A 57,671-nucleotide genomic window follows, 5' to 3' on the forward strand; every position below is an offset into this window, starting at 1 on the left:
TCCGTCGTCGGCAGCGTCAGATGTGTATAAGAGACAGGCGCACCACCGCTCGGTCGGCGAGGTCCGCGCCGGTCACCTGCAGCGTCAGCGTCTCCAGGGCGGGCTGGGAGGCCTCGATGACGTCCCGGGCCCTCGAGGACTCCGAGTCGACCGTCGGTGCGCCCGAGTGCAGCCGCTCGAAGAGCGACTGGCCGGTGACGCCCCCGACCGACACCGCGAAGCACGCGACGGCGACGACGACCCAGCCGGCGACCCACGAGCGGGGGTGGTGGGCGATGGCCCGGCCGAGCCGGGTGAGGAGCGAGGGCGGGCGGCCGCCCACGGCCGAGGGTCGGGACACACGGATAGGGTTCCACAGTGAGCTCCGACGACCTCTTCGGGTCCGCCGCGGCGGCAGAGCGTGCCGACCTGCCCGCGTCGGCGGGGACGGCGCCGCTCGCGGTCCGGATGCGGCCGCGGACCATCGAGGAGGTGCGCGGGCAGCGCGAGTCCCTGCGCCCGGGCAGCCCGCTGCGACGGCTCATCGAGGGCTCCGGCGGTGCCGCCGGCCCCCTGTCGGCGATCATCTGGGGCCCGCCCGGCACCGGCAAGACGACGCTCGCCCACCTCGTCGCCACGGCCGCCGACCGCCGGTTCGTCGAGCTGTCCGCCGTCACCGCGGGCGTCAAGGACGTCCGGTCCGTCATGGACGCGGCGGCCCGCGAGCGCGACCTCTACGGGCGCCAGACCGTCCTGTTCCTCGACGAGATCCACCGCTTCACCAAGGCGCAGCAGGACGCCCTGCTGCCCGGTGTCGAGAACCGCACCGTCATCCTCGTCGCGGCGACGACGGAGAACCCGTCGTTCAGCATCATCTCGCCGCTGCTGTCGCGCTCGGTCCTCGTCACGCTGGGCGCGCTGCCCGACGCCGACGTCGCCGACCTGCTCCGCGCCGCCCTCGACGACGAGCGCGGCTTCGCCGGCGCGCACACCCTGGACGACGACGCCCTCGACCACCTCGTGCGGATCTCCGGCGGCGACGCGCGCCGGGCCCTGACCTCCCTCGAGGCGGCGGCCGGTGTCGCGCTCGACGCCGAACCCGCCGGGCGCACCGACGACCGTCCGGTGGCCATCACCCTGGCCCACGTCGAGCAGGCGGTGGCGCACGCGGCGGTCCGGTACGACCGTGCCGGTGACCAGCACTACGACGTCGCCAGCGCCCTCATCAAGTCGATGCGCGGCAGCGACGTCGACGCCGCCCTGCACTACCTGGCGCGGATGCTCGAGGCGGGGGAGGACCCGCGGTTCATCGCACGCCGCATCGTCATCTCCGCGAGCGAGGACGTCGGCATGGCCGACCCGACAGCGCTGCAGACCGCCGTAGCGGCGATGCACGCCGTGGCGCAGATCGGGATGCCCGAGGCGCGGATCATCCTGGGCCAGGCCGTGGTCCACAACGCGCTCGCCCCGAAGTCGAACGCGGCCTACCTCGGCATCAACGCCGCCATCGCCGACGTCCGGGCCGGACGCGGGGGAGCGGTACCGCCACACCTGCGCGGCAGCGGGTACGCCGGTGCCGAGCGGCTCGGCCACGGGGCGGGCTACGTCTACGCGCACGACGAGCCTGACGCCGTGGCCCGCCAGCAGTACCTGCCCGACGACCTGCACGACGCCGTCAGCTACTACCGGCCCACCGACCGCGGGTTCGAGGAGCGACTGCGCACGCGGTGGGACTGGCTCGCCGGCCGTCTCGGCCGGACCCGTCGGTCCTGACGTCCGGGCCCGTCGGTCATGACGTCCGGACCCGTGGTCCTGACGTCCGCGTCAGGACCGGAGGTGCCTGGCGGTCCGACGGCTCGGCCACTCCCGCGCCCGACACGCCACGTTCGCGGTGAGTTGTCCAGGCGTGTTGCCGGCGTGACAGGTGGGGCCAGGGAGCCGTCCGACGGCCGAACATCCCTCCGGGCCCGCCCTCGTCCGCACGATGTTGTGCCGAACCGGACACTGGTAACGATTTGTCAACCAAGACCGTCTCGATGCTTGGACACCGGCCCGGCGTATGGCAGGGTGACGACGTCCCGCAGGGGGTGGAACGGCCCGTCCGTGTGCCTGTGCCGGGACCGGCGAGTGACCTCGTCGGTGATGGAACCCCACAAGGATGGAGACGACGCGTTGAACGCCATGCCGGGCTCTGCAGCTGCGACGCTGACGGAGGCGCCCGACGAGAGGACCGCCCAGGAGCCGAACCGCAAGCAGGTGAGGACCGGCCGTTCTCCGGGGCAGGTCGCCTGGGACCGGCTGAAGAAGGACAAGGTCGCCATCGTCTGCGGCGCCATCATCGTCTTCTTCGTCCTCGTCGCGATCTTCGCGCCGCTGCTGACCAAGCTCGAGGCGGTCGACCCGCTGACCAAGGCCGCGGCCGACCCGTACGCGACGCACACCGAGCTCGTCGACTTCAACGGCCTGCCGACCGTCGGCATGAGCTCGGCCCACTTCCTCGGCGTCGAGCCCCGACTGGGCCGTGACCTGTTCGCCCGCTGGGCCTACGGCGCCCAGCCCTCGCTCGTCATCGGGTTCGTCGCGGCGACCGTCTCGACGATCATCGGCGTGACGCTCGGCCTCGTCGCCGGGTACCTCGGCGGCGTCGTGGACCGCATCATCTCGTGGGTCATCGACTTCTTCCTCAGCCTGCCGATCCTGCTGCTCATCATCGCCATCGTTCCGATCGTCCAGAAGAGCATCGCCGCCGGCAGCGACCTCACCAACGAGCAGACGTCCCGCATCCGCTTCGTCGTGCTGATCTGCGTGCTCTTCTTCTTCGGCTGGATGGGCCTGGCCCGACTCGTCCGCGGTGAGGTGACGAGCCTGCGCGAGCGCGAGTTCGTCCAGGCGGCCCGGGCCATCGGGGTCCCCACCCGCCAGATCCTCTTCAAGGAGATCCTGCCCAACCTCGTGGGCCCCATCATCGTGTCCGCCTCGATCGCGGTCCCGGCCTACATCACCTACGAGGCGACGCTGAGCTACCTCGGCGTCGGCCTCGTCGAGCCGACGGCGTCGTGGGGCCGCACGATCGCCGATGCGCAGAACCTCTTCGCCACCTATCCGCTGTGGCTCTGGCCCTCGGTCATCGCCCTGTCGCTGCTCGTGCTCGCCCTGACGCTGCTTGGTGACTCGATCCGCGATGCCTTCGACCCCACCAGTCGCCGATAACCCACCCGTTCTCGGTCCTCACATGTCCCCGGCAAAGCGCCGGGACACGCACAAAAGGGAGCAACAACAATGCGCTGGACCAAAGTCCTGACCGTGGGAGCCGTGGCATCCCTCGGGTTTGTCGCGGCCTGCGGCGCTCCGGCAGCCAACAACGGCGGCGCCGGCGGCACCAACGGTGCCGGCAACGGCCCCGTCGAGGGTGCCGCTGCCGCCCTCGACCCGAACGCCAAGGGGCCGGCCCCCGCCGTCCCGGGCGCCAAGAAGGGCGGCATCCTCACCGTCGCCTACTCGTCGACGCCCGCCAACATGGACCCGAGCGACCAGTTCTTCCAGGACACGGCCGTCATCTTCTCGCTGACGCACCGCGCGCTGACGACGTTCACGATGCGCGACGGCAAGATGGTCCTCGTCCCGGACCTCGCCACCGACCTCGGCAAGCAGTCCGAGGACGGCCTCACGTGGACCTTCACCCTCAAGGACGGCCTGAAGTACGAGGACGGCACGCCGGTCAAGGCCCAGGATGTCGTGTTCGCGGCCAAGCGCTCCTTCGACCCCGACCTCGCCGCGGACGGGCCGACGTACCAGAAGGAGTTCTTCAAGGGCGGCGCCGACTACCAGGGCCCGTACAAGGGTGACAAGAACTGGAAGGGCGTCGAGGCCACCGACGACAAGACCGTCGTCTTCCACCTCGAGAAGCGCTTCGAGACGCTCCCGTACTTCGTCTCCTTCAACCAGTTCGCGCCGATCCCCGAGGCCAAGGACACCAAGGCCGACTACCAGCTGCACCCGCTGGCCACCGGTCCCTACATGTTCGACAAGTACACCCCGGGCACCGAGCTGACCCTCAAGCGCAACCCCAACTGGGACCCCAAGACGGACCCGGCGCGCAACGACTACCCGGACGGCTACCACTTCAAGTGGGGCGTCGACGACCTCAAGACGCAGACCGCCATCCTCGCCTCCAACGGCGACGACGCGACGACGATGAACTGGATGCCCATCGACTCCTCGCTCATCCCGCAGATCGAGGGTGAGAAGAAGTCGCAGTTCGTCGAGGGTCCGTCCTCGTGCGTGATCATGGTCAACATGGACGCCACGAAGATCCCCATGCCGGTGCGCAAGGCGATCGCCGCCGCGTGGCCGTTCGACTCGATCCACAAGGCCGCCGGCGAGACCTCGCACTCGTTCACCCCGGCCAGCACGATGATCCCGCCGCAGATCCCCGGCCACCTCGACTACGTCGTCGACGGCATGAACGGCCAGGGCGACGGCAACCCGGACAAGGCGAAGAAGATGCTCGCCGACGCCGGCTACGGTCCGGACAAGCCGTTCGAGCTCATCTACTACTACACGAACGACGACGACTCGGCGCAGAAGGTCAACCAGGTCCGCAAGCAGAAGCTCCAGGCTGCCGGCTTCAAGGTGACCGACATCGGCGTTCCCGGAAAGGAGCGCCGCGCGATCATCGGCAAGCCCAACGGCAAGTACAACATGCTGCAGGGCCCGCGCGGCTGGTGCTTCGACTGGCCGTCGGCCGACTCCATCATCCCGCCCACCGTCGGCTCCGGCGCCCTGTCGCAGGGTGGCACGACCTTCGGCAACTTCTCCGACGCCAAGATCGACGCCGAGATCAAGCGCATCCTGCAGCTCTCGATCGCCGAGCAGGGCCCGGAGTGGGGCAAGATGGACAAGTGGCTCATGGAGAACTACCTCCTGGCCATCCCGGACTACTACGACAAGGGCAACACGGTCTTCGGCTCGAAGGTCAAGAACGTCATGAACAACCCGAACAAGGGCATGCCCGAGATCACCCAGATCTGGCTCGACCAGTAAGTCGGTGCTGACGGCGTCCCGCCGCGGACGCATGATCTGAACCGACCGCGGTGGTGGGGGTCCGGCGATCCCGGACCCCCATCACTGGCGCCCGCCCCCTTGGAAGGCTCCTCCCGTGCTCACGTACATCCTGCGGAGGCTCGCGCTGGCCCTGAGCGTCGTCCTGGCGACCCTGGTCTCGGCGTTCCTCCTCTTCTTCGCCGCGCCGTCGGACCCGGCGCAGGCCTTGTGTCCCGACACGAAGTGCCCGCCGGCCCGCCTCGCGGCCATCCGCGCCAACCTCGGCCTGGACAAGCCGCTGCCCCAGCAGTTCACCGACTACTTCTCGGGCCTGTTCGCCGGCCGTGACTTCGTCTACGCCGGGGACCGGGTGCACTGCGGCGCGCCGTGCCTGGGCTACTCGTTCGTGACGCGGCAGTCCGTCAACGACGAGCTGTTCACGCGGTTCCCGAACACCGTGGTCCTGACGCTCATGGCGGCCGTCATCTTCCTGGTCGTCGGCATCACGCTCGGCATCCTGGCCGCCGTCCGGCGCGGCACCCCCTCGGACCGGGGCATCGTCGGCGTCTCGCAGGTCATCGGCGCGATCCCGTACTACGTGCTCGCGCTGCTCGTCGCGCTGTACCCCGTGACGCTGTGGCACATCCTTCCGCAGTACAGGTCGATCTCCTCGGGCGTCGTGCCCTACCTCCTCGGCATGCTGGCCCCGGCCCTCATCCTGGGCCTCGTCACCTCGACGACGTACGTGCGCTACACCCGCAACTCGATGCTCGAGTCGCTGTCGATGGACTACATCCGCACGGCGCGCTCCAAAGGCATCGGCGAGCGGCGGGTGCTCGTGCGCCACGGCTTCCGCGCCGCGATGAGCCCGATCCTGACGATCCTCGGTCTCGACATCGCCGCCCTGCTCACGGGAACCCTCATCACCGAGCAGATCTTCAGCGTCGACGGCATCGGCCGGCGCACCATCACGGCCTTCCGCAACGACGACCTGCCGGTCATCATGGGCAGCGTCCTCATGACCGCGGTCATCGTGGTCCTGATGAACCTCCTCGTCGACATCGGCTACTCGTTCATCGACCCGCGAGTGAGGCTCACGTGACCACGCCGTCGAACACCATCGCGACCCAGAGCGCGCAGGCCCAGAACGCCGGGGACGTCGTCCTCGAGGTCACCGACCTGTCGGTCGCCTTCCCGACCGAGGAGGGGGTCGTCAAGGCCGTCTCCAACCTCAGCTACCAGGCCCGCCTCGGCCGCACCCTCGCCATCGTCGGCGAGTCCGGGTCGGGCAAGTCGGTCTCGAGCATGGCGGTCCTCGGCCTGCACAACCCGAAGCGCACGCAGATCACCGGGAGCATCAAGCTCGACGGCATCGAGCTCGTCGGGGCGCCGCGCCAGACCTTCCAGCAGATCCGGAGCACCAAGGCCGCCATGGTGTTCCAGGACCCGCAGTCCTCGCTGCACCCGTTCCACAAGGTCGGCAAGCAGATCGCCGAGGCCTACGCGGCCCACCACAGCGTGAGCAAGCAGGTGGCGGCCAAGCGTGCCGTCGAGATGCTCGAGCTCGTCGGCATCCCGAACCCGCAGCGCCGGGCCAACCAGTACCCGCACGAGTTCTCCGGCGGCATGCGCCAGCGCGCGATGATCGCCCTCGGCCTCGTCAACAACCCGAAGCTGCTCATCGCCGACGAGCCGACGACCGCCCTCGACGTCACCGTCCAGGCGCAGATCCTCGACCTCGTCAACGACCTGCAGAAGGAGTTCGGGTCGGCCGTCATCCTCATCACGCACGACCTCGCGGTCGTCGCCGAGACCGCCGACGACATCCTCGTCATGTACGCCGGTCGCGGCGTCGAGAGGGGCGACGCCAAGGAGGTGCTGGCCCAGCCCTCGCACCCCTACACCTTCGGCCTGCTGCAGTCGGTCCCGTCGCACTCGGAGGACCGCGACGAGCTCTCGACGATCCCCGGCGCGCCGCCGAGCCTGCTCGCCCTGCCCTCGGGCTGTTCGTTCCACCCGCGCTGCGCGTTCAAGGACCTCGTCGAGGGCGACGCCTGCTTCACGCAGCTGCCCGAGTGGCGTCCGACGCCGGGGCTGTCCAACCGCCAGTTCCGGTGCCACCTCGAAGACCCGGTGACCACCCTGAACAGCGCCGAGGGAGCACGATGAGCGACCAGACGCTGCTGGAGGTCACCGACCTCCAGCGCTACTTCCCCTTCCGCGAGGTCCAGGGGCTGCGCATGGTCAAGGCCATGGTCAAGGCCGTCGACGGCATCAGCTTCTCGGTCAAGCAGGGCCAGACGCTCGGCCTGGTCGGGGAGTCCGGCTGCGGCAAGTCGACGACCTCACGCCTCGTGACCCGCCTCGACGAGCCCACCGGCGGGAAGGTCGTCTTCGAGGGCCGCGACATCACGCACCTGCCGGAGAAGGACCTCCGGTCCATCCGCCGCGACGTGCAGATGATCTTCCAGGACCCGTACAGCTCCCTGAACCCGCGGCACACCGTCGGTTCGATCCTCGCGACGCCGCTCAAGGTCCACGGTCTGCACCGGGGCAAGGAGAAGGCCCGCGTCCAGGAGCTGCTCGAGCTCGTCGGCCTCAGCCCCGAGCACATCAACCGCTACCCGTCGGAGTTCTCCGGCGGCCAGCGCCAGCGCATCGGCATCGCTCGCGCTCTCGCGGTCGAGCCCAAGCTCATCATCGCGGACGAGCCGGTGTCGGCGCTCGACGTGTCGATCCAGGCGCAGGTGATGAACCTGCTGGGCAAGCTGCGCGACGAGCTCGACCTCGCGTTCATCTTCGTCGCGCACGACCTCGGCGTCGTGCGCCACTTCTGCGACCAGGTCGCGGTCATGTACCTCGGCAAGATCGTCGAGTACGGCGACAAGAAGAAGATCTACGAGGAGCCGGAGCACCCGTACACGCAGGCGCTGCTGTCCGCTGCACCGGACATCAACGTCGCGCGCGGCATCGCCCCCAAGGAGCGCATCCGCCTCGTCGGCGACGTGCCCAGCCCGATCGACCCGCCGAGCGGGTGCCGCTTCCGCACCCGCTGCTGGAAGGCCCAGGAGGTCTGCGCCCAGACGGAGCCGCCGCTGGTGCCCTCCGAGGCGGCTCTGGCACCGGTCCGGTCCAAGCGCGAGAGCGGCAAGCACGTGCAGGCCTGCCACTTCCCCGAGATCAAGACCGACCTCGTGGCCGAGGTGGAGCCCGTCTGACGCGCCGCGAAAGCCGTCGGCGGCAGTCGGCCGGCGTCGGTCGGCAGCTCCGCCGGCGGCCCACGCGTGCTGGGCCGGTCCCCGCTTGGGGGACCGGCCCAGCCGCGTGTCCGGGGGCCCGAGCGTCTCGTCCGGGCGGGAACGCGGTGGGACCCGCAGGGCACCGTCCGTTAGGGTTGACCAGTGGCGCGAGGTCCGCGCCGACGAGTCGAAGGACGGATGCATCGTGGCCCGAGTGGCACGCAGGGTGGTCCCGGTCCGGGTGAGCGCGCGGCAGGCGCGAGCTCCCCGGGGGCCAGTCGCGCCCCGTTGAGGCGCCGGGCTGGCCCCGCCCCCACCTGCCCCGACCCGCGCCGTCGTCTCCGTGACGGCCCCGGACCACTCACCGACCCAAGGACTGACGCATGGAAACCGCTGAGATCAGGCGCCGTTGGCTCTCGTTCTTCGGCAGCCGCGACCACACCGTCGTGCCGAGCGCGTCGCTCGTGCACGACGACCCGAACCTACTGTTCGTCAACGCCGGCATGGTGCCGTTCAAGCCGTACTTCCTCGGCCAGGAGACGCCGCCGTACAGCCGCGCGACGAGCGTCCAGAAGTGCGTGCGGACCCTCGACATCGAGGAGGTCGGCAAGACGACCCGCCACGGCACGTTCTTCCAGATGAACGGCAACTTCAGCTTCGGCGACTACTTCAAGGAAGGCGCGATCGAGCTCGCGTGGGAGCTCATCACGAGGAGCCAGTCCGACGGCGGCCTCGGCTTCGACGAGAAGGACCTCTACGCGTCCGTCTACCACGAGGACGACGAGGCCATCTCGCTGTGGAAGAAGGTCGCCGGCCTGCCCGACGACCGCATCGTGCGGCTCGGCCGCAAGGACAACTACTGGAACATGGGCGTCGCCGGCCCGGGCGGCCCCTGCTCGGAGATCCTCCTCGACCGCGGGCCGGCGTACGGCGCCGACGGTGACTGGGAGGCCGGCGACCGCTACCTCGAGTTCTGGAACCTCGTCTTCATGCAGTACGAGCTCGAGAACGTCCGGTCGAAGGAGGACTTCGACATCGTCGGGGACCTGCCCAAGCGCAACATCGACACCGGCATGGGCCTCGAGCGCGCCGCCTTCCTGCTCCAGGGCGTCGACAACATCTACGAGACCGACGAGGTCTTCCCGGTCATCGCCGCGGCCGAGGACCTCACCGGCCGCCGCTACGGTGCGGTGCACGAGGACGACGTCCGCTTCCGGGTCGTCGCCGACCACGTGCGCTCCTCGCTCATGCTCATCGGCGACGGCGTCGTGCCGGGCAACGAGGGGCGCGGGTACGTCCTGCGCCGCCTGCTGCGCCGCGCGGTGCGCTCGATGCGCCTGCTCGGCGTCGACGCCCCGACCCTCGAGCACCTGCTGCCGGTCAGCATGGAGCGGATGAAGGCCTCCTATCCCGAGCTCGAGACCGACTTCCGGCGGATCAGCCAGGTCGCCTACGCAGAGGAGGACGCGTTCCGACGCACCCTGAGCGCGGGCACGACGATCCTCGACACCGCGGTCGCCAAGGCCAAGGCGTCGGGGGCGGCGACGCTCGGCGGGCCCGAGGCGTTCGCGCTGCACGACACGTACGGGTTCCCGATCGACCTCACGCTCGAGATGGCGTCCGAGCAGGGCCTGCAGGTCGACGAGGCCGGCTTCCGGCGCCTCATGGCCGAGCAGCGCGACCGCGCCAAGGCCGACGCCCGGGCGAAGAAGAGCGCGCACGGCGACACCTCCGTCTACCGGCAGCTGGCCGACGCGCTCGGCCGCGACGTCGAGTTCACCGGCTACGACCAGGTGCTCACCGACACCCGCCTGCGCGGCATCGTCCGCAACGGGGTCGTCGTCGAGCGCGCCGAGGCCGGCGACGACGTCGAGCTCGTCCTGGATCGCACCCCGCTCTACGCCGAGTCCGGTGGCCAGCAGGCCGACCACGGGCGGATCCGCCTCGCGAACGGCGCGCTCATCGAGGTCAAGGACGTCCAGCGACCCATCACGGGGCTGGTCGTCCACCGCGCCACGGTCCTCGAGGGCGAGGCGGCGGTGGGCCAGGAGGCCGAGGCGGAGGTCGACGTGCTGCGTCGGCGTTCCATCTCGCGGGCGCACACCGCGACGCACATGGTGCACCAGGCGCTGCGCGACGAGCTCGGCGAGACCGCGACCCAGGCCGGTTCGGAGAACTCGCCGGGGCGCCTGCGCTTCGACTTCCGGTCGCTGCAGGCGGTACCGGCTGAGGCGATGGGGCAGATCGAGGCCCGCATCAACGGGTTCCTGCTCGACGACCTGCCCGTGACCGCCGACGTCATGGGGCTCGACGCGGCCAAGAAGCTCGGTGCGATGGCGCTCTTCGGCGAGAAGTACGGCGAGCGCGTCCGCGTTGTCTCGATCGGCGAGTGGTCGCGTGAGCTGTGCGTGGGCACGCACACTCCGCGGATCGGCCAGATCGGGGTCGTCAAGCTGCTCGGGGAGGCCTCCATCGGCTCGGGTGTCCGACGGGTCGAGGCGCTCGTCGGCGCCGACGCCTACACCCATCTGGCCCGCGAGGCGGCGATCGTCAGCCAGCTGACCGACACGCTCGGCGTGCGCCGTGACGAGCTGCCCGACCGCATCAGCGGCATCCTGTCGCGCCTGCGCGACGCCGAGAAGGAGATCGCGGCGGTGCGCCAGGCCCAGGTGCTCGGCGCGGCCGCGGGTCTCGTCGCCTCGGCGCGCGACATCGGTGGCGTCACGTTCGTCAGCCACGACGCCGGCAGCGGGGTCGTCGCTGACGACCTGCGCGCTCTGGTCACCGACGTGCGCTCGAGGCTCGGCAACGAGCGGCCGACGCTCGTGTCCATGGCGGCGGTCGCGAACGAGCGGCCCGTCGTCATCGTCGCGACGAACGAGCGCGCCCGCGAGGCCGGCCTCAAGGCGGGCCACTTCGTCAAGCTCGCGGCCGCCGCCCTCGGCGGTGGCGGTGGGGGGCGCGACGAGCTCGCCCAGGGTGGCGGCACGGACGCCGGCCAGGTCTCGGCGGCCCTCGGCGCGGTCGAGGACGCACTGCGGAGCCGAGGCGCCGGCCAGTGACCTCGTCGGGCGCACGCCCCGGAGTTCGCGTCGGCGTCGACGTGGGCCAGGCCCGCGTCGGCGTCGCCGCGTCCGACCCGTCCGGGACTTTCGCCCACCCCGTCGAGACGCTGCCGCGTGACCTCGCGGCCGACGCCGACGTCGAGGCGCTCGCCGCGATCGTCGCCGACCTCGGCGCCGTCGAGGTCGTCGTCGGGCTGCCGCGGCTCCTGTCCGGGCAGGAGGGGGAGGCGGCCCGGCTGGCTCGCACGTATGCGTCCCTGCTGGCCGCGCGGCTCGGTACCGTGTCGGTGCGCCTCGTCGACGAGCGCTTGACCACCGTCGACGCGCACCGGAGACTACGCGACAGCGGGGTCCCCGGTCGCGGCCAGCGAGCGGTGGTCGACCAGGCCGCTGCCGTGCTGATCCTCCAGTGGGCCCTCGACACCGAGGCGGCCCTGGGCCGGGCGCCGGGCGAGACCGTCTCGCCCACCGGAAGACGGAAGAAGGAACGCCGACGATGAAGGACCACCTGGAGTCGTCCATCTTCGGCGACCACGACGACACGTACGCCTACGACGAGACCGCGCCGGGCGCCTACGAGCACGACCTCGCCGCGGGTGGGTACGACGGGTACGGCAGGCATGCGGACCACGACCACGTCGCCGGCCACGGGGGGACACGAGGCAGGCCACGGTCCGGCACACGGTGCCGACGCGGAGGGTGCCGTCCCCCTGACCCGGCGCGAGCGTCGCGAGGCCGAGCAGGCCGCCCGGGCGCGCGGACGCCGCAGACGCGACGCCGGCTCGTCCACGGGGGCACCCAGCGCACCTGCACCCGCCGCGCGACGCTCCGGCAAGCCGTCGGTGCTGCGCCGCATCATCGTCATCGTCCTCGCGCTCGGTCTCATCGGTGGCGGCGTGGGCGTCGCCTACAAGGCGTTGCGGCCCGTCGTCGAGGACTTCCTCGAGGCCAACGACTACCCGGGCCCGGGCTCCGGCCAGGTCCAGGTCACCGTCGAGGACGGCCAGGGCGGCACCGCCATCGCCAAGACGCTCGTCGAGGACGACGTCGTCAAGTCGACGAAGGCGTTCATCGAGGCCGCGAACGCCGACCCGAGGAGCGCCGGCATCCAGCCGGGCATCTACACGCTGAAGAAGCAGATGCGCGCCGCCGACGCCCTCGCCGTCCTCGTCGACCCCAAGAACCGCGACATCACCCGGGTCACCATCCCGGAGGGCCTGTGGGCCACCGAGATCTACGCGCGCCTGTCGAAGGGCTCGGGCATCCCGGTCGCCCAGTACGAGGCCGCGGCCAAGAAGGTCGACGAGCTCGGCCTGCCACCGTCGGCCAAGGGCAACATCGAGGGCTACCTCTTCCCGGCCAGCTACGAGTTCGGGTCAAAGACGACCGCGCTCGACCAGCTCAAGCAGATGGTCGCCGAGTCGATGAAGCGCCTCGACGCCCTCGGCATCGCGCCGGACCGGATGGAGCGCGTCGTCACGGTCGCGAGCCTCGTCGAGGGCGAGGCCCAGACCGAGGCCGACCAGGCCAAGGTGGCACGGGTCATCGAGAACCGCCTCGCCCAGAACATGTCCCTCGGCCTCGACTCGACGGTCAACTACATCTTCAAGAAGCGCGGCGTGCCCACCCAGGCCATGCTCGACAGCGGCAGCCCGTACAACACGCGTCGCTTCCCGGGTCTGCCGCCGGGCCCGATCGCCAACCCCGGCGACCAGGCCCTGCAGGCGGCCGCCTCGCCGGCGCCGGGCGGCTGGTTGTACTTCGTCACCGTCAACCTGGCCACCGGCGAGACGAAGTTCGCGACGACGTACGAGGAGCACCAGCGCAACGTCCAGCAGTTCCAGCAGTGGTGTGCGGCCAACAAGGGCAAGTGCTGACGCCCTGGTGCGAGGTGTGGGGCAGCCCCATCGCGCACTCGCTCTCGCCGGTGCTGCACCGGGCCGCCTACACGGCGCTGGGTCTCGGCTGGACGTACGGACGCCGCGAGGTCGGGGCCGACCGGTTCGCCGGCGAGCTCGAGGCCCTCGCGGACGGGTGCCGGGGCCTGTCGCTGACGATGCCGCTCAAGGAGGCGGCCCTCGCGGCCGCGTCCGTCGTGGACGACGCGGCCCGCGCCACCGGTGCGGCCAACACGCTGCTGCCGACCGCCGCCGGCTGGTCGGCGCATAACACCGACGTCGTCGGCGTCCGGCGGGCGCTGGCCGAGGCCGGTGCCCCCGCGCCCCGATCGGTGCTCGTCGTCGGGTCGGGGGCCACGGCGCGCTCCACGGTCGCGGCGGTGGCCGGCACCGCCCGGCGGGTCGTCCTCATGGTGCGCGACCGGGCCCGACCCGAGACGCTCGAGCAGGCGCGCGCGTCGGGCCTCGAGGTCGAGGTCGTCGGTCTCGGGCAGTGGACGCCGACCGACGTCGTCGTCAGCACCGTGCCCCCTGCGTCCGTGGTCGGCCTGGACCGGCTGCCCGTGGCCGACGCGTCGACGCGCCCGGTGCTGCTCGATGCCGTCTACGCCGGCGGCACGACGCCGCTCGAGCGGGCCGCTGCGGCCGCCGGCTGGGTCGTCGCCCCCGGTACGGACATGCTCCTGCACCAGGCCACCCGACAGGTCGAGCTCATGACCGGGCGCCCCGCGCCCCTCGAGGCGATGCGTGCCGCGCTCGACGCCGTCCTGGCGGCCCGGGCGGTCCGGACATCTCAGCAGGCGGCGGGTCGCGACGACCGCGCAGGTACGGCCGAGGCGGGGACCGCGTCGTGACCTGGGTCGCCGCGCCGCCGACGCCGTGGTGGTTCGTCGTCGTGGTGGGTCTGGCCGGCCTCGGTGTCGGTGAGCTCCTGCGCCGGCGGCTCGCGACCCTGGGCTACCGGCTCGACGATGAGATCGGTCCGGGACCGCGCGTCGGGCCGTGGGTCGTGACGGCCTCGACCGGGCTGCTCTGGGCGGTCCTCGCCTGGCGGTTCGGCCCCCTGTCGGAGTGGGCGCTGGCACCGGCCTACCTCGTCTTCTCCGCGGTCGCGGTAGCGCTCTCGTGGATCGACGCCGACGTGCACCGGCTGCCTCGGGGCCTGACCCGCCCGGCATATGTCGTCCTGCTCGTCCAGCTGACCGTCGCCTCGCTCGCGTCGGGGGACTGGGCGGCCCTGCGTCGGGCCGTCGTCGCGGGTCTCGCGCTGTGGGCGGTGTTCCTGCTGCTCGCCCTGCTCGCCGCGTTGCTGGGCAGCGGCTTCGGGTTCGGCGACGTCACCCTGGCCGGCCTGGTCGGGCTCGCCTCGGGCTACCTGTCGGTGGTGGCGACGCTCGTCGCGGCGTGCGCGGCCTTCCTCCTCGCCGGCGCCTACGGCGTCGTCCGGCTCACGGTGCTGCGTGGTTCGCGCAAGGACGACATCGCCTTCGGTCCGTGGATGCTCGTCGGGTTGCTCCTGTCGCTGCTCACCGAGGTGCGGTTCGTCCTCTGACCGTGGTGCGTCCGGGTGCGGTCGCCGGTGTGGCTGCGGTCGTCCGCCTCGCGGGCGGGTCGGAGCCGGCGACAGGCTGCGTGGGAGGATCGGGACATGTTTCGTTGGTTGACCGCCGGTGAGTCCCACGGCCCGGCGCTGGTGGCCGTCCTCGAGGGCGTCCCGGCCGGTGTCGAGGTCGGCGCCAAGGACCTGCAGGCCGCGCTCGCGCGGCGCCGGCTCGGGTACGGGCGCGGCGCCCGGATGAAGTTCGAGCAGGACGAGGTCGAGTTCCTCGGGGGCCTGCGCCACGGGGTGACGATCGGCTCGCCCCTCGCCGTGCGCATCGGCAACAGCGAGTGGCCCAAGTGGACGACCGTCATGAGCCCCGAGGCCGTCAGCGACGAGGCGTACGCCGCCGCGGACGACGTCAACGCCGAGAAGGAGGTCGCGCGCAACAAGCCGCTGACCCGCCCCCGGCCCGGCCACGCGGACCTCGTCGGCATGCAGAAGTACGGGCACGAGGACGCCCGTCCCGTGCTCGAGCGGGCCAGCGCGCGTGAGACCGCGGCGCGGGTCGCGCTGGGTGAGGTCGCCGCGCGCTTCCTGGAGCAGGCCTACGGCATCCGGCTCGTGTCGCACACGGTCTCGATCGGCACCGCAGCGGTCAGCCCCGACGCGCCCGTGCCGACGCCCGACGACGTCGAGCGTCTCGACGCCGACCCCGTCCGCGCCTTCGACGTGGCCGGGTCGGCCGCGATGGTCGCCGAGGTCGACGCCGCCCGCAAGGACGGCGACACCCTCGGTGGCGTCGTCGAGGTGCTGGCCTACGGCCTGCCTCCGGGCCTCGGCTCGCACGTGCACTGGGACCGCCGGCTCGACGGCCGCCTGGCGCAGGCGCTCATGAGCATCCAGGCGATCAAGGGCGTCGAGGTCGGGGACGGCTTCGAGACGGCCCGCCGCCGCGGCTCCCGGGCCCACGACGAGATGGACCTGCTCGAGGGCGCCATCACGCGTCGCACCGCCCGGGCCGGCGGGACCGAGGGCGGCATGTCCAACGGCCAGCCGCTGCGCGTGCGCGCGGCGATGAAGCCGATCAGCACCGTGCCGCGGGCCCTCGCCACCGTCGACGTCGCGACCGGTGAGGCCGCGACCGCCATCCACCAGCGCTCCGACGTGTGCGCCGTCCCCGCGGCAGGCGTCGTCGCCGAGGCGATGGTGGCGCTCGTGCTCGCCGAGGCGTGCCTCGAGAAGTTCGGCGGCGACTCCGTCGCCGAGACCTCGCGCAACCACGCCGCGTACCTGGCGGCGATCCCGGAGGGGCTGCGGACGTGGTGACCGCCGACTCCGGGCAGCCGACGGACGCCACCGAGGCCACGGAGGCCAGGGGGGCCGAAGAGGCGACGCGTCCGGTCGCCGTCGTCGTCGGGCCGCCCGGTGCGGGCAAGACGACCGTCGGCAAGGCGCTCGCCGAGCGACTGGGGGTCGCCTTCCACGACGTCGACGCCGCCGTGGAAGCGGTGGAGGGGCGCAGCATCTCCGACATCTTCGTCGACGACGGCGAGCCGGTCTTCCGGGAGCTCGAGCGGGCCGAGGTGGCCCGGTCGCTCGCGGAGGAGACCGGCGTCGTCGCACTCGGGGGCGGGGCGGTGATGGACCCGCTGACCGAGGAGGCGCTGCGGGGCCACGTCGTCGTGTTCCTCGACGTCGCCATCGCCGACGCGAGCCGGCGCATCGGCTTCGACCGGTCCCGTCCGCTGCTCGCCGTCAACCCGCGCGCCTCGTGGGTCACGATGATGAACCATCGCCGCCCCACCTACGAGCGCGTGGCGTCGGTCCGCGTCGACACCGCGGGCAAGGCTCCGGAGGCCGTCGTCGACGAGGTCGTCGCGCTCCTCGAGGCGGGGCGGGCGTGAGCGGCACGGCCGCGCCGACGACGATCAGCGTCGGCGGACAGTACGACGTCGTCATCGGCTCCGGTGCCCTCGACCGGGTCGGCGAGCTCGTCGGCGAGGGAGTCGAGCGCGTCCTGCTCGTCCACCCGCCGACGCTGCCCGACCTCGTGGCGCGCGTCGCCTCGGCCCTCGAGGCGCGCGGGTACGCGGTCCTTGCCGCCGAGGTCCCCGACGCCGAGTCGGCCAAGACCGCCGCGGTGGCCGCAGACCTCTGGTCGCGGCTCGGCCGGGCGGGTTTCACCCGCAGCGACGCCGTCGTCGGCCTCGGCGGTGGCACCGTCACCGACCTCGCGGGCTTCGTCGCGGCGTCGTGGCTGCGTGGAGTACGCGTCGTGCAGGTGCCGACGACCCTCCTCGGCATGGTCGACGCCGCCGTGGGCGGCAAGACCGGCATCAACACTCCCGAGGGCAAGAACCTCGTCGGCGCATTCCACCCGCCGGCCGGGGTGGTCTGCGACGTCGGCGTGCTCGCGACACTGCCGCGGGCCGACCTCGTCGCGGGCCTCGCCGAGGTCGTCAAGTGCGGGTTCATCGCGGACCCGCGCATCCTCGAGCTCGTCGAGGACGACCCGGCATCGGCCTGCCGGGCCGACGGCCCGCACGTGGTCGAGCTCGTCGAGCGGGCGGTCCGGGTCAAGGCCGAGGTCGTCGCCGCCGACCCGCGCGAGAGCTCGCTGCGCGAGATCCTCAACTACGGCCACACGTTCGGGCATGCCATCGAGCAGGTCGAGGGCTACACGTGGCGTCACGGCGAGGCGATCAGCGTCGGCATGGTGTACGTCGCCGAGCTGGCGCGGCTCACCGGCCACCTCACCGGACCGGAGGGCGACCACCTGGTCGCCCGCCACCGAGCAGTGCTCGGGTCGCTCGGCCTGCCGACGACCTACCGCGGCGACCGGTGGGAGTCGCTGCTCACGGCGATGCGCCGGGACAAGAAGTCCCGCGGGTCGACCCTGCGGTTCGTCGTGCTCGACGGGCTCGCCGTCCCCACGCGTCTGGTCGGCCCGTCCGACGCCGTCCTCGAGGAGGCGTACCGCCTCGTGTCGCGGGCCGGCGGTGCGGGGGCTCACTAGACTCCGGCCATGACGGCAACGGTCTTCGTCCTGTCCGGTCCCAACCTCAACCGGCTCGGCACCCGCGAGCCGGAGGTCTACGGCTCCGACACGCTGGACGACGTGCACGCCGCGGTCCAGCGCGAGGCGCGCGACCTCGGTCTCGTCGCCGACTGCCGGCAGACCAACCACGAGGGCGAGCTCATCGACTGGCTGCACGAGGCCGTCGACTCCGGCGCCGACGTCGTGCTCAACCCCGGTGCCTTCACGCACTACTCCTACGCGGTTCGCGACGCGTGCGCCATCGTCACGACGAGCGGACGCAGCCTCGTCGAGGTGCACCTGTCCAACCCCGCCGCGCGCGAGGAGTTCCGGCACACCTCGGTCGTCGCCGGCGTCGCCACCGGCACCGTGGCCGGCTTCGGCCTGCAGAGCTACCTGCTGGCGCTGCGCGCGCTGGTCTGAGCGAGCGCGTCGAGGTCCCGCACCGGACAGGTCGGTGTCGACGAACCGGGCTGCGGCCGAGGTCTGGTGCCGCTCCGAGGGGAGGCGCCCCCGCTCGCTACGTCAGTGCTCAGTCAGGGTGAGCAGTGACGTAGGGCCGAGCGACTGAGGGGTCCGGCAGAGGCCGGTCGACGAGCGAGGTCGGGGACAGGAACCCCTGAAGCAGCGGGTCGCCGAGGACGTCGGGCGACCGGCGGGCGACACCGGCCAGCAGGTCGGCGACCTGCACGCGGGGGTCGTCGCGGGAGTCGACGGTGACGAGTCCGGCCAGGGCGGAAGGGGATCCGTCGGCCGCGCCGGCGAGCACCTCCTGCAGACGGCGCAACCGGTCGGCCGTCAGGGCGCTCTGCTCGTCGTGGACGACCAGCACGCGACGTCGTCCGTCGCTCCAGAACAGCACCGTCTCGGCGAGCGCGGGCAGGAGCGGCTCGAGCGGCGGCGGCACCGACCGGTCGCCGTCGGCCAACCGGGTCGTCACCTCGATGACGCGCTCGCGCTCGACCGCCGCGAGGACGCCCATCGCCTCCGTCCGCCCCCGCTCGGCCTCGTCGCCGGTTGCGCTGAGCGCCCTGAGAAGCGCTTCGCGTGACACCAGGAAGGCGTCGAGGGAGGCCGCGTCCGGCGCGTGACGGGCCTTGGTCCGCACGACGTCGGAGAGGGCGCGGAGGAAGGCGGACCACTGTGCCCGGTGCGCCCGTCCGGCGCGGTAGAGCGCCAGCGACGCCCCCGGGTCGACCGCCGCCAGGCGGGTGCCCGCAGCGTACGACGGCTCGACGAGGAACAGGTCGACGACGCGGCTGACGAGGAACAGCTCCTTGTCGACGACGTGGACGTGGGCGTGACCACGGAGCCGCTCGAGGAGCCACTCGAGGGCGGCCCGGGCGTCGGGCCCCCGGAGCAGCGGTCCGGACTTGACCTCGTCGAGCGACCACCTGACCCCCGCGTGCAGGGTGCGGACGACGTCGGCGGCCTCCGCGACGGGCAGGTCGACGCTGGCGTGGACGAACAGCGGCGTCGCGGCGTCGAGCAGGTTGGTGCCGGAGAAGCCGGACTCGTCGCAGGCGATCTCGACGACGTCGTCGCCCACCTCCCCGGTCGGGGGCAGGCCACCCTGGGGCGGCAGCCGCCGCTCGCTCACCACGCCCCCATGCTCGCCCGCAGGCGGCGGGAGCGCCATCGAATTGCCGTGCTCAGCCGGCCAGGGCGTCGGGGAGCGGCTCGGCGTGCACGACGGTGAGCGCCGAGACGGCGCGCGTCAGCACGACGTAGAGGCGCCGCAGCCCGGTCCGTCCGTCAGGCTCCGCGGCGGCGATGGCCGCCGGCTCGACGACCACCGTGCGGTCGAACTCGAGTCCCTTGGCGACGCCCGCCGGCACGACCTCGACCTGGTGGTCCTCGTCGTCGCCGTGGTCCCGGTCGAGCCGGCCGTGCGGGATGCCCGCGGAGGTGAGCCCGGCGGCGACGTCGGCGACCATGGCGTCGGGCGCGATGACGCCGACGGAGCCGGGCTCGGCGCTCGCCTCTCGCACGACCCGGGCCACGGCCGCCATGAGCTCGCCGGCCACGGGCACGACGTCGAGGCGCCCGGGGTTGGACCGCACGGACACCGGCGCACCGAGACCGGGCGCCATGGCGGGCAGCAGCCGGGCCGCGTAGTCGATGACCTGTGCCGGCACGCGGAACCCGCGGTCGAGCACGACGAGGTCGTGGGACTCCTTGCCGAGGTGGCGCATCGCGTCGGCCCACGACGAGGTGGCCCACGGCGTGGTTCCCTGGGCGATGTCGCCGAGCACCGTCGCCGACCCGGTGGAGCAGCGCCGACCGACGGCGCGAAGCTGCATGGGGGACAGGTCCTGCGCCTCGTCGAGGACGACGTGCCCGAGGCTGGGCACTCGGTTCAGCAGATCGCCGATCTCGTCGAGCAGGGCCATGTCCGCCCGGCTCCACCGCGCTGCGCCCTTCGTGCGGGCCGGCTTGTCCCACAGGAGCATCCGCTGCTCCTCGGCAGTGAGATCGTCCTCCGCAGCGGCAGCCAGTGCCTCCGCGTCGGACCAGAGCCGGTGCAGCACCGTCTGCGGGTCGAGGGCGGGCCACACCGACGCGACGTACTTCTTCATGGCGGGCGACTTCGCGACGGACTCCTGCACGCGGTCGTCGGGGGCGTCGCCGTCGCGCTCCATCCCGAGCAGGACGTGGTGCGCGAGGCGCATCGGCAGCAGGTCGCGGGCCGCGGTGTACCGGACGCCGCGAGCGGCCAGCTCGTCGAGGATCTCCTGGACCTCGTACGCCGGCACGCGCCACTTGCGGACGCCGCGAGGCACGACGAGCGCCTCGGTGGCCCGCGCGACGGTCGACCACACGGCCCGGCGCAGCACCGCCGCCAGGCGCGCGTCACCCTTGAGCGTCGCGACCGCCGCGGGCTCGTCGACACGGACCCGGCCGTGCTCGAGGAGGCTGTCGATGGTCGCGTGGCCGACGCGGACCTCACCGAGCGAGGGGAGGACCGCGCCGATGTGGTCCAGGAACGCGCGGTTGGGTCCGACGACGAGCACCCCGGATCGGTCGAGGCGCTCACGGAAGGAGTAGAGCAGCCACGCGGCGCGATGCAGCCCGACCGCGGTCTTGCCGGTGCCCGGGGCACCCTGCACACAGATCGTCGTCCCGACGTCGCTGCGCACGATCTCGTCCTGCTCCGGCTGGATCGTCGAGACGATGTCGCGCATCGGCCCGGTGCGGGGACGCTCGATCTCGGCCGCCAGCAGCGAGCCACCGGACGCGTCGTCATGGACCGCAGGCAGCCCGAGGTGCTCGTCCTCGATCGCCGTGAGCCGGCCGTGGTCGACGCCGAACCGGCGACGCAGCACGACGTCCATCGGCTCCAGGTGCGAGGCGCGGTAGAACGCCGTCGACACCGGCGCCCGCCAGTCCACGACGACCGGGTCGCCGGACTCGTCGCTGACGTGCCGGCGCCCGACGTGGAACGACTCGGCCGGGGCATCCGCCGGCTCGAGGTCGATGCGGCCGAAGAAGAGCGTCGTGCGCGGGTCGTCCTGCAGCGAGGCGATGCGTCGGGCGAGGACGCGGGAGAGCACCTCGCCGCTGACGGCGTCGCTGGCCCGCGACGCGTCGAGCGCCTCGGCGGCCTCACGCATCCGGCCCAGCTCGGCCCGCGCACGGTCGAGGAAGGCCTGCTCTCGTGCGAGCTCGTCGCTCAGGGTGTTGGTGGGCGCGGGCACGGCGAAGCCGCCTCTCTCGGGCCGGGACACGTCTGGGGGACCGGCGAGCCTACACCTGCCCCGGCCCGCGCGGCACCGGCGATTCCGCGATCGGCGCGGGCCACGGCTAGACTTGCGCGGCACCTTCCACGACATCTAAGCGACCGGGTCCCGGCGCGCCCGCGGGGCGCCCACCGGCCGGCACACGAAAGCGGTTTCCAGCAGATGGCATCTACGAACGACCTGAAGAACGGCCTGGTGCTCAACCTCGAGGGGCAGCTCTGGTCCGTCGTCGAGTTCCAGCACGTCAAGCCGGGCAAGGGCCCCGCCTTCGTGCGCACCAAGCTCAAGAACGTCCTGTCGGGCAAGGTCGTCGACAAGACCTTCAACGCGGGTGTCAAGGTCGAGACGAGCAACGTCGACAAGCGGACGATGCAGTACCTGTACAAGGACGGCTCGGACTTCGTCTTCATGGACACCGACACCTACGACCAGCTCAACGTGTCGGAGACCACCGTCGGTGACGCCGCGAACTACCTCCTCGAGAACCAGAACGCCATCGTCGCCACGCACGAGGGCGCGCCGCTCTACGTCGAGCTGCCGGCGTCCGTCGTCCTCGAGATCACCCACACCGAGCCGGGCCTGCAGGGCGACCGCTCGACGGGTGGCACCAAGCCGGCCACGCTCGAGACCGGTGCGCAGATCAACGTGCCGCTCTTCCTCGAGACCGGCACGAAGGTCAAGGTCGACACCCGCGACGGGTCGTACCTCGGCCGCGTCAACGACTGATCGGACGCGGACCCACGTGGCTGCACGCACCAAGGCCCGGGCCCGGGCCCTCGACATCCTCTTCGAGGCCGACCAGCGCGGCGTCAACGCGGTGACCCTCCTCGAGGAGCGCCTCGCCGACCGCGATTCGCGGGCGGGCAACAACCCGTACACGGCCGACATCGTCCGCGGTGTCGTCGGGCACTGGAACGACATCAACGCGGCGCTCACCGACTACAGCCAGGGATGGACGATCGAGCGGATGCCGGCGGTCGACCGGGCGCTGCTGCGTCTGGGTGCGTGGGAGGTGCTCTGGAACGAGGAGATCCCCGACGGTGTCGCGATCTCCGAGGCGGTCGCGCTCGCCACTGAGCTGTCGACCGACGAGTCGCCGAGCTTCGTCAACGGCCTGCTCAGCCGTCTCGCCGAGGTCAAGGCCACGATCGTCTGACCCGGACGCCGCCGCGGGCCCCTAGGCCTCGCGGGTCGCGGCGGCGATGGCGAGCAGCTCGGCGGCGGCATCGCTCGGGCGCTGGCTCTGGTTCCACACCGCACGGATCGAGCGCGGCATCGTCAGGTCGACGACGGGCACGGCGACGAGACGCCCGGACCGCAGGTCGCCGCGGACCGCGAGCGCGGACAGGACGGCCGGGGTCCCGGTGGTGACGACGGCGTCGCGCACCGCCCCGGTCGAGGACAGCTCGAGCGCCGGCGCGACGTGGCCGGGGACGGCCCGCTCGTACGTGCGACGGGTTCCTGAGCCGGCCTCGCGCACGACGAGCGGCGTCGCGGCGAGCTCGCCGGCGGTGATGCCGCGTCGCCGCCTGGCCCACGGGTGGTCGCGCGGCACGACGACGACGAGGGCGTCGGAGGCGACGGTGCGCCGCGCCAGCCCGCGTGGCACGGTCGGGCCCTCGACGAACCCGAGGTCCACCTCGCCGGCCGTCACCGCTGCGACGACGTGCTCGGAGTTGGCCGGGACCACCTGCACCCGCACGCCGCCCGTGGAGGCGCGCAGGGCGCTGGCCCACCCGGGCAGGAGGCACTCGGACACGGTGTTGCTCGCCGCGACCCGCACGACGCTCTCGCCTGCGGTGCGCAGGCCCGTGACGCCGTGCTCCAGCGCGCGTGCGGCGTCGACGACGTCGCCGGCCCACGTGACGACGAGCTGCCCCGCGGCCGTGAGCTCGACGCCTCGGGAGGTGCGGGTGAAGACCGCGACACCGAGCACCCGTTCGGCCGCGCGGACCCGTGCGCTCATCGCCTGCTGGGTGACGCCGAGCTCAGCGGCGGCCGCGGAGATGCTGCCGCACCGCGCCACCGCGAGCAGGGCGAGCAGCGAGCCGGTCTCGGGCACGTGCCGCAGGTCGGAGGACATCCCGCCATCGTACCCGTCCACAAGTCCGACCTTGTGGGCTCACGCATCGGTGGCGCTTCCGAGCGGACGGTGCGGGCAGCGAGGGTGGACCCGTGCCGACCGCCCTCGCCGACCCTGCCGTCCATAGAACCGCGCGACCCGGTGCCGCGACCAAACCGCCGGCTGCCGGCGGGCCTCCCACGGCTGCGGTGGGGCTCCCACCCGCCGGGCCGGCCTGGTTCCCCGCGGTCATGGGGACCGGGATCCTCGCCACGCTCCTTGCCGCGTATGCCGACGGACCGGGCCCCGGCGACCGGCTGCACGACGCCGCGAGGGCCCTGATGGTCCTCGCGTGGCTGCTGCTCGTCACCGTGGGCGGCGGGTTCCTCGTTCGCGTGATCCGGCGGCCGGAGCGCCTGCGCGCGTCGCTCGCGACACCGACCGACCGCGCCCTCTGGGGAACCGTGGCCATGGGCGTCCTGGCCGTCGGCTCGGCGACGGTCACCGTGGCGCCGGGACGGACGTCCGCCCTGCTCGGCGCCGGCCTGTGGGTGGTGGGCACCGTCCTCGGCCTGGCCACGGCGCTCGGGTTCACCGCGACCCTGGTGCGAGGCGAGGCCGGCGAGCCGACACTCCTGTGGGGCCTTCCGGTCGTGCCTCCGATGGTCTCGGCGACCGCCGGGGCCGCCCTCGTGCCGCACGTGTCCACGGTTCCCGGTGCCGGGCTCGCCCTGCTCGGCGTGGCCACGGCCTGCTTCCCCGTCGCGCTCGCGCTCGGGGTCGTCGTCTTCACGCTCGGCTACGCCCACCACTGGCGCGTGGCGCCGGTTCCCCTGGCAGCGTCGGCCACGTCGTGGATCCCGCTCGGCATCGTCGGGCAGTCGGTGGGGGCGGCCCAGGCGCTCGTCGCTGCGGCGGGCCCGTGGCTCACGCCGGTGGCCGCGGCCGACCTGCGCTCGCTCGCCGTCGGCTACGGCGTCGTGGTCCTCGCGGCGGGTGTGCCGCTCGCCGGGTGGGCGGTGGCCGTCACCGCCCGCGGCTTCGCGGGCCGGATGCCGTTCTCGCCGGGCTGGTGGGCCCTGACGTTCCCCATCGGGACGGTGTCCCTCGGGCTGCACCATCTCGCCGGGTCGAGCCACCGGACCGGGTTCGCCGTCGCCGGTACGGTCGTCCTCGCCGTCCTCTGCGGCACGTGGAGCCTCTGCGCCCTCGCCTCGGCCCGGGCCGTTCTCACGGAGTGGCGGGGTGTCGGGACCGGTCGCGCGGGACGCTAGACTCGCTGCCCGAAGACATCCTTTAACCACCGTCCCGTGAGGCGGGGAAGGAGGTCCAGCGGCTGTGACCTGCCCTGACCTGAGTGCGCCTGCAACCAGTCCGAGCACCCCTCCTGACGCGAGAGACGTCATGAGCGAGGGCGACATCTCCCGGGCGCTGCGGCGCATCGGCCACGAGATCCTCGAGCGCAACCGCGGCGCGGACAGCCTCGTCCTGCTCGGGATCCCTTCTCGCGGAGTGCCGCTCGCGCGGCGTCTCGCCGCCTGCATCGCGGACGTCGAGGGCGCCCCGGTCCCGGTCGGGGAGCTCGACATCACGCTCCACCGCGACGACCTCCGTCGCAACCCGGTCCGCACGGCGCACCGCTCCCGCATCCCCGACGGCGGCATCGACGACCGCGTCGTCGTCCTCGTCGACGACGTCCTCTACTCCGGTCGCACCATCCGCGCGGCCCTCGACGCCCTGAGCGAGCTCGGCCGGCCCCGCGCGGTGCGCCTGGCGGTCCTCGTCGACCGCGGCCACCGCGAGCTGCCGATCCGGGCCGACCACGTCGGCAAGAACCTGCCGACCTCGCGTGACGAGCGCGTCCACGTACGCGTCGCCGAGCTCGACGGCGTCGACACCGTCAAGATCAGCGGGGGAGAGGCCCGATGACCCGCCACCTCATCTCCTCGGCCGACCTGACCCGTCGGGAGGTCGAGGACATCCTCGAGACCGCCGCGTCGATGCACGACCTGCAGCGTCGCGAGGTCAAGAAGGTGCCGACGCTGCGCGGCCGCACCGTCATCAACTTCTTCTTCGAGGACTCGACGCGCACCCGCAGCTCGTTCGAGATCGCGGGCAAGTGGATGTCGGCCGACACGATCAACCTGTCGGCGAAGGGCTCCTCGACGTCCAAGGGCGAGAGCCTGCGCGACACGGCGATGACCGTCGACGCCATGGCCGTCGACGCGCTCGTCATCCGCCACAACGCCTCGGGCGCGTGCCACCAGGTGGCCCAGTGGGTGCGGTGCAGCGTCATCAACGCCGGCGACGGCACCCACGAGCACCCGACGCAGGCCCTCCTCGACGCGTACACGCTGCGCCACCGGATGGGCGAGCTCGACGGCAGGCACGTCGCGATCGTCGGTGACCTGACGCACTCGCGGGTCTTCCGCAGCAACGTCATCACGCTCAAGACCCTCGGGGCCAAGGTCACCGTCGTCGCGCCGCCGACGCTCATGCCGAGCGGCATCGGGGCCTGGAGCGCTGCGGACGGGTTCGCCACGAGCTGGGACCTCGACGAGGTCCTCGAGGGCCGGGGCGAGCACGGCACGGTCGACGCCGTCATGATGCTCCGGGTCCAGCGCGAGCGGATGAGCGGCGGGTTCTTCCCGACGCCGCGCGAGTACACGGTCGGCTACGGCCTGACCCGCGACCGCCTCGACACGCTCGTGACCCGCAACCCGGATGTGCTCGTCCTGCACCCCGGACCGATGAACCGCGGCCTCGAGATCGCCCCCGAGGCCGCCGACGCGCCCCAGTCGGTCGTCCTCGACCAGGTCTCGGCCGGCGTCGCGGTCCGGATGGCCGTCCTCTACCACCTCCTCGCGGGCGAGGACACCGCGACGTCCCCGCCCGACGCCCTCGCCGCCACCCACCCCGCCGCCTCAGGAGCCGTCCGATGACCCGCCTCGTGATCCGTGGTGCCCGCCTCCTCGGCGCCGAGGCGGCCGACGTGCTCGTCGTCGACGGCGTCGTCCGCGAGGTCGGCACCGTCGACGCCCCGGCCGGCGCGGAGGTGCTCGACGCCGACGGCCTCGTCGCGCTGCCGGGCCTCGTCGACCTGCACGTCCACCTGCGCGAGCCGGGTCGCGAGGACGCCGAGACCATCGCCACCGGGTCGGCAGCGGCCGCCGCCGGCGGGTACACGGCCGTCTTCGCCATGGCGAACACCAACCCCGTCACCGACACCGCCGAGGCCGCCGAGCGCGTCCTCGACCTCGGCCGGGCCTGCGGCCTCACCGAGGTCGTCCCCGTCGGCGCGGTGACCAAGGGCCTGGCCGGTGCCGAGCTCGCCGAGCTGGGCCTCATGGCGCGCTCGCGGGCGAGGGTGCGCGTCTTCAGCGACGACGGGCACTGCGTCAGCGACGCCCGCGTCATGCGGCGCGCCCTCGAGTACGTCAAGCCGTTCGGTGGTGTCGTCAGCCAGCACGCCCAGGACCCGCGTCTCGCGGGGCCCGACGCCTGCTGCCACGAGGGTGAGGTCTCCGGCCGTCTCGGCCTGCCCGGCTGGCCCGGCATCGCCGAGGAGTCCATCGTGGCCCGCGACGTCATGCTGGCGCGGCACACCGGCTCGCGGGTCCACGTGGCCCACGTGTCGACCGCCGGCACGGTCGAGGTCATCCGCTGGGCCAAGGCGCAGGGCATCGACGTCACCGCTGAGGTGACGCCGCACCACCTGTTCCTCACGACCGACCTGCTCGCCGGCTACGACCCCGTCTTCAAGGTCAACCCGCCGCTGCGCCCCGCCGAGGACGTCGAGGCCCTGCGCGCGGCCGTCGCCGACGGCACCATCGACGCGGTCGCCACCGACCACGCGCCCCACGCCCGCCACGACAAGGAGCACGCCTTCGTCGACGCCGCCTTCGGGATGCTCGGCCTCGAGACGGCCCTGTCGGTCGTCAGCGAGGTCCTCGTGCGCCCGGGGCGGCTCGACTGGGCCGACGTCGCCCGCGTCATGTCGGCCAACCCGGCCCGCATCGGGGGCCTGGCCCACCAGGGGCAGGCCATCGCGGCCGGCGCCCCGGCACACCTGACCCTCGTCGACCCCGACCGCGAGGTCACCGTCGACGCCGCCGCGAGCCGCAGCCGCTCGCGCAACAACCCGTGGCACGGACGAACGTTCCGCGGGGCCGTCGTGACGACGGTCCACGCCGGACGCGTCACCCACGACGTCCGCACCGGCGCGGGCACGCAGCGAGACACGCAACGACAACTGACGAACGCGACTGGAGCCCACCTGTGACGACCTCGACCCCGCTCACCGTGCCGGCCCGGCAGGGACGCACCCGGCGCCTGCGCGAGCCCGCCGTGCTCGTGCTCGAGGACGGCCGCACCTTCCTCGGCGCCTCCTACGGCGCCGTCGGCGAGACGGTCGGCGAGGCGGTCTTCTCCACCGGCATGACCGGCTACCAGGAGACCCTCACCGACCCGAGCTACCACCGCCAGGTCATCGTCATGACGGCGCCGCACGTCGGCAACACCGGCGTCAACACCGAGGACGACGAGAGCACCCGCATCTGGGCCGCCGGCTACGTCGTGCGCGACCCTGCGATCCGCGCGTCGAGCTGGCGCTCGACCCGCGACCTCGAGGACGAGCTGGCCGAGCAGGGTGTCGTCGGCATCTGCGACCTCGACACACGGGCGCTCACCCGTCACCTGCGCGAACGTGGTGCGATGCGCGTCGGCATCTTCAGCGGTGGCGCCGCCGACGCTCCGGAGGCCGACCTGCTCGAGGCGGTCCGCCGCAGCCCCGAGATGTCGGGGGCGGCGCTCGCCGCCGAGGTGACGACGGCCGAGCCGTACGTCGTGCCTGCGGAGGGCGAGAAGCGCTTCACCGTCGCGGCCCTCGACCTCGGCATCAAGGCGATGACGCCCCAGCTCATGGCTCGCCGGGGCATCGAGGTGCACGTCCTGCCGGCGACGGCCACCTTCGCCGAGGTCATGGGCGTCGCCGAGGGCGGGCCCGACGGCGTCTTCTTCTCCAACGGCCCCGGCGACCCGGCGAGCGCCGAGCACGAGGTGACGCTGCTGCGCGAGGTCCTCGGCGCCGGCGTCCCGTTCTTCGGCATCTGCTTCGGCAACCAGCTGTTCGGGCGGGCGCTCGGGTTCGGCACGTACAAGCTGAAGTACGGCCACCGTGGCATCAACCAGCCGGTCATGGACCGCACGACCGGCAAGGTCGAGGTCACCGCGCACAACCACGGGTTCGCCGTCGACGCGCCGACCGACCGTGACAGCGACACCCCGTACGGCCGCGCCCGCGTGTCGCACGTGTGCCTCAACGACGACGTCGTCGAGGGGCTCGAGCTGCTCGACGCCCCGGCCTACTCCGTCCAGTACCACCCCGAGGCCGCCGCCGGTCCCCACGACGCCGCCTACCTCTTCGACCGCTTCGTGGAGCTCATGGAAACGAGACAGCACAGCACCGACAAGACGGGAGACCTGTCCTGATGCCCAGGAACGACAGCATCAAGAGCGTCCTCGTCATCGGGTCCGGGCCGATCGTCATCGGCCAGGCCTGCGAGTTCGACTACTCCGGCACGCAGGCGTGCCGCGTCCTTCGCGAGGAGGGCATCCGCGTCATCCTCGTCAACAGCAACCCGGCGACGATCATGACCGACCCGGAGTTCGCCGACGCCACGTACGTCGAGCCGATCACGCCCGAGGTCGTCGAGGCGATCATCGCCAAGGAGCGACCCGACGCGGTGCTCGCGACGCTCGGCGGCCAGACGGCGCTCAACTGTGCGATCGCGTTGCACGACAACGGGGTCCTCGAGAAGTACGGCTGCCCGCTCATCGGCGCCAACGTCGAGGCCATCCAGCTCGGCGAGGACCGCGAGGCCTTCAAGGGCGTCGTCGAGCGCTGCGGCGCCGAGTCGGCCCGCTCGGTCATCTGCCACTCCATGGAGGAGTGCCTCGCCGCCGCCGAGGAGCTGAGCTACCCCGTCGTCGTGCGGCCCTCCTTCACGATGGGCGGCCTGGGGTCCGGCTTCGCCTACGACGAGGCCGACCTGCGCCGGATCGCCGGCGCCGGCCTGCAGTACAGCCCGACGACCGAGGTGCTCCTCGAGGAGTCGATCCTCGGCTGGAAGGAGTACGAGCTCGAGGTCATGCGCGACCACGCCGACAACGTCGTCGTCGTCTGCTCGATCGAGAACCTCGACCCGATGGGCGTGCACACCGGCGACTCCATCACCGTCGCCCCGGCCCTGACGCTCACCGACCGCGAGTACCAGCGGCTGCGCGACATCGGCATCGCGGTGATCCGCGAGGTCGGCGTCGACACCGGCGGCTGCAACATCCAGTTCGCGGTCAACCCCGCCGACGGTCGCATCATCGTCATCGAGATGAACCCGCGCGTCTCCCGGTCGAGCGCCCTGGCCTCCAAGGCGACCGGCTTCCCGATCGCCAAGATCGCGGCGAAGATGGCGATCGGCTACACGCTCGACGAGGTGCCCAACGACATCACCCGCGAGACGCCGGCGTCGTTCGAGCCGACGCTGGACTACGTCGTCGTCAAGGTGCCGCGGTTCGCGTTCGAGAAGTTCCCCGCCGCGGACCCGACCCTGACGACGACGATGAAGTCGGTCGGCGAGGCCATGGCCATCGGCCGGAACTTCACCGAGGCGCTGCAGAAGGCGCTGCGCTCGCTGGAGAAGAAGGGCGCCTCCTTCCACTGGGACGGCGAGCTGTCCGAGGCCGCCGCCGAGCGGGCTCTCGAGGAGTCGACGGTCCCGACCGACGGCCGGATCGTCGCGGTACAGCAGGCGCTGCGCGGCGGGATCAGCGTCGAGCGCGTGCACGAGCAGACCGGCATCGACCCGTGGTTCCTCGACCAGATCGAGCTCATCAACGACGTCGCGGCCATGCTCGCCGAGGCCGACGAGCTGACGCCCGACCTGCTCCGGCTCGTCAAGCGCCACGGCTTCAGCGACGCGCAGGTCGCGAGCCTGCGCCGGATGCCGGAGGCCGTCGTGCGCGGCGTCCGCCACGCCCTCGGGGTGCGACCGGTCTACAAGACGGTCGACACGTGCGCCGCCGAGTTCGCCGCCACGACGCCGTACCACTACTCGTCCTACGACGAGGAGACCGAGGTCGAGCCGCGCGAGCGCCCCGCCGTCATCATCCTCGGCTCCGGGCCGAACCGCATCGGCCAGGGTGTCGAGTTCGACTACTCCTGCGTCCACGCGTCGTTCTCCTTGCGCGACAAGGGGTTCGACACGGTCATGGTCAACTGCAACCCCGAGACGGTCTCGACCGACTACGACACGAGCAGCCGGCTGTACTTCGAGCCGCTGACCCTCGAGGACGTCCTCGAGGTCATCCACGCCGAGACGAAGGCCGGACCCGTGGCGGGCGTCATCGTCCAGCTCGGCGGCCAGACGCCGCTCGGCCTGGCCAAGGCGCTCGCTGACGAGGGCGTGCCGATCGTCGGCACCTCGCCCGACGCCATCCACCTCGCCGAGGACCGCGGGGCCTTCGGGCAGGTGCTGGCCAAGGCCGGGCTCATCGCACCGAAGCACGGCACGGCGGTCAGCGCGGACGAGGCCCTCGCGATCGCCCGCGAGATCGGCTACCCGGTGCTCGTGCGCCCCTCGTACGTGCTCGGCGGCCGCGGCATGGTCATCGTCTACGACGACGACTCGCTCGTCACCTACGTCGAGAAGGCCACCGAGGCCAGCCCCGAGCACCCGGTGCTCGTCGACCGGTTCCTCGACGACGCCATCGAGATCGACGTCGACGCGCTCTACGACGGCGAGGACATGTACCTCGGCGGCATCATGGAGCACGTCGAGGAGGCCGGCATCCACTCGGGCGACAGCTCGTGCACCCTGCCGCCCGCGACGCTCGGCGAGGCCGAGCTCGCCCGGGTCCGCGAGGCCACCCTGAAGCTGGCCCAGGGCATCGGCGTCCGTGGCCTCATGAACGTCCAGTTCGCCCTCGCCCAGGACATCCTCTACGTCATCGAGGCCAACCCGCGCGCCTCGCGCACGGTCCCGTTCGTGGCCAAGGCCACGGGCGTCCCGCTGGCCAGCGCCGCGGCCCGGGTCATGCTGGGGGCGAGCGTCGCGGAGCTGCGCGAGGAGGGGCTGCTGCCGCCCGCCGGCGACGGTGGCTCGATGCCGGCCCACGCCCCGGTCTCGTGCAAGGAGGCGGTGCTGCCCTTCAAGCGGTTCCGCACCAAGGAGGGCATCGCCGTCGACTCCCTGCTCGGCCCGGAGATGCGCTCGACCGGTGAGGTCATGGGCATCGACCTCGACTTCGGCTCGGCGTTCTCCAAGGCCCAGCAGGGCAGCGGCTCGGCGCTGCCGCGCTCGGGCGCGATCTTCGTCTCGGTCGCCAACCGCGACAAGCGCGCCATGCTCTTCCCGGTCAAGCGCCTCGTCGACCTCGGCTTCACGATCCTCGCGACCACCGGCACCGCCGCGGTGCTCAAGCGCAACGGCATCGAGGCCACCGTCGTCCGCAAGATCACCGAGCGCGGCGAGGGCGACCCGAACGAGCCCTCGATCGTCGACCTCATCGAGGCCGGCGAGGTGCAGATGGTCGTCAACACCCCCTCCGGCCAGGACGCCCGCGCCGACGGCTACGCCATCCGCGCAGCCACGACGAGCGCGGACAAGCCGATCATCACGACGATCGCGACGCTCGCCGCCGCGGTCCTCGGCATCGAGGCGCAGCTGACCGAGGAGGTGCGGGTCAAGTCGCTGCAGGACCACGCCCGCGACCTGGACCTCTACGGCCGCGGCACGAGGATCTCGGGCGACGTTGCGGCACAGGCCGATCCGCAGGACGCCGTGGCACTCACCACTGCCGACCTGCCGACCACGGTCGGGGCCGACGCGTGAGCGCGGCCACCACCGCGCGCGCCCAGCGCTCCCGCGTCACCCAGGAGGTCGCCGAGGTCATCGCGACCCGGCGCGTCGGTGCCTACCAGCACCTGACGCTCGTCGCCCCCGGCGTCGCCGAGCTGGGCCGGCCCGGGCAGTTCGTCGCGCTGGCCGTCGGCGGGGAGTCCTCGGGGACCCTGCTGCGCCGCTCGTTCTCGATCCACAAGGTCAGCCCCAGCGGCACGTACGGCGGCACGGTGGAGATCGTCGTCTCCGCCGTCGGTGCCGGCACGCGCTGGATCGTCGAGCGCCGGCCGCACGACAACATCGACGTCGTCGGTCCGCTCGGCAAGCCCTTCCCGCTGCCCACCGACCCGGTCGCGTGCGTCCTCGTCGGTGGCGGCTACGGCAGCGCGCCCCTGTTCTGGCTCGCGCACGACCTGCGCGAGCGCGGGTGCCACGTCGAGATGGTGCTCGGTGCGGCCGGTGAGGACCGCCTCTTCGGCGTCGTCGAGGCCCGCCGCTCCTGCGACGGCGTCACCGTGACCACCGACGACGGGTCGGTCGGCCAGCGCGGCTGGGTCAGCGACGTGCTGCCCGAGGTCATCTCGCGCACGGGCGCCGCCGTCGTCTACGCGTGCGGGCCCATGGGCATGCTCCGCTCGGTCACCGACGTCGCCGCGGCGCACGGCGCCGTCGCGCAGGTGGCCGTCGAGGAGGCCATGGCCTGTGGCGTCGGCGTGTGCATGACGTGCGTCATGCCGGTCGTCGGCTCCGACGGCCGCACCCGCATGTCCCGCTCGTGCGTCGAGGGCCCCGTGTTCCGCGGCGACCGCATCCGCTGGGACGCCTTCGAGGGCAACCACGCCCGGGTCCCCGACGACTGCGTCGGCGCCCCCAGGACCGGAGGTCACTGATGGCCGAGTTCACCGTCGAGTCCGCCGCCCACTCCGCCGTCGAGCCCGTCGAGCCCGTCGAGCCCGCCGAGCGGGCGCGGGGGAGCGAGGTGCCGGGCGCCCGGCTCGACCTGTCCGTCGACCTCGCCGGACGCCGGCTGCCCAACCCCCTCATGACCGCCTCCGGCTGCGCGGCCAACGGCCGTGAGCTGCACCGCTTCTTCGACGTCGCCGACCTCGGCGCGTTCGTCACGAAGTCGGTCATGGCCGAGCCACGCTCGGGTCGCGGCACCCCCCGCATGGCCGAGACGCCCTCCGGGATGCTCAACTCGATCGGGCTGCAGGGCCCCGGCATCGAGGCCTTCGTCGACGAGGACCTGCCGTGGCTGGCCTCGGTCGGGGCGCGCGTCCTGCCCTCGATCGCCGGCGGCTCGAGCTCCGAGTACGCCGACGTCGCGGCCACGCTGCGCGCCAGCCGGGCCTTCGAGGCGGTCGTCGGCGTCGAGGTCAACATCTCCTGCCCCAACGTCGCCAACCGCGGGCTGGTCTTCGCGTGCGACCCGCTGGCGTCGGCCAAGGTCATCGCCCTGGTGCGCGAGCAGCTGCCGCGCGACGTCCCGGTGTTCGCCAAGCTGAGCCCCGACGTCACCGACATCGCCGCCATCGCCGCCGCCTGCGTCAAGGCCGGTGCCGACGGCCTGACGATGATCAACACGCTGCTCGGGATGGCCATCGACACCGACCGGATGCGCCCGCACCTCGGCGGCGTCACCGGCGGACTGTCCGGGCCCGGCATCCGCCCGGTCGCGGTCCGCGCCGTCTGGCAGGTGCGCCAGGCCATGCTCGAGGGACGGATGCGCACCGTGCCGATCATCGGCGTCGGTGGCGTGCGCACCGGCCGCGACGCCCTCGAGCTCGTCGCCGCGGGCGCGAGCGCCGTCCAGGTGGGCACCGTGACGTTCAACGACCCGAAGGCCCCGATGCGCGTGCTCCACGAGCTGGCCGACCTGCTCGCCGGTCTCGGCTACGACCGCTTCGAGGACGCCGTCGGCGCCGCGCACGGCCGCTGAGGACCGCCCGTGGCGGCACCCGCCCAGAACCCCCCGACGAACGGAGACCGACGATGACGACCGGCTTCGGCGCGCGCCTGCGTGCCGCCATGGACGAGCGCGGGCCGCTCTGCGCCGGCATCGACCCGCACCGCTCGCTCGTCGAGGCCTGGGGGTTGACCTACGACGTCGCCGGCCTCGAGCGCTTCGCGCTGACGTGCGTCGAGGCGTTCGCGGGTCGGGTCGCGGCCGTCAAGCCGCAGTCGGCGTTCTTCGAGGTCTTCGGCAGCCGCGGCATCGCGGTCCTCGAGCGCGTCCTCACCGAGCTGCGCGAGGCCGGGACGCTGACGATCCTCGACGCCAAGCGCGGCGACATCGGCTCGACGATGGCCGCCTACGCCGAGGCCTACCTCGGCAAGGACGCCGTCGCCCCGCCGGACGCCCTCACGGTCAGCCCGTACCTCGGGTACGAGTCGCTGCGCCCGGCCATCGACCTCGCCGAGCAGACCGGCCGCGGCCTGTTCGTCCTCGCCCTGACGTCCAACCCGGAGGGCGCGAGCGTCCAGCACGCGGTGCGCGACGACCGCTCCGTCGCGGGGTCCGTCGTGGCCGGCGCCGCCGCGGACAACGCGGCGGCCGCCGCGCGGGGCGAGCTGGGTCACGTCGGCCTCGTCGTCGGCGCCACCGTCGGCTCGGCCGTCGCCGACCTCGGTCTCGACCTCGTGGCCGCTGCGACACCGGTTCTGGCGCCCGGTGTCGGGGCCCAGGGGGGCACCGTCGAGAGCCTGACGCGCACCTTCGGTCCGGCCCGTCGCCAGGTGCTCGCCGCGTCGAGCCGCGAGGTGCTCGGGGCCGGCCCCGAGCCCGGCCGTCTCGCCGCGCGCGCCCGCGAGGTCGCCGCCACGCTCGTGCCCTGACCTCCGGATGCGCGAGGTCGGGACGCCGCCGCGGTGACCGCCTACGGTGGGGGCATGCGCACCGCCCGCTCCGCCACCCCGACCGTCGCCGCGGCGACAGCCGTGCTCGCGGTCCTCGTGCTCAGCGGGTGCGGCGGCTCGGACACGACGGCGTACTGCGACGCGCTGCGGGCCGCACGGTCCCAGTGGGCGTCCGCGGGCGCGTCTCTCGCCGACCGGGCGGCGGCGACCCGCTTCGTCGCGAGCGTGCGCACCATCGAGGCGGCCGCCCCCGACGACGTCCGCTCCGAGTGGACGACGCTGCGGGCGTTCTTCGAGAAGTTCGCCGTCGACCACCCCGACCTGGCGGGGCTGACCACGCAGATGGCCTCGTACCAGGCGACGGCCAAGAAGATCGAGACGCACGCCCGCGAGACCTGCGACGTCGACCTGTCGCAGTGATCGCGCGCAGTCCCGCCGGTGACCCGTGGGCGACCCGCCGGCGACCCGCCGTCCGCCGGGGGCCGCGTTGCGGGCCGCACGGGCGGCTCGCTAGGTTCGGGCGGAAAGACACGAGGACACGGGGGGCGCAGGACGCGTCACCCCGCTGCAGGCAGGAGACCGGACACCGTGGCGCTTCCACCGCTCACCCCCGAGCAACGGGCTGCGGCCCTCGAGAAGGCCGCGGCCGCGCGACGGGAACGGGCCGCGGTCAAGAACCGGCTCAAGTACTCGAGCGGCTCGCTCTCCGAGGTGCTCGAGGACGGCCGGACGGACGCGGTCATCGGCAAGATGAAGGTGACCGAGCTGCTGGAGTCGATGCCGGGCGTCGGCCGCGTCCGGGCCCGGGCGATCATGGCCGAGGTCGGCATCGCCGAGTCGCGGCGCGTCCGGGGCCTCGGCGCCAACCAGGTGGCCGCGCTGCTCAAGCGCTTCGAGAAGCCGTGATGGACGGGGACAGCGCCCCCACCGCCGCCCGCACCGCCGACACTCCTGACACGAGCGACACCACCGACTCCACCGACAGCACCGCGGCTGCCCGGCGCGGCCGGCTGACCGTCCTGGCCGGGCCCACCGCGGTGGGCAAGGGCACCGTCGCCTCGTACGTGCGCACCCACTTCCCGGGAGTGTGGTTCTCGGTCTCGATGACGACCCGGAAGCCGCGCCCCGGCGAGGTCGACGGCGTGCACTACCACTTCGTCGACGACACCGAGTTCGACCGGCTCGTCGCGGCCGGCGAGTTCCTCGAGTACGCGGTCGTGCACGGAGCCGCCAAGTACGGCACGCCTCGCGGTCCCGTCGAGCGCGCCATCCGGGAGGGCCGCGACGCGCTCCTCGAGATCGACCTGCAGGGCGCGCGCCAGGTGCGCGACAGCTGGCCGGCGGCGCTCTTCGTCTTCCTCTCCCCGCCGAGTTGGGAGGAGCTGGTCCGCCGGCTCGTCGGACGCGGCACCGAGAGCGAGGCCGAGCGGGACCGCCGGCTCACCACCGCGCGGGCCGAGCTGGCCGCCCAGTCGGAGTTCGACGAGGTCATCGTCAACGACGACGTTCGGCGCGCGAGCGAGGAACTCGTATCATTGATGAGATCGGGGCCCGCCGAACGGTGAGCCCCGACCCTCGCGTGCCCCGCCAGGCAGGCACGCGCCGATCCCCGAACGAAACGAGATCACCGTGTCCGGTACCCAGGCTGCTCCCATCGGCATCACCAACCCGCCGATCGACGACCTGCTGACCGCCGCCGACTCCAAGTACGCGCTCGTCATCTACTCGGCCAAGCGCGCCCGTCAGATCAACGCGTACTACTCGCAGCTGCAGGAGGGCCTGCTCGACTACGTCGGTCCGCTCGTCGAGACCGAGGTCCACGAGAAGCCGCTGTCGATCGCGCTGCGCGAGATCAACGAGGGCCTGCTCACGTCCGAGCCCACCGAGGGCTGACCGCCCCCGTGAGCGCGTCGACCGGCGGCGCCCCGCTGCGCGTCGTCCTCGGCGTCAGCGGCGGCATCGCCGCGTACAAGGCGTGCGCGCTGCTCCGGCTGTTCGCCGAGGCCGGCCACGACGTCACGGTCGTGCCCACCGCGGCAGCGCTGCGCTTCGTCGGGGCGCCGACGTGGTCGGCGCTGTCGGGCAAGCCGGTCTCGACCGAGGTGTGGACCTCGGTCCACGAGGTGCCGCACGTGCGCATCGGCCAGTCCGCCGACCTCGTCGTCGTCGCGCCGGCCACGGCCGACGTCCTCGCCAAGGCGGCCCACGGGCTCGCCGACGACCTGCTGACCAACACCCTGCTCACGGCGCGCTGTCCGGTCGTCTTCGCCCCGGCCATGCACACCGAGATGTGGGAGCACCCGGCCACGCGCGCCAACGTGGCGACGCTGCGCTCACGCGGCGTCCACGTCATCGAGCCTGCGGTCGGGCGCCTCACCGGGGTCGACTCCGGCGCCGGGCGGCTGCCCGAGCCCGCGGACATCTACGCCGCGTGCCTCAGGGTCCTCGGCGGCGTCGCCACCCTCGACGCCGGGGCCGATGCCGATGCCGATGCCGCCGCCGTCGCCTCCGCCGACGGGTCCCTCGTCGGACGCCGCGTCGTCGTCTCCGCGGGTGGCACCCGCGAGCCGCTCGACCCGGTCCGCTTCCTCGGCAACCGCAGCTCCGGCAAGCAGGGGCTGGCCATCGCGCGGTCCGCCGCCGCCCGCGGTGCCGAGGTCGTCCTCGTCGCCGCCAACGTCGACCTGCCGGTGCCCGAGGGCGTGGACGTCGTCCGGGTCGGCACGACGCTCGAGCTGCGCGACGCCGTCGCCACGGCCGCGCGCGGGGCGGACGTCGTCGTCATGGCCGCGGCGCCCGCGGACTTCCGGCCGGCCACGGTCAGCGACAGCAAGATCAAGAAGGACCCTGCCGCACCGGGCGCCGGTGGCCTGACCGTCGAGCTCGTCGAGAACCCCGACATCGTCCGCGGTCTCGTCGCCGACCGTGACGCCCGCGGCGACACCCGTCCGCTCGTCGTGAGCTTCGCCGCCGAGACCGGTGACGCCGACGGTTCGGTCATGGACCACGCGCGCGCCAAGTTCGCCCGCAAGGGCAGCGACGTCCAGGTCGTCAACGAGGTCGGGACCGACACGACGTTCGGCAAGGACGACACGACCGTCCACGTGCTGCGCCGCGGCACCGAGGACGTCCTGACGGTGGGACCGGCCGGCAAGGACGTCGTCGCCGACGCCCTCTGGGACACCCTGACTCCGCTGATCCGCTGACGGTTAGACTCACGCAACACGCCCGCGCCACGAGCCCCGCCGACCGGGCCACACCACCCGCACCCGAGCCAGGGAGAGCCAGTGTCCGCACGTCTGTTCACGTCCGAGTCCGTCACCGAGGGACACCCGGACAAGATCTGCGACCAGATCAGCGACTCCGTCCTCGACGCTCTGCTGCGGGTCGACCCGCAGGCCCGGGTCGCCGTCGAGACGATGGTGACGACCGGCCTCGTCCATGTCGCCGGTGAGGTGTCGACGACCGGCTACGTCGAGATCCCGCAGCTGGTCCGCCAGACCATCCTCGAGGTCGGCTACGACGGCTCGCAGAAGGGCTTCGACGGGCGCACGTGCGGCGTGTCGATCTCCATCGGCGCGCAGTCGCCCGACATCGCCCAGGGCGTCGACACCGCGCACGAGAACCGGCACGGTGGCATCGACCCTCTCGACAAGCAGGGCGCCGGCGACCAGGGCCTCATGTTCGGCTACGCCTGCGACGACACCCCCGAGCTCATGCCCCTGCCGATCTTCCTGGCCCACCGCCTCGCCGAGCGCCTGACCCAGGCCCGCAAGAGCGAGGAGCTGGCCTACCTGCGTCCTGACGGCAAGACCCAGGTCACCATCGCCTACGAGGGCGACAAGGCGGTCCGGCTCGACACCGTCGTGCTCTCGACCCAGCACGCACCGGACGTGTCTCTCGAGGGCATGCTCGAGCCCGACATCCGCGAGCACGTCTTCGCGCCCGTCCTCGAGGAGCTCGCCGCGAGCGGCACCGACCTCGACACGTCGAGCTTCCGCGCCCTCATCAACCCCACGGGCCGCTTCGAGATCGGTGGCCCGATGGGTGACGCCGGGCTCACCGGCCGCAAGATCATCGTCGACACGTACGGCGGCATGGCCCGCCACGGCGGTGGCGCCTTCAGCGGCAAGGACCCGAGCAAGGTGGACCGCTCGGGCGCGTACGCCATGCGCTGGGTGGCCAAGAACGTCGTCGCGGCCGGGCTCGCCCGCCGCTGCGAGGTGCAGGTCGCCTACGCCATCGGCAAGGCCCAGCCCGTCGGCCTCTACGTGGAGACGTTCGGCACCGAGACGGTGCCGGTCGACTCCATCCAGCAGGCCATCGGAGACGTCTTCGACTTGCGCCCCGCCGCGATCGTCGACGCCTTGGACCTCCTGCGCCCCATCTACAAGCCGACCGCCGCCTACGGCCACTTCGGCCGCACCAAGGCCGACGGCGTCGACAACGCCTTCACCTGGGAGCGCACGGACCGTGTGGACGCCCTGAGGGCCGCCGTCTCCGCCTGAGGCTAGATTCGCCCTCGTGGGCGACGAACCGACGAACGACCAGTCGCAGCGACCGGCCTCCGGGCCGGTCGCTGCGGTCGTCGTGGAGACGCCGCTGGCCCACCTCGACCGGCTCTTCGAGTACGCGGTCCCCGAGGAGATGGACGACGACGCCGTGCCGGGCGCGCGGGTCCGGATCCGCTTCGCCGGGCGCGACCTCGACGGTTTCGTCGTCGAGCGTCGCGCGGCACCCGAGCACGACGGCCGGCTCGCGCCGCTGCGCCGGGTCGTCAGCCCCGAGCCGGTCCTGACGCCCGAGGTCCTTGCGCTGTGCCGGGCCGTCGCCGACCGGTACGCCGGCACGCTGAGCGACGTCCTGCGCCTCGCCGTCCCGAAGCGACACGCCACGGCCGAGCGGGCCCTCGCCCTCGCGCCCCCGCCGGCCGACCCCGTCGGCGCGCCGGAGCCGGGGCCCTGGTCGGCGTACCCGGCGGGCCCGGCGTGGCTGCGCCGGCTCGCGGCCGGTGAGGGTCCGGCCGCGGCGTGGACGGCTCTGCCGGGACGGGTCCCCGAGCAGGACTGGCCGGCGGCGCTCGCCACCGCCGCCGCGACGGCGCTCGCGGCCGGCCGGGGGTCGTTGCTCGTCGTGCCCGACCACCGCGACGTCGACCGGCTCGACGCGGCGCTCACGGCAGCCCTCGGTGCCGGCCGGCACGTGCGCCTCACGGCCGACCAGGGGCCGCAGGCCCGGTACACCGCCTGGCTCAAGGTGCTGCGCGGCCACGTCCGCGTCGTCATCGGCACGCGCGCGGCGGCCTTCGCGCCGGTCCGCGACCTCGGTCTGGTCGCGTGGTGGGACGACGGCGACGACCTGCTCGCCGAGCCGCGCGCCCCCTACCACCACACGGGCGTCGTGCTCGGCCTGCGCGCCGCGGCCACCGGCGCGGCCCTGCTCACCGGCGGGTTCGCGCGGAGCCTGCGCGTCGAGGCGGCCCTGGAGTCCGGAGCACTGGTGCCGGTCGAGCCGGGGCCCGGGTGGCGAGGCGCCGTCCCCCGCGTCACCGTCGCCGGGGAGGGCACCGACGAGGAGCGCGACGGCCCGGCCGCGCGGGCCCACCTGCCGGCCCGCGCCCACCGCGTCGCCAAGGACGCGCTCGTCGACGGACCGGTGCTCGTCCAGGTGCCCCGGCGCGGGTACCTGCCCTCGCTCAGCTGCGCGGAGTGCCGGACGCCGGTCCGGTGCGGGCGCTGCCGCGGCCCGGTGGCCCAGGGCGCCTCGGGGGCGGCGCCGGGGTGCCGCTGGTGCGGGCTCGTCGTCGCGCCCGGCACCTTCCGCTGCGTCGAGTGCGGGTCGCCTCGGCTGCGTTCCTCCGTCACGGGCGCCCGGCGCACGGCCGAGGAGATCGGCCGCGCGTTCCCCGGCGTGGGCGTCCACACGTCGGGCTCGGGCGAGGTGCTGCGGGCCGTCGGTCGTGAGCCCTCCCTCGTCATCGCGACGCCCGGTGCCGAGCCGGTCGCCGAGGGCGGCTACACCGCGGTGCTGCTCCTCGACGCGTGGGCCAGCCTCGACCTGCCCGTGCACGACGCGCCCCTCGAGGCGCTGCGCCGGTGGACCGCGGCGGCTGCCCTCGCCCGCGAGGGCCGCGCGGTCGTGCTCTGCGGTGTGCCCGACGGTGTCGCGCTGCCGGCGGTCGAGGCCCTCGTGCGCTGGGACCCGGGCTGGCTCGCCGGGCGCGAGCTCGCCGACCGGCGCGAGCTCGGCCTGCCGCCGGCCGCGCGCGTCGCGCAGCTGACCGGCACGCGACGCGCGCTGGAGGAGGCCCTCGAGCAGGTCGACCTGCCCGCATCGGCGCAGGTCCTCGGCCCGGTGCCGCTGCTGGGGGCGGTCACCCCGCGGCGGGGCGCGGCCACCGACGGCGACGCCGACCGCCGGCCGAGCGACCACCACGTCCTCGTGCGCGTCCCGTCCGCCGACACTACCCAGCTGACGCGGGCCCTGCTCGCCCTCAAGGCCTTTCGGTCGGCGCGCAAGGAGCCCGAGGTCGTCACCGTGCGCGTCGACCCCGTCGACGGGTGGTGAGCACCACGGTCGCCGACCGGCGCCGGGGACCGAGCCGGCTGGCAGAGTGTGCCCCATGTCGTCCACGCCGCCGTCGCGCGACCTCGCCCTCGTCCTCTTCGGCGCGACCGGCTTCGTGGGCGCCCTGACCGCGGCACACCTGGCACGGCGCGCCGGCGAGGAGCCCGGTGAACCCGTCCGCGTCGCCCTGGCCGGGCGCTCCCGCGAGCAGCTGGAGGCGCTGCGTGTCGAGCTGTCGGGGATCGACACCGCGGCTTCACGGTGGGAGGTCGTGGCTGTCGACGCTGTCGACACTGCCGGGCTGAGGGTCCTCGCCGCCCGGACGCGGGTGCTCGCCACGACCGTCGGCCCCTACGACGCCCACGGGCGCGAGGTGGCCCGGGCCTGCGCCGAGGAGGGCACCCACTACGCCGACCTCACCGGCGAGGTGCTCTTCGTGCGCTGGTCCCTCGACGAGCTCGATGCCCTGGCCCGCGGGACCAGTGCCGCGATCGTCCACGCGTGCGGCTTCGACTCGATCCCCTCCGACCTCGGGGTGCTCCTCACGGCGCACCGAGCAGCGGCGGACGGGGAGGGCACGCTGGCCGACGTCACCCTGCGGGTGCGGTCGATGAAGGGCGGGTTCTCCGGCGGCACCGTCGACTCGGTCCGCCGCCAGGCGATCGCCGCCCGGGCCGACGCCGGCGTCCGACGGGTGCTCGCCGACCCGTACGCGCTCAGCCCCCGCCGCGCGGACGAGCGGGCCAGCGGCAACGGGCGACGACCCGGCGCTCTGGGGCGGTTGCGCAAGCTCGTGCCGGTCGACCGCGACCCCCGGAGCGGTCGGTGGAACGGGCCGTTCGTCATGGCCTCGTTCAACACCCGGATCGTGCGCCTGTCGAACACCCTCACCGACTGGTCGTACGGCCGCGGCCTGCGCTACCGCGAGGTCGTCGACGTCGGGCGCGGCCCGTTGTCGCCCCTCGTCGCCGCGGTCCTGGGCGTCGGTCTCGTGGGTGGCCTCGCCGCGCTGTCGTTCGCGCCGACGCGAGCCGTGCTCGACCGCTTCCTGCCGCGGCCCGGGGAGGGGCCCGGAGAGGCGCAGCGCGCGGCCGGCCGGTTCCGGATGGACCTCCACGCGACGACGACGACCGGGGCGCGGTACCTGACCCGAGTGGCCGCACCGTTCGACCCCGGGTACGGCGGGACGGCCGTCATGCTCGGCGAGGCGGTCCTCGCGCTGGCTTGCGACGACGGGCTTCCGCGACGCACCGGGGTGTCCACGCCTGCCACGGCTCTGGGGGAACGCCTGGCCGAGCGCCTCCGCGAGGAGGGTTTCACGTTCGAGGTGCGTCGGTCGTCCTGAGCGTGACCCCCAAAGAGATGCTTGACGGTGAGTCCGGGAGCGCGTCATGCTCCCCAGCATGTCTTTGGAGCAGAAGCGGATCAGCGAGCTCCGGGCGACCGCACACCCGCTGCGGCTGCAGATGCTCTCGCTGCTCACCGGTGCGGAGCTGAGCGCCGCGGAGGTGGCCCGCGAGCTCGACGTCACCCAGGCCAACGCCAGCTACCACCTGCGGCTGCTCGAGTCGGCCGGCCTGCTCGAGGTGGCCGGCGAGGAGACCGTGCGCGGAGGCCGGGCCAAGAAGTACCGGCACCCGTGGGACGCGCCCATCGCGCGCCCGGAGGCGACCCGCGAGGAGGACCGGCTCGCGTACGTGCGCGTCCTCGCGGACATGATCCCGCGGCGGTTCCTCGAGCGTCAGCAGGGTTCGCCGAGCCGCTTCACCGACGCCGACCTCTGGGTCGAGCCGGGGGTGTGGGACCGCGTCTGTGCCCTCGTCGACGAGGCGAGCACCCTGCTGCACGCATCAGCCAGGCCGCCGCGCACCGAGGGCACGGTGCGGGCGGCGCTGTCCGTGGCCGCCTTCCGGCTGCGGGTCGAGGACGACACCGGGGACGACACCGAGGACGACAGCGGGCGGCAGGAGGAGGCATGAGGCTGCGGCAGTCGCTCGGCGCACTCGGCGACCGCCGGTTCGCCTGGTACTTCACGGCCCGCACCGTCTCGACCGTGGGGTCCGTCATGGCGCCGGTGGCGCTGGCCTTCGCCGTCCTGCACGTGGACGAGTCGGCCGGGGCGCTCGCGCAGGTCCTCGGGGCCCGGACGCTCGCGATGGTCGTCTTCCTCCTCGTCGGCGGGGTCGTCGCGGACCGGTTCTCGCGCGTCACCGTCCAGCAGGCCTCGCACGCGCTGACCTTGCTGACCCAGGCGGCGGCTGCCGTCCTCGTCGTCAGCGGGCACGCGACGCTGACGCAGCTGACCGTGATCGAGGCCCTCAACGGGGCCGTGTCGGCGTTCACGATGCCGGCGATGATGGGCATCGTGCCGCTCGTGGTCGAGCGCCCACGGCTCCAGCAGGCCAACGCGCTGCTGTCGTTCAGCCGCAGCGGCCTGGCCGTCGTCGGGCCGGCGGTGGCCGGTGGGCTCGTCGTGTCGGTCGGGCCGGGCTGGGCCCTCGCCGTCGACGCCCTGACGTACGCGGTGGCCATCGTCTGCCTCGCCCGGGTCCGGCTGCCACGGACCGACGCCGCCGCCCGGCCGGCCCAGTCCTCGATGGTGCGCGAGCTGCGGGAGGGCTGGAGCGAGTTCAGCGGCCGCCAGTGGCTCTGGGTCGTCGTCCTCGTCTTCGGCGTCCTCAACGCGATCCACGTCGGTGCGGTCGGGGTGCTCGGCCCGCTCGTGGCCACCTCCGACCCGGCGATCGGCGAGGCCGGCTGGGGCATCGTCCTGTCCGCCGAGGCCCTCGGCACCGTCATCATGACGATCGTCATGATGCGGCTGCGGCTGCCGCACCCGCTGCGGGCCGGCATGCTCGCCATGACGGCCCTCGCGGTCCCGATGGCGATGCTCGGGCTCGCCCCGTCCCTCGTGGCCGTGGCGCTCGGCTTCCTCGTCGCCGGCGCGGCGGTCGAGGTCTTCGGCGTCGGCTGGTCCACGGCCCTTCACGAGCACGTGCCCCTCGCGGTGCTGTCCCGCGTGTCGAGCTACGACGCGCTCGGGTCCTTCGTCGCGATGCCGGTCGGCACCTTCCTCTACGGCTGGCTCGCCTCGGTCGTCGACCTCGAGGCGCTCCTCGTCGGCAGCGCCGTCGTCTACCTGGTCGTCGCGCTGTCCGCGCTGCTGTCACGCGCGGTCCGCGACCTCGGACGCGACGACGCCCCCGACACGAAGGTCGAGGGCGCCGCCACCGGGGCCCGCGCGTCGGCGTGACGCGTCGGGCGTGGTCCGGATCAGCGGATGGTGACGCCGTTGTGCGCGGCCATCACCCGCTGCAGGGACCGCGAGTCGACGAGCGTCGGGTTCGACGAGCTCTGGTGGCCCCAGCCGTAGGAGTAGTCCATGACCGGCGTCGGGACGAGCCGGCGCCACTCGGCGAGCATCGCCTGCATCTGCGTGGCCGTCGGCAGTCGGTAGTAGCCGCCGGCGATGTTCTGCTGGCCGAAGGTCTGGAACACCGGCACGATCGCCCCGAGCGGGATGCCCGCGCCACGGGCGGCGGTGACCTTCTCGCGGATCTTCGTCACCGGGCAGGTGGGGGAGGCCGTCGAGCACGGGTACGGGTCGAGGCCGACGAGGTCGACGTGGCTGGCCGCCGGACGGAACGGCTTGTAGTCGGCGATCTTCGACAGGACGATGAACGACTTCTGCGTGCCGCGGCTGCGGTAGCGGATGTAGTCCGCACGGCTCGCGAGGGCGGCCGGCCCCCGCGGGCAGGCGGAGATGTGCGGCTCGTCGGACAGGTAGTAGCCGAACACTCTCGGGTTGGCCGCGAGCCGGTCGACGGTCGCGCGGAACGTCGCGTCGGCCGGCGTCGGGCACTTCTGGCCGAGCCACACGAGGCCTTGGACGCCGCTCGGCAGGCTCGCGACACCCGACGGCCCGGTGTCGAACACCGTGTAGCCGAGCGCGCGAGGTGCGGTCGAGCCGTGGAGGTTGGTGATGAAGTGCTTGGTCGCGGGCGCCGCGGCGACGAGGTCGGTCGCGGCGCCGGAGGGGAGCAGGAACACGGCGGCCGACGCGGCCAGCAGGACGCGTCGGACGCTGCGGACGAGGCCGCGACGGCGGCCGGTGGTGGTGAGTTGCTGCACGGAACGTCCTCCGGGGGTGGGGTGACTGCGGCCGAGTGGCCAGAGCGCACGAGGAACGTGGCAGTCCCACGGTGCACCCATTCGCCCCGTTTCGGAGGGATTTGGCACAAGATGCCCGGCGTGGCGCCCCTCGTCCCCGGGCCTAGAATCGGCCGCAGCCCGCCCGGACCCACCCGAAGGACCCGCCTCCGTGTCGATCAAGGACATCCGCCTCTTCGGCGACCCGGTGCTGCGCAGCCGCGCCGCCGAGGTCGTCGACTTCGACAAGGAGCTCCGGGTCCTCGTCAAGGACCTGGAGGACACCATGCTCGACGCTCCCGGCGCGGGCCTCGCCGCGCCCCAGCTCGGCGTCGGGCTGCGGGTGTTCACCTACTACGTCGACGGCATCCTCGGCCACCTCGTCAACCCCGACCTGCAGCTGTCCGAGGAGGAGCAGGACGGCCCGGAGGGGTGCCTGTCGATCCCCGGCCTCGCCTTCGACACGAAGCGCGCCCTGTCCGTCGTGGCGAAGGGCCAGAACATGTGGGGCGAGCCCGTCGTCCTCGAGGGCACCGAGCTGCTCGCCCGAGCCGTCCAGCACGAGACCGACCACCTCGACGGCATCCTCTTCGTCGACCGCCTCGACCCCGAGGCGCGCAAGGCGGCGATGCGCGCGATCCGCGAGGCGGAGTGGTTCGCCGAGAACCCGCCAGAGGTCCGCATCAGCCCGCACTCGACGTTCGGCCGCGCGCTGTGAGGGTCGTCTTCGCCGGCACCCCCGAGGTGGCCCTGCCGAGCCTCGACGCCGTCGCCGCCTCGGGCCACGAGCTCGTCGGAGTGGTGACGCGTCCGGACGCTCCCGCCGGCCGCGGCCGCCGGCTCGAGGCCTCGCCGGTGCGTCGCCGGGCCGAGGAGCTCGGCGTGCCCGTGCTGACCCCGGCGCGGCTGGGTGAGCCGGAGCTCCTCGACGCGCTGCGTGCCCTCGCGCCCGACGCGTGTCCCGTCGTCGCCTACGGCAACCTCATCCCGCAGGCCGCTCTCGACGTCCCGACCCGGGGCTGGGTCAACCTGCACTTCTCGCTCCTGCCCGCCTGGCGCGGTGCCGCGCCGGTGCAGCACGCCATCATGGCCGGCGACGAGGTCACCGGCGCCTCGACGTTCCGCATCGAGAAGGGCCTGGACACCGGGCCCGTCTACGGCGTCATGACCGAGCCGATCCGGCCCACCGACACCGCCGGCGACCTGCTCGACCGCCTGGCCTCCGCCGGAGCGGGTCTGCTCGTCGCCACGCTCGACGGCATCGAGAGCGGGGAGCTCGTCGCGGTCCCGCAAGCGGCGGAGGGCGTGTCGCTCGCCCCGAAGATCGAGGTCGAGGACGCGCGCATCACGTGGACCCACCCGGCCACCGCCGTCGACCGCCTCGTGCGCGGCTGCACCCCGTCGCCGGGAGCGTGGACGACGTTCCGTGGCGAGCGGTTCAAGCTCGCCCCCGTGACGCCGGTCGCTCCCGGCGAGGTCCCCGACGAGGAGACGCTGCCACCGGGCCGGCTGCTCGTCACGAAGCGGGCCGTCTTCGTCGGTACCGGCACGGTGCCGGTCCGTCTCGGCACCGTGCAGGCCCACGGCAAGAAGCCGATGCCTGCCGCCGACTGGGCCCGCGGGAGCCGCGTCGGGGCGGGGGAGGTGCTCGGCGGTGAGTGACGAGCAGACCGGGCGCGACGTGCCCGACCGGCCCGACCGGCCTGACCGGCGAGGGGAGCGCGAGCGTCCGCCGGCGCGCAGTCGCTCGGCCCAGCACCGGTCCTCGCAACGCCCGTCCGAGCGCGCTCGCCGCACCGACCCGGCGCGCCTGGCCGCCTACACCGTCATGCGCGACGTCGCGCAGGGTGCCTACGCCAACCTCGCGCTGCCGAAGCACCTGCGCGAGAAGCGGATCAGCGGCCGTGACGCCGGTTTCGCCACCGAGCTCGTGTACGGGGCGACGCGTCTGCGCGGGCTCTACGACGCCATCGCGGCCGTCGCCGCCGACCGCCCCGTCGACAGGATCGACCCGCGCGTCCTCGACACCATCCGCCTCGGGGCGCACCAGCTGATCGGCATGCGGGTGCCGACGCACGCTGCTGTCGACGAGACGGTCGCCCTCGCGCGGCAGGTGAACGGGGCCGGGGCGGCGGGGTTCGTCAACGCCGTCATGCGCCGGATCAGCGAGCGCGACCTCGACGCGTGGCTCGAGGCGGTGACGGCCCGCACCACCGACCCGGTCGAGGCGCTCGCCGTCCGCACCTCGCACCCCGCCTGGGTCGTCAAGGCGCTGCGCGCCGCGCTCATCGGTCACGGAGCCGCGACGGCCTCCGACGTCGACGAGCCGCTCGCGGCGCTGCTCGCCGCCGACAACGCACCGCCCCGCGTCGCGCTCGTCGCCCGGCCGGGCCTGAGCACCGTCGAGGAGCTCGTCGACGCCGGCGCCGAGCCGTCGTGGACGAGCCCGGTCGGGGCCGTGCTGCCCGAGGGTGACCCCGGCGCTCTGGCGGCGGTCCGGCAGGGGCGGGCCGCCGTGCAGGACGAGGGCTCGCAGCTGCTCGCGCTCGCCCTGGCCGCGGCCGAGGTCACCGACGATGCGGCGGCCGACGAGCGGTGGCTCGACCTGTGCGCCGGGCCGGGTGGCAAGGCCGGGCTCCTTGCGGCCATCGCCGTCCAGCGGCGGACTCCCTTCGTGGCCAACGAGGTCAGCGACCACCGCGCCGACCTCGTGCGCCAGACCCTCCACGCGGCGCGCGCCGCAGCCGCCGACGCCGGCACGACGGTCGAGGTGCGCCACGGTGACGGCCGCGACGTCGGCGACGACGAGCCGGGCCGGTACAGCCGGGTCCTCGTCGACGCGCCCTGCACCGGCCTCGGCGCCCTGCGCCGCCGCCCCGAGGCGCGGTGGCGCCGCAGCCCGGGCGACGTCGCCGCGCTCGCCGGCCTGCAGCGTGAGCTGCTCGCGTCGGCCATCGACGCCACGGCCCGGGGCGGCCTCGTCGCCTACGCCACGTGCAGCCCGCACCTCAACGAGACGCGGTTCGTCGTCACCGACGTGCTGAAGAAGCGCGACGACGTCGAGCTCGTCGATGCCCGTGACCTGTTCCGCGACGCGTCCGGTCGTCGGCTCGACGGTCTCGGCGAGGGACCTTTCGTCCAGCTCTGGCCCCACGTCCACGGCACCGACGCGATGTTCCTCGCCCTGCTGCGTCGGCGCTGAGCGCGGACCCGCAGGTGCGCCCCAGGCGCGCGCGTGCGCCAGAGGCGCACACCTCTGCCGCCAGTGCTGCACCCTTCCGCCAGAGGTGCGCCGTGCACCGGCCCCTCCTGCCGCAAGCGCGCACTCCTGTCGGTGACGCCCTCGAGTCGCCGTGCAGCCGCCCGCCCGCTGCGGACGCCGAACGTCCGGAACTGCCGATACGGTCCGGGTCATGGCCATCGCCCGCTATCCCAGCTTCGTCATCGACTGCCCTGACGCGGCCGCTCTCGCAACGTTCTACGGTGCCCTGCTCGACTGGTCGGTCGAGGTGTCCGACGGGTGGGGCGAGGTGCGCGCCGAGAACGGCCAGTGCATCTGCTTCCAGCAGGTCGAGGGCTACCAGGCCCCGGAGTGGCCCGGCCAGCAGGTGCCGCAGCAGATGCACGTCGACGTCGTCGTCGACGACCTCGACGCCGCCGAGCCCGACGTCCTCGCCCTCGGTGCGACGCGGCACGACCATCAGCCCGGCACGAGCTTCCGGGTCTTCCTCGACCCGGCCGGCCACCCGTTCTGCCTCTGCGTGGACTGACGCCCCGCGGCCGCGCCTGGGACGGCCCCTAGGCTGTGCGCGTGCAGATCTCCCCGAGCATCCTGTCCGCGGACTTCGCCAACCTCGAGTCCGAGCTGCGCCGCATCGGCAACGCCGACTGGGCCCACGTCGACGTCATGGACGCCCACTTCGTGCCCAACCTGACCCTCGGCCTTCCCGTCGTCGAGGCCCTGCTCAAGGTCAGCCCGGTCCCGGTCGACGCGCACCTGATGATCGAGGACCCCGACCGGTGGGCGCCGATGTACGCCGAGGCCGGCTGCCAGTCGGTGACCTTCCACGTGGAGGCGGCACGGGACGCCCGCGCGCTGGCCCGGACGCTGCGGGCGGCCGGTGCCCGCGCGTCGATGGCGATCAAGCCGGGTACGCCGTTCGCGCCGTACGAGGACCTCCTTCCCGAGCTCGACATGGTCCTCGTCATGACCGTCGAGCCCGGGTTCGGCGGCCAGTCGTTCATGGCCGACCAGATGCCCAAGGTCGCGCAGGTGCGCGAGGCCGTGCGGCGCCACGGCGGCGAGATCTGGGTGCAGGTCGACGGTGGCGTCAGCGCTGACACGATCGAGCAGTGCGCCGAGGCCGGTGCCGACGTGTTCGTCGCCGGATCGGCCGTCTACGGGGCCGAGGACGCGGCCGCCGCGGTCGAGCAGCTGCGCCTCCTCGCCGAGCGCCATCGCCACTGACCCCTCGCCCGCGAAGTCCCGCGAAGACCGTGGTCGGCGTCACCGTGGACGCCGGGTGCAGGGCAGCGTGGGCCGGGTGCATACTGGGAGGCACGTGCTCCGGGGTCGGTGTAATTCCGAGCCGGCGGTTACAGTCCGCGACCCGACCGCATCCAGCGGCCGGTTGACCTGGTGAGATTCCAGGACCGACGGTGAAAGTCCGGATGGGAGGCAGCACGAGACAGGCCGTCGTCGGCCGGTGCGCGCGCACCCGTGAGGTCCGCGCCAGCCAGACCCGACCTGTGGAGTACCCCCGGAGTTCGTCCGACACACACCACGAACCTCCGAGGACGAACACCACATGGTCACACTCGCAGCAGCGGGCGCATCGCAGAACCTGTTCCAGCAGGTCCTCGACGCCGCCATCCCCATCGGTCCCTACCAGCTGCACTGGACCGAGCTCGTCGGCGTCCTCATCGGCGTCGCGTCCGCCTACCTCGGGATGAAGCGCCTCGTCTGGGCCTGGCCCGTCGGGATCGTCGCCAACATCCTGCTCTTCTTCGTCTACACCGGCGCCCTCTTCGGTGCCGACCAGCGCATCCCGCTCTTCGGCCAGGCCGGCCGGCAGATCTTCTTCATCGTCACGAGCGTCTACGGCTGGTGGCGCTGGAGCCAGGTGCGCCGGCTCAACCACGCCGGTGACGCGTCTGGGGTGGCCATCACCCCGCGCTGGGCCACCGGGCGCGAGCGCACCGTGTCGGTCGCGTTCTGGCTCGTGGGCACCGTCATCGCCGCGCAGGTCTTCCGGATGCTGTCCGAGGCCGCCCCCAACCCGTTCTGGGCGCCGCAGTGGTGGTTCTTCTGGTGCGACGCGTGGATCTTCGTCGGCTCGATCGTCGCCACGTACGCGATGGCCCGCGGCTGGAACGAGTTCTGGCTCGCGTGGATCGCCGTCGACCTCGTCGGGGTGCCGCTCGGTTTCGCCACCGACTACGTGCCGACGTCGGTGCTCTACATCTTCTACGGCCTGTTCGTCGTCTACGGCTTCCTCCAGTGGGTCAAGGTGACTCGCACGAGCGACCGCGTCGACGTCGAGCCCGACCTCACCCCCGCCAAGACCGGCTGACCGGAGCACCACATGCGTGACACGGTGGCCACGGCCTGGATGCGGCGAGCACTCCACCTCGCCGCGTCCGGCCCGTGGCCCGACCCCAACCCGCGCGTCGGCTGCGTCCTCGTCGCACCCGACGGCACCGTCGCCGGGGAGGGGTTCCACCACGGGGCCGGGACGCCCCACGCCGAGATCGACGCCCTCGCCGACGCGCGGGAGCGCGCCGTCGGCGCGACCGCCTACGTGACGCTCGAGCCGTGCGCCCACCACGGGCGTACCGGGCCCTGCGCGGCGGCCCTCGTCGAGGCCGGCGTGGCCCGGGTCGTCTTCGCCCAGAGCGACCCGAACCCCGACGCCGCCGGCGGGGCCGAGCACCTGCACGCGGCCGGGGTCGAGGTCACCGGTGGGCTGCTCGCCGACGAGGCGGCCGAGCTCAACGCCCGCTGGGCGCGCACGGTCGCGCTCGGCCGCCCCCTCGTGACGTGGAAGTTCGCCGCCACGCTCGACGGGCGCAGCGCCGCCGCCGACGGCACGAGCCGCTGGATCACCGGTCCGGGCGCCCGGGCCGACGTGCACCGGCTGCGCTCGACCCGTGACGCGGTCCTCGTCGGCACCGGCACCCTCCTCGCCGACGACCCGCGTCTGACCGTGCGCGACGCGTCGGGCACCGACGTCCCCGTCCAACCGCTCCGCGTCGTCATGGGCCTGCGCGACGTGCCCGCCTCCGCGGCCGTGCACGCCGGGCCCGGCGACGTGCTGCACCTGCGCACGCATGATCCCAAGGAGGCCTTGGAGCGGCTGTGGGACAAGGGGATCCGTGACGTCTGGCTCGAGGGAGGGCCGACGCTCGCGGGTGCCTTCCTCGCCGCTGGGCTCGTCGACGACGTCTACGCCTATCTCGCGCCGGCCCTCCTGGGGTCCGGTCCGACCGCCGTGGCCGACCTCGGGGTCGGCACGGTCGCCGACACCCTCCGCCTGCACACCACGGACGTGACGCTCGTCGACGGAGACGTGCGCATCCACGCCACCACCAAGGAGTAGTCCCATGTTCACCGGAATCGTCGAGGAGCTCGGCACCGTCGCGGCCATCGAGCACGGCGCGGACTCCGCCGTGCTCCGCATCACCGGTCCGCTCGTCGTGTCCGACGCCGTGCACGGCGCCTCGATCGCCGTCAACGGCGTGTGCCTGACCGTGACCGAGCACGACGCCGAGGGCTTCGCCGTCGACGTCATGGCCGAGACGCTCCGCCGCAGCTCGCTCGGCGCGCTGCGCGCGGGCGACCGCGTCAACCTGGAGCGCGCCATGCCCGCCGACGGACGCTTCGGCGGCCACGTCGTGCAGGGTCACGTCGACGGCACCGCGACGATCACGGGGCGCACGCCCGGCGACCGCTGGGAGACCGTCGAGCTGACGCTCCCCGCCGACCTCGCCGGCTACGTCGTCGAGAAGGGCTCGATCACGGTCGACGGCGTCTCGCTCACGGTCGCGTCGGTCACCGACGATGCCTTCACCGTCTCGCTCATCCCGACGACGCTCGCACTGACGACCCTGGGGCACAAGGGAACCGGTGAGGTCGTCAACCTCGAGGTCGACGTCATCGCCAAGTACGTCGAACGTCTGCTCCGGTACCGACCGGCCGCCCGCGAGGAGGTCGCGCCATGAGCGGCCTGTCGACGGTCGAGGAGGCCCTCGACGCGCTGCGCGCCGGCCGGCCCGTGCTCGTCCTCGACGACGAGGACCGCGAGAACGAGGGCGATCTCGTGCTGGCCGCCGCGACCGCCACCGAGGAGTGGATGGCATGGACGATCCGGCACTCGTCGGGTTACCTCTGCGCGCCGGTACCGGACGCCGTGGCGGACCGCCTCGACCTGCCGCTCATGGTCGCCGAGAACCGCGACCCGCTCCGGACGGCCTACACGGTCTCGGTGGACGCCGCGTCGGGGGTCACGACGGGGATCAGCGCGGCCGACCGCCTGCGCACCGCGCAGGTGCTCGCGGACCCCGCGTCGACTCCCGCGGACCTCATCCGCCCCGGACACATCCTGCCGCTGCGCGCCCGACCGGGAGGCGTGCTGACGCGAGCCGGGCACACCGAGGCCGCGGTCGACCTGACGCGCCTGGCCGGCCTCGAGCCCGTGGGCGTCATCGGTGAGCTCGTCCACGACGACGGCCGGATGATGCGCTTCGACGCCGTCGTGGCGCTCGGCCGTGAGTTCGGTCTGCCGGTCGTCACCATCGAACAGCTCGTCGAGCACCGCCAGCGCCACGACCGCGTCGAGCGGCTCGCCACGACCCGGATCCCCACGGTCCACGGCACCTTCACCGCGCACGGCTATCGCGACACCCTGACCGGCGACGAGCACGTCGCGCTCGTCAGTCCCCGCGGCCTGCAGGGTCTCACCGGGACCGGCCCGGTGCTGACCCGGATGCATTCCGAGTGCCTGACCGGCGACGCCTTCGGCTCGCTGCGCTGCGACTGCGGTCCGCAGCTGCAGGCGTCGCTGTCGCGCGTCGGCGCCGAGGGGGGCGTCGTCGTCTACCTCGGCGGGCACGAGGGGCGCGGTGTCGGGCTCGTCGACAAGCTGCGGGCCTACGCCCAGCAGGACCGCGGCGCCGACACCGTCGACGCGCAGACCGCGCTCGGGCTGCCGGTCGACGCGCGCGAGTACGCCGCCGGCGCCGCCATGCTGCACGACCTGGGGGTGGAGGCCGTCGTGCTGCTGACGAACAACCCGCGCAAGGTCCAGGCGCTGCGCCACCTCGGCCTCGACGTCGTGGCCGTGGAGGGGCTGCACGGTCCGGTGGGTCGCGACAACGAGCAGTACCTCATCACCAAGCGCGAGCGCCTCGGCCACGACATCCCGACCGGTGGCGGCCCGGTGCCCGGGCGGCACCCACAGCAACACCGACAGCACCATGAACACGGACAGGAGACGGCATGAAGGACGGCGCCCCCACCATCAGGACCGACGGGCGGGGCCTGCGCGTCGCCGTCGTCGCCGCGAGCTGGCACCAGACGGTCATGGACGGGCTGCTCGACGGCGCCCGCCGGGGCCTGCGCGACGCCGGGGTCGAGCACGTCGACGTCGTGCGGGTGCCGGGCACCTTCGAGCTACCGGTCGCCTGCGCGCGACTCGCGGAGTGGTACGACGCGCTCGTGGCCCTCGGCGTCGTCATCCGCGGCGGCACGCCACACTTCGAGTACGTCTGCCAGGCCGCGACCGTCGGGCTGACCGACGTCGCGGTCCGAACCGGCACGCCGGTCGGTTTCGGCGTGCTGACCTGTGACGACGAGCAGCAGGCCCTCGACCGCGCCGGCCTGCCCGGTTCGGCCGAGGACAAGGGGCACGAGGCGGCCACCGCGGCGGTCGCCACCGTCGTCGCCCTCGCGCGCGTGGCGCCGCCCGGAGCCGGAGGCAGCGGGGGCCCCCGCGTCGTCCCGGCGGCCCGGTCCGCCACGGAGTGAGCGGGGTCGGGGCGGTGAGCACGGCCCCCGTACGCTTGGGCCTCGTGAAGACCTTCGAACAGCTGTTTGCCGAGCTCGCCGACAAGGCGGCGACGCGGCCCGAGGGCTCGGGCACCGTCGCGGCCCTCGACGCCGGGGTGCACGCCATCGGCAAGAAGATCGTCGAGGAGGCCGCCGAGGTGTGGATGGCCGCGGAGCACCAGACCACGGACGAGGCCGCCGAGGAGATCAGCCAGCTGCTCTACCATCTGCAGGTCCTCATGCTCGCCAAGGGCATCTCGCTCGACGACGTGTACGCGCACCTCTGAGGCGCGGGCCGCTCACCGCCACAACGACTTCCGAGGACCACCCATGCTCCGCATCGCCGTGCCCAACAAGGGCTCCCTGTCCGAGGCGACCGTCGACATGCTCCGCGAGGCGGGCTACCGGACGCGTCGCGACACCAAGGAGCTCGTCGTCACCGACCACGACAACGACGTCGAGTTCTTCTACCTGCGCCCCCGCGACATCGCCGTCTACGTCGGCTCCGGCACCGTCGACGCCGGTGTCACCGGCCGCGACCTGCTGCTCGACTCCGGCTCCGGCGCCATCGAGGTCATGACGCTCGGGTTCGGCGCGTCGACGTTCCGGTACGCCGCACGCCCGGGGCACGTCGCGTCGATCGAGGAGATCGCCGGCAAGCGCGTCGCCACGTCGTACGCCGGGCTCGTGCGCTCGGACCTCGAGCGGCGCGGCGTGACCGGAGAGGTCGTGCGTCTCGACGGTGCGGTCGAGACCGCGATCACCCTCGGCGTCGCCGACGTCATCGCCGACGTCGTCGAGACCGGCACGACGCTGCGCCAGCAGGGCCTCGAGGTCTTCGGCGAGCCGATCCTGCACTCGGAGGCCGTCCTCGTGCGCGGAGACCGGCCCGGAGAGGACCAGGCCGTCGCGGTCCTCCAGCGTCGCCTGGCCGGCGTCATCACCGCCCGCACCTACGTCATGCTCGACTACGACTGCCCGCGCGAGCTCGTCGACCGGGCCACCGAGCTGACGCCCGGCCTCGAGTCACCGACGGTGTCGCCGCTGCAGGACGAGGCCTGGGTCGCCGTCCGCGCGATGGTGCCGCAGGTGGGGCGCAACCGCCTCATGGACGAGCTCTACGACCTCGGGGCGCGAGCCATCCTCGTCACCGACATCGCCGCGTGCCGGCTGTGAGCGACGACCCCGCCCCCGTCGCCCCGCACCACGAGGGTGACGCGCTGGCGCCGTTCCGCCCGCGCCGCGGACGGGTCGTCGCCCTCGTCGCGGTGTGGGGCTCCCTCGTGCTCTTCGGCGCCATCGCACTGCTCATGCCGGCCCAGACCATCGGTCACTGGGGCCTCGTCGACCGTCTCATGCTCTTCGGCCTCGGCGTCGTCCTCGCCGCGGTCGCGTGGCGCTACGCGACGATCGTCGCGGTGCCGAGCCGTGACGGGCTCGTCGTGCGCAACCTCGTCGTGACCCGGACGCTCGAGTGGGCGGAGGTCGTGGGCGTGCAGTTCGGCGGCGGTGAGCCCTGGGTCAGCCTCGACCTCGAGGACGGTGACACCGTGGCCGTCATGGCGATCCAGAAGGCCGACGGCGACGTCGCCGGGCACGAGGCCTCGCGGCTCGCGGCGCTCGTGCAGGCGTTCGGCGAGGCCCGGGAGCCGGGGCAGGGAGAGCGACCGTGACCGACGTGACGCCGGTCGACCCCTCGCCGGAGCACCTGCGCCACGCGCTCGGGCACTTCGCGACCGGGGTCACGATCGTCACCGGATACGCGGCGGACGGCGAACCGGTCGGTTTCGCGTGCCAGTCCTTCGCCTCGGTGTCCCTGCGCCCGCCGCTCGTCCTCTTCTGTGCCGACCACCGCGGGCGGTCCTGGCCGCGGATGCGCGACCAGGCACGCTTCACCGTCAACGTCCTCGAGCACGAGCAGCGTGACGTCGTGGCCCGGTTCGGCTCGAGGGCGGGACGTCGCTTCGACGGGCTGGAGTGGACACCCTCCGAGCACGGCGGTCCGAGCCTCCCGGGGGCCATCGTCCGCGTGCACTGCACCGTGGAGCAGGTGCACGTGGCCGGTGACCACGACGTCGTCATCGGTCGCGTCCGCGGCCTCGAGGACGGCGAGGCCGGCCGGCCGATGCTCTTCTACCGGGGCCGGTTCACGGTCACCGAGCGGCGTGGCAGCTCTGCCCGCGACGACGCAGCCGAGCCGATGGACGACTACTGGGGCTGAGCCCTGCAGGCACCGCAGCGCCGGCGGCCGTCGGTACGGCACGGTCCCGGACGGCATCGAGGAGGTCCACGGACCCGAGAACCCAGCCGACGCCGAGCCGGGCGAGACGCCGAGCGCCGGGCGGGTGACCCTCGCGGCGCTCAGCATTGCTCCGTGTGGCGAGTCACCATCCGTGCCGCGCCAGCCGGCTCGTGCCGTGGAGCAATGCTGAGCGGTCGGGGTGTCCCGATCCCGCTGAGGGCGTCATCGCGCGCGCCGAGGCGCGACTCAGGCGAGCACCTTGTACGTGACGACGAGGCGCACCTGGCCGATGTCGTAGTCGTTGGTGT

The 57,671-nt window shown here is 73.2% G+C and carries 56 protein-coding genes and 1 riboswitch (1 of these 57 running past the window's edge); of the genes, 50 read left to right on the plus strand and 6 right to left on the minus strand.

What is annotated here, in order from left to right; translation table 11 throughout:
* Window positions 1–16: 16 nt before the first annotated feature.
* Window positions 17–340, minus strand: a complete 324-nt coding sequence (locus ACPYOM_RS00395; RefSeq protein WP_481344455.1) for a hypothetical protein — start codon at window positions 338–340, stop codon at window positions 17–19.
* 17 nt (window positions 341–357) lie between these two features.
* On the opposite strand from ACPYOM_RS00395, the gene ACPYOM_RS00400 reads away from it, so the two are divergent.
* The 15 genes from ACPYOM_RS00400 to aroQ all read left to right on the plus strand — a co-directional run bounded on the left by ACPYOM_RS00400 (window position 358) and on the right by aroQ (window position 18,227).
* Window positions 358–1,752 carry a replication-associated recombination protein A gene (locus tag ACPYOM_RS00400; protein ID WP_481339883.1) on the plus strand — a complete coding sequence of 465 codons (1,395 nt, stop codon included), beginning with the start codon at window positions 358–360 and terminating at the stop codon, window positions 1,750–1,752.
* Window positions 1,753–2,160: 408 nt separating this feature from the next.
* Window positions 2,161–3,189 carry an ABC transporter permease gene (locus ACPYOM_RS00405; protein WP_481339935.1) on the plus strand — a complete coding sequence of 343 codons (1,029 nt, stop codon included), beginning with the start codon at window positions 2,161–2,163 and terminating at the stop codon, window positions 3,187–3,189.
* Between the two features lie 102 nt (window positions 3,190–3,291).
* On the plus strand, window positions 3,292–5,022 hold the full coding sequence (locus ACPYOM_RS00410; protein ID WP_481339886.1) for an ABC transporter substrate-binding protein: 1,731 nt from the start codon (window positions 3,292–3,294) through the stop codon (window positions 5,020–5,022).
* A 115-nt stretch (window positions 5,023–5,137) separates the two neighbouring features.
* Window positions 5,138–6,124 carry an ABC transporter permease gene (locus ACPYOM_RS00415; RefSeq protein WP_481339889.1) on the plus strand — a complete coding sequence of 329 codons (987 nt, stop codon included), beginning with the start codon at window positions 5,138–5,140 and terminating at the stop codon, window positions 6,122–6,124.
* Entirely contained in the window at window positions 6,121–7,191 is a 1,071-nt protein-coding gene (locus ACPYOM_RS00420) for an ABC transporter ATP-binding protein (protein WP_481344456.1), read from the plus strand. The genes ACPYOM_RS00415 and ACPYOM_RS00420 overlap by 4 nt, the downstream gene beginning before the upstream one ends.
* Entirely contained in the window at window positions 7,188–8,240 is a 1,053-nt protein-coding gene (locus ACPYOM_RS00425; protein WP_481339894.1) for an ABC transporter ATP-binding protein, read from the plus strand. The genes ACPYOM_RS00420 and ACPYOM_RS00425 overlap by 4 nt, the downstream gene beginning before the upstream one ends.
* A gap of 404 nt (window positions 8,241–8,644) precedes the next feature.
* Window positions 8,645–11,323: an alanine--tRNA ligase gene (gene alaS, locus ACPYOM_RS00430; RefSeq protein ID WP_481344457.1), complete on the plus strand. Its 2,679-nt coding sequence runs from the start codon at window positions 8,645–8,647 to the stop codon at window positions 11,321–11,323.
* On the plus strand, window positions 11,320–11,826 hold the full coding sequence (ruvX, locus tag ACPYOM_RS00435; protein ID WP_481344458.1) for a Holliday junction resolvase RuvX: 507 nt from the start codon (window positions 11,320–11,322) through the stop codon (window positions 11,824–11,826). The genes alaS and ruvX overlap by 4 nt, the downstream gene beginning before the upstream one ends.
* Before the next feature lie 120 nt (window positions 11,827–11,946).
* Window positions 11,947–13,203 (plus strand): endolytic transglycosylase MltG, encoded by a 1,257-nt coding sequence (gene mltG / locus ACPYOM_RS00440; RefSeq protein WP_481344459.1) that lies wholly within the window; start codon window positions 11,947–11,949, stop codon window positions 13,201–13,203.
* Window positions 13,197–14,078, plus strand: a complete 882-nt coding sequence (locus tag ACPYOM_RS00445) for a shikimate dehydrogenase (protein ID WP_481344460.1) — start codon at window positions 13,197–13,199, stop codon at window positions 14,076–14,078. Before mltG ends, ACPYOM_RS00445 begins: the two co-directional genes overlap by 7 nt.
* Complete coding sequence (locus ACPYOM_RS00450) at window positions 14,075–14,776, plus strand: prepilin peptidase (protein ID WP_481339907.1); 702 nt, start codon at window positions 14,075–14,077, stop codon at window positions 14,774–14,776. Before ACPYOM_RS00445 ends, ACPYOM_RS00450 begins: the two co-directional genes overlap by 4 nt.
* Window positions 14,777–14,872: 96 nt before the next feature.
* The gene (aroC, locus tag ACPYOM_RS00455; protein ID WP_481339910.1) at window positions 14,873–16,093 is read left to right on the plus strand and encodes a chorismate synthase; all 1,221 of its coding nucleotides are present in this window, start codon (window positions 14,873–14,875) and stop codon (window positions 16,091–16,093) included.
* The gene (locus ACPYOM_RS00460; protein WP_481339937.1) at window positions 16,090–16,671 is read left to right on the plus strand and encodes a shikimate kinase; all 582 of its coding nucleotides are present in this window, start codon (window positions 16,090–16,092) and stop codon (window positions 16,669–16,671) included. The genes aroC and ACPYOM_RS00460 overlap by 4 nt, the downstream gene beginning before the upstream one ends.
* On the plus strand, window positions 16,668–17,783 hold the full coding sequence (gene aroB / locus ACPYOM_RS00465) for a 3-dehydroquinate synthase (protein WP_481344461.1): 1,116 nt from the start codon (window positions 16,668–16,670) through the stop codon (window positions 17,781–17,783). Before ACPYOM_RS00460 ends, aroB begins: the two co-directional genes overlap by 4 nt.
* A gap of 9 nt (window positions 17,784–17,792) precedes the next feature.
* Window positions 17,793–18,227, plus strand: a complete 435-nt coding sequence (gene aroQ / locus ACPYOM_RS00470; protein ID WP_481339917.1) for a type II 3-dehydroquinate dehydratase — start codon at window positions 17,793–17,795, stop codon at window positions 18,225–18,227.
* A 109-nt stretch (window positions 18,228–18,336) separates the two neighbouring features.
* Here aroQ and ACPYOM_RS00475 read toward each other — a convergent pair whose 3' ends face one another.
* A complete protein-coding gene (locus ACPYOM_RS00475) occupies window positions 18,337–19,407 on the minus strand; it encodes a DUF3800 domain-containing protein (RefSeq protein ID WP_481344462.1) in 1,071 nt (356 codons plus the stop codon).
* Window positions 19,408–19,456: 49 nt separating this feature from the next.
* Entirely contained in the window at window positions 19,457–21,502 is a 2,046-nt protein-coding gene (locus ACPYOM_RS00480; protein ID WP_481344463.1) for a HelD family protein, read from the minus strand.
* Between the two features lie 204 nt (window positions 21,503–21,706).
* On the opposite strand from ACPYOM_RS00480, the gene efp reads away from it, so the two are divergent.
* Entirely contained in the window at window positions 21,707–22,270 is a 564-nt protein-coding gene (gene efp, locus ACPYOM_RS00485) for an elongation factor P (RefSeq protein ID WP_323101757.1), read from the plus strand.
* Window positions 22,271–22,286: 16 nt separating this feature from the next.
* Window positions 22,287–22,700 carry a transcription antitermination factor NusB gene (nusB, locus tag ACPYOM_RS00490; protein ID WP_481344464.1) on the plus strand — a complete coding sequence of 138 codons (414 nt, stop codon included), beginning with the start codon at window positions 22,287–22,289 and terminating at the stop codon, window positions 22,698–22,700.
* A 21-nt stretch (window positions 22,701–22,721) separates the two neighbouring features.
* On the opposite strand, the gene ACPYOM_RS00495 is transcribed toward nusB, so the two are convergent.
* A complete protein-coding gene (locus ACPYOM_RS00495) occupies window positions 22,722–23,627 on the minus strand; it encodes a LysR family transcriptional regulator (protein ID WP_481339929.1) in 906 nt (301 codons plus the stop codon).
* A 92-nt stretch (window positions 23,628–23,719) separates the two neighbouring features.
* Here ACPYOM_RS00495 and ACPYOM_RS00500 point away from each other — a divergent pair, with 92 nt between their 5' ends.
* From ACPYOM_RS00500 to ACPYOM_RS00590, 19 genes are all read left to right on the plus strand, one after another.
* Entirely contained in the window at window positions 23,720–24,880 is a 1,161-nt protein-coding gene (locus tag ACPYOM_RS00500; protein WP_481344465.1) for a TDT family transporter, read from the plus strand.
* Between the two features lie 79 nt (window positions 24,881–24,959).
* Window positions 24,960–25,535: a bifunctional pyr operon transcriptional regulator/uracil phosphoribosyltransferase PyrR gene (pyrR, locus tag ACPYOM_RS00505; protein ID WP_481344500.1), complete on the plus strand. Its 576-nt coding sequence runs from the start codon at window positions 24,960–24,962 to the stop codon at window positions 25,533–25,535.
* Window positions 25,532–26,548, plus strand: coding sequence for an aspartate carbamoyltransferase catalytic subunit (locus tag ACPYOM_RS00510; protein ID WP_481344466.1), 1,017 nt, complete (start codon window positions 25,532–25,534; stop codon window positions 26,546–26,548). The genes pyrR and ACPYOM_RS00510 overlap by 4 nt, the downstream gene beginning before the upstream one ends.
* The gene (locus ACPYOM_RS00515; RefSeq protein ID WP_481344467.1) at window positions 26,545–27,888 is read left to right on the plus strand and encodes a dihydroorotase; all 1,344 of its coding nucleotides are present in this window, start codon (window positions 26,545–26,547) and stop codon (window positions 27,886–27,888) included. Before ACPYOM_RS00510 ends, ACPYOM_RS00515 begins: the two co-directional genes overlap by 4 nt.
* A gap of 20 nt (window positions 27,889–27,908) precedes the next feature.
* Window positions 27,909–29,096, plus strand: coding sequence for a glutamine-hydrolyzing carbamoyl-phosphate synthase small subunit (carA, locus tag ACPYOM_RS00520; protein WP_481344501.1), 1,188 nt, complete (start codon window positions 27,909–27,911; stop codon window positions 29,094–29,096).
* Complete coding sequence (gene carB, locus ACPYOM_RS00525) at window positions 29,096–32,494, plus strand: carbamoyl-phosphate synthase large subunit (RefSeq protein WP_481344468.1); 3,399 nt, start codon at window positions 29,096–29,098, stop codon at window positions 32,492–32,494. Before carA ends, carB begins: the two co-directional genes overlap by 1 nt.
* A complete protein-coding gene (locus ACPYOM_RS00530) occupies window positions 32,491–33,393 on the plus strand; it encodes a dihydroorotate dehydrogenase electron transfer subunit (protein ID WP_481344469.1) in 903 nt (300 codons plus the stop codon). The genes carB and ACPYOM_RS00530 overlap by 4 nt, the downstream gene beginning before the upstream one ends.
* Before the next feature lie 152 nt (window positions 33,394–33,545).
* A complete protein-coding gene (locus ACPYOM_RS00535) occupies window positions 33,546–34,442 on the plus strand; it encodes a dihydroorotate dehydrogenase (protein WP_481344502.1) in 897 nt (298 codons plus the stop codon).
* Window positions 34,443–34,495: 53 nt separating this feature from the next.
* Window positions 34,496–35,338 (plus strand): orotidine-5'-phosphate decarboxylase, encoded by an 843-nt coding sequence (pyrF, locus tag ACPYOM_RS00540; RefSeq protein WP_481344470.1) that lies wholly within the window; start codon window positions 34,496–34,498, stop codon window positions 35,336–35,338.
* 54 nt (window positions 35,339–35,392) lie between these two features.
* Entirely contained in the window at window positions 35,393–35,779 is a 387-nt protein-coding gene (locus ACPYOM_RS00545; RefSeq protein ID WP_481344471.1) for a hypothetical protein, read from the plus strand.
* Window positions 35,780–35,947: 168 nt separating this feature from the next.
* The gene (mihF, locus tag ACPYOM_RS00550) at window positions 35,948–36,265 is read left to right on the plus strand and encodes an integration host factor, actinobacterial type (protein WP_481342575.1); all 318 of its coding nucleotides are present in this window, start codon (window positions 35,948–35,950) and stop codon (window positions 36,263–36,265) included.
* The gene (gene gmk, locus ACPYOM_RS00555) at window positions 36,265–36,924 is read left to right on the plus strand and encodes a guanylate kinase (protein ID WP_481344472.1); all 660 of its coding nucleotides are present in this window, start codon (window positions 36,265–36,267) and stop codon (window positions 36,922–36,924) included. Before mihF ends, gmk begins: the two co-directional genes overlap by 1 nt.
* Window positions 36,925–36,988: 64 nt before the next feature.
* Window positions 36,989–37,252 carry a DNA-directed RNA polymerase subunit omega gene (gene rpoZ, locus ACPYOM_RS00560; RefSeq protein WP_323101854.1) on the plus strand — a complete coding sequence of 88 codons (264 nt, stop codon included), beginning with the start codon at window positions 36,989–36,991 and terminating at the stop codon, window positions 37,250–37,252.
* Window positions 37,253–37,287: 35 nt separating this feature from the next.
* Window positions 37,288–38,565 (plus strand): bifunctional phosphopantothenoylcysteine decarboxylase/phosphopantothenate--cysteine ligase CoaBC, encoded by a 1,278-nt coding sequence (gene coaBC / locus ACPYOM_RS00565; RefSeq protein WP_481344503.1) that lies wholly within the window; start codon window positions 37,288–37,290, stop codon window positions 38,563–38,565.
* Between the two features lie 81 nt (window positions 38,566–38,646).
* Entirely contained in the window at window positions 38,647–39,867 is a 1,221-nt protein-coding gene (metK, locus tag ACPYOM_RS00570; protein ID WP_481342577.1) for a methionine adenosyltransferase, read from the plus strand.
* Between the two features lie 16 nt (window positions 39,868–39,883).
* Window positions 39,884–41,926, plus strand: a complete 2,043-nt coding sequence (locus ACPYOM_RS00575) for a primosomal protein N' family DNA-binding protein (protein WP_481344473.1) — start codon at window positions 39,884–39,886, stop codon at window positions 41,924–41,926.
* 55 nt (window positions 41,927–41,981) lie between these two features.
* Window positions 41,982–43,271 (plus strand): saccharopine dehydrogenase family protein, encoded by a 1,290-nt coding sequence (locus tag ACPYOM_RS00580; protein ID WP_481344474.1) that lies wholly within the window; start codon window positions 41,982–41,984, stop codon window positions 43,269–43,271.
* 58 nt (window positions 43,272–43,329) lie between these two features.
* A complete protein-coding gene (locus ACPYOM_RS00585) occupies window positions 43,330–43,905 on the plus strand; it encodes an ArsR/SmtB family transcription factor (RefSeq protein WP_481344475.1) in 576 nt (191 codons plus the stop codon).
* Window positions 43,902–45,179: an MFS transporter gene (locus ACPYOM_RS00590; protein WP_481344476.1), complete on the plus strand. Its 1,278-nt coding sequence runs from the start codon at window positions 43,902–43,904 to the stop codon at window positions 45,177–45,179. Before ACPYOM_RS00585 ends, ACPYOM_RS00590 begins: the two co-directional genes overlap by 4 nt.
* A 20-nt stretch (window positions 45,180–45,199) precedes the next feature.
* On the opposite strand, the gene ACPYOM_RS00595 is transcribed toward ACPYOM_RS00590, so the two are convergent.
* Entirely contained in the window at window positions 45,200–46,057 is an 858-nt protein-coding gene (locus ACPYOM_RS00595) for a hypothetical protein (protein WP_481344477.1), read from the minus strand.
* Between the two features lie 190 nt (window positions 46,058–46,247).
* On the opposite strand from ACPYOM_RS00595, the gene def reads away from it, so the two are divergent.
* From def to ACPYOM_RS00665, 14 genes are all read left to right on the plus strand, one after another.
* Window positions 46,248–46,793, plus strand: coding sequence for a peptide deformylase (gene def, locus ACPYOM_RS00600; protein ID WP_481343621.1), 546 nt, complete (start codon window positions 46,248–46,250; stop codon window positions 46,791–46,793).
* The gene (gene fmt / locus ACPYOM_RS00605) at window positions 46,790–47,737 is read left to right on the plus strand and encodes a methionyl-tRNA formyltransferase (RefSeq protein WP_481344478.1); all 948 of its coding nucleotides are present in this window, start codon (window positions 46,790–46,792) and stop codon (window positions 47,735–47,737) included. The genes def and fmt overlap by 4 nt, the downstream gene beginning before the upstream one ends.
* The gene (locus ACPYOM_RS00610; protein ID WP_481344479.1) at window positions 47,730–49,277 is read left to right on the plus strand and encodes an RsmB/NOP family class I SAM-dependent RNA methyltransferase; all 1,548 of its coding nucleotides are present in this window, start codon (window positions 47,730–47,732) and stop codon (window positions 49,275–49,277) included. Before fmt ends, ACPYOM_RS00610 begins: the two co-directional genes overlap by 8 nt.
* Window positions 49,278–49,488: 211 nt before the next feature.
* The gene (locus ACPYOM_RS00615; protein WP_481343624.1) at window positions 49,489–49,845 is read left to right on the plus strand and encodes a VOC family protein; all 357 of its coding nucleotides are present in this window, start codon (window positions 49,489–49,491) and stop codon (window positions 49,843–49,845) included.
* 41 nt (window positions 49,846–49,886) lie between these two features.
* Window positions 49,887–50,543, plus strand: coding sequence for a ribulose-phosphate 3-epimerase (rpe, locus tag ACPYOM_RS00620; RefSeq protein ID WP_481343625.1), 657 nt, complete (start codon window positions 49,887–49,889; stop codon window positions 50,541–50,543).
* Window positions 50,544–50,634: 91 nt separating this feature from the next.
* Window positions 50,635–50,763: riboswitch (FMN riboswitch) on the plus strand.
* A 120-nt stretch (window positions 50,764–50,883) separates the two neighbouring features.
* Window positions 50,884–51,648, plus strand: a complete 765-nt coding sequence (gene pnuC / locus ACPYOM_RS00625) for a nicotinamide riboside transporter PnuC (protein WP_481344480.1) — start codon at window positions 50,884–50,886, stop codon at window positions 51,646–51,648.
* Window positions 51,649–51,660: 12 nt separating this feature from the next.
* Window positions 51,661–52,674 (plus strand): bifunctional diaminohydroxyphosphoribosylaminopyrimidine deaminase/5-amino-6-(5-phosphoribosylamino)uracil reductase RibD, encoded by a 1,014-nt coding sequence (ribD, locus tag ACPYOM_RS00630; RefSeq protein WP_481344481.1) that lies wholly within the window; start codon window positions 51,661–51,663, stop codon window positions 52,672–52,674.
* Window positions 52,675–52,678: 4 nt separating this feature from the next.
* Window positions 52,679–53,296, plus strand: a complete 618-nt coding sequence (locus ACPYOM_RS00635; RefSeq protein WP_481344482.1) for a riboflavin synthase — start codon at window positions 52,679–52,681, stop codon at window positions 53,294–53,296.
* Window positions 53,293–54,576, plus strand: a complete 1,284-nt coding sequence (gene ribB, locus ACPYOM_RS00640; protein WP_481344483.1) for a 3,4-dihydroxy-2-butanone-4-phosphate synthase — start codon at window positions 53,293–53,295, stop codon at window positions 54,574–54,576. The genes ACPYOM_RS00635 and ribB overlap by 4 nt, the downstream gene beginning before the upstream one ends.
* Window positions 54,573–55,100, plus strand: coding sequence for a 6,7-dimethyl-8-ribityllumazine synthase (gene ribH / locus ACPYOM_RS00645; RefSeq protein ID WP_481344484.1), 528 nt, complete (start codon window positions 54,573–54,575; stop codon window positions 55,098–55,100). Before ribB ends, ribH begins: the two co-directional genes overlap by 4 nt.
* Window positions 55,101–55,144: 44 nt before the next feature.
* Entirely contained in the window at window positions 55,145–55,408 is a 264-nt protein-coding gene (locus tag ACPYOM_RS00650) for a phosphoribosyl-ATP diphosphatase (RefSeq protein ID WP_481342554.1), read from the plus strand.
* 43 nt (window positions 55,409–55,451) lie between these two features.
* The gene (gene hisG / locus ACPYOM_RS00655) at window positions 55,452–56,297 is read left to right on the plus strand and encodes an ATP phosphoribosyltransferase (RefSeq protein WP_481342555.1); all 846 of its coding nucleotides are present in this window, start codon (window positions 55,452–55,454) and stop codon (window positions 56,295–56,297) included.
* The gene (locus tag ACPYOM_RS00660) at window positions 56,294–56,794 is read left to right on the plus strand and encodes a PH domain-containing protein (RefSeq protein WP_481342556.1); all 501 of its coding nucleotides are present in this window, start codon (window positions 56,294–56,296) and stop codon (window positions 56,792–56,794) included. The genes hisG and ACPYOM_RS00660 overlap by 4 nt, the downstream gene beginning before the upstream one ends.
* Window positions 56,791–57,342 (plus strand): flavin reductase family protein, encoded by a 552-nt coding sequence (locus tag ACPYOM_RS00665; protein WP_481342557.1) that lies wholly within the window; start codon window positions 56,791–56,793, stop codon window positions 57,340–57,342. Before ACPYOM_RS00660 ends, ACPYOM_RS00665 begins: the two co-directional genes overlap by 4 nt.
* A gap of 267 nt (window positions 57,343–57,609) precedes the next feature.
* Here ACPYOM_RS00665 and ACPYOM_RS00670 read toward each other — a convergent pair whose 3' ends face one another.
* Window positions 57,610–57,671, minus strand: partial view of a hypothetical protein gene (locus ACPYOM_RS00670; RefSeq protein WP_481344485.1) — the final stretch only. 115 nt of this gene lie beyond the right edge of the window; the window shows 62 of its 177 coding nt (coding positions 116–177); its start codon lies beyond the right edge, outside the window; it ends in the stop codon at window positions 57,610–57,612.

It is taken from the genome of Monashia sp. HAY1-2A (assembly GCF_056755315.1).

What these genes read in the sequence shown, in the direction of transcription:
- ribH (WP_481344484.1), top strand. Translation starts at nt 54,573, where the DNA reads ATGAAGGACGGCGCCCCCACCATCAGGACCGACGGGCGGGGCCTGCGC.
- ACPYOM_RS00495 (WP_481339929.1), bottom strand. Translation starts at nt 23,627, where the DNA reads ATGTCCTCCGACCTGCGGCACGTGCCCGAGACCGGCTCGCTGCTCGCC.
- ACPYOM_RS00580 (WP_481344474.1), top strand. Translation starts at nt 41,982, where the DNA reads ATGTCGTCCACGCCGCCGTCGCGCGACCTCGCCCTCGTCCTCTTCGGC.
- aroC (WP_481339910.1), top strand. Translation starts at nt 14,873, where the DNA reads ATGTTTCGTTGGTTGACCGCCGGTGAGTCCCACGGCCCGGCGCTGGTG.
- ACPYOM_RS00425 (WP_481339894.1), top strand. Translation starts at nt 7,188, where the DNA reads ATGAGCGACCAGACGCTGCTGGAGGTCACCGACCTCCAGCGCTACTTC.
- ribD (WP_481344481.1), top strand. Translation starts at nt 51,661, where the DNA reads ATGCGTGACACGGTGGCCACGGCCTGGATGCGGCGAGCACTCCACCTC.
- pyrF (WP_481344470.1), top strand. Translation starts at nt 34,496, where the DNA reads ATGACGACCGGCTTCGGCGCGCGCCTGCGTGCCGCCATGGACGAGCGC.
- hisG (WP_481342555.1), top strand. Translation starts at nt 55,452, where the DNA reads ATGCTCCGCATCGCCGTGCCCAACAAGGGCTCCCTGTCCGAGGCGACC.
- efp (WP_323101757.1), top strand. Translation starts at nt 21,707, where the DNA reads ATGGCATCTACGAACGACCTGAAGAACGGCCTGGTGCTCAACCTCGAG.
- alaS (WP_481344457.1), top strand. Translation starts at nt 8,645, where the DNA reads ATGGAAACCGCTGAGATCAGGCGCCGTTGGCTCTCGTTCTTCGGCAGC.
- ribB (WP_481344483.1), top strand. Translation starts at nt 53,293, where the DNA reads ATGAGCGGCCTGTCGACGGTCGAGGAGGCCCTCGACGCGCTGCGCGCC.
- aroQ (WP_481339917.1), top strand. Translation starts at nt 17,793, where the DNA reads ATGACGGCAACGGTCTTCGTCCTGTCCGGTCCCAACCTCAACCGGCTC.
- gmk (WP_481344472.1), top strand. Translation starts at nt 36,265, where the DNA reads ATGGACGGGGACAGCGCCCCCACCGCCGCCCGCACCGCCGACACTCCT.
- carB (WP_481344468.1), top strand. Translation starts at nt 29,096, where the DNA reads ATGCCCAGGAACGACAGCATCAAGAGCGTCCTCGTCATCGGGTCCGGG.
- pnuC (WP_481344480.1), top strand. Translation starts at nt 50,884, where the DNA reads ATGGTCACACTCGCAGCAGCGGGCGCATCGCAGAACCTGTTCCAGCAG.
- ACPYOM_RS00615 (WP_481343624.1), top strand. Translation starts at nt 49,489, where the DNA reads ATGGCCATCGCCCGCTATCCCAGCTTCGTCATCGACTGCCCTGACGCG.
- ACPYOM_RS00590 (WP_481344476.1), top strand. Translation starts at nt 43,902, where the DNA reads ATGAGGCTGCGGCAGTCGCTCGGCGCACTCGGCGACCGCCGGTTCGCC.
- ACPYOM_RS00510 (WP_481344466.1), top strand. Translation starts at nt 25,532, where the DNA reads ATGACCCGCCACCTCATCTCCTCGGCCGACCTGACCCGTCGGGAGGTC.
- ACPYOM_RS00585 (WP_481344475.1), top strand. Translation starts at nt 43,330, where the DNA reads ATGTCTTTGGAGCAGAAGCGGATCAGCGAGCTCCGGGCGACCGCACAC.
- ACPYOM_RS00545 (WP_481344471.1), top strand. Translation starts at nt 35,393, where the DNA reads ATGCGCACCGCCCGCTCCGCCACCCCGACCGTCGCCGCGGCGACAGCC.
- mltG (WP_481344459.1), top strand. Translation starts at nt 11,947, where the DNA reads ATGCGGACCACGACCACGTCGCCGGCCACGGGGGGACACGAGGCAGGC.
- ACPYOM_RS00635 (WP_481344482.1), top strand. Translation starts at nt 52,679, where the DNA reads ATGTTCACCGGAATCGTCGAGGAGCTCGGCACCGTCGCGGCCATCGAG.
- ACPYOM_RS00535 (WP_481344502.1), top strand. Translation starts at nt 33,546, where the DNA reads ATGACCGCCTCCGGCTGCGCGGCCAACGGCCGTGAGCTGCACCGCTTC.
- ACPYOM_RS00515 (WP_481344467.1), top strand. Translation starts at nt 26,545, where the DNA reads ATGACCCGCCTCGTGATCCGTGGTGCCCGCCTCCTCGGCGCCGAGGCG.
- ACPYOM_RS00405 (WP_481339935.1), top strand. Translation starts at nt 2,161, where the DNA reads ATGCCGGGCTCTGCAGCTGCGACGCTGACGGAGGCGCCCGACGAGAGG.